This is a genomic window from Pseudomonas sp. L13, from assembly GCF_009935965.1.
Lineage (GTDB): Bacteria > Pseudomonadota > Gammaproteobacteria > Pseudomonadales > Pseudomonadaceae > Aquipseudomonas > Aquipseudomonas lactis.
Genome location: NZ_QODJ01000018.1, coordinates 1 through 57671 on the forward strand (window position 1 = coordinate 1; position 57671 = coordinate 57671).

Below are 57671 nucleotides of genomic sequence, written 5' to 3' on the forward strand. Positions count from 1 at the left end.
TCCCTGTCGAATTCCGGCCAGCGTGGTTTAACGGGGCGCCTGAGATCAAGATCAAAAGCAGATCAAGAGCAAGAGCGACTCGCTTCGCATCGTGGTTAGCGTTGGTTGCTGCAACCGACAAAATTGTGTAGATACCTATGGCCGCTCCCACAGTTTGATCGCGGGGTGTCAGGTAGGTATGGCCCGGCAGGCAGGTCGTCACGGGAGCAAGCTCCCTCGCCACAGGTTCAGCCCCGTACCGAAGTTATGAGATACCTCTCGGCCGCCTGTGAAATCTTCATTCGCCACTTTTACTTCCAGCTTCTACCCTTGTGCAAAGCCTCCGGAGTAAGAGTGCTCATGTACAAAGACCTGAAGTTCCCCGTTCTGATCGTGCACCGTGATATCAAGGCCGACACCGTTGCCGGTGACCGGGTTCGAGGCATCGCCAGGGAGTTGGAACAGGAGGGCTTCAGTATTTTTTCTGCGGTGGACTACCCCGAGGGGCGGCTGGTGGCCGCTACCCATCACGGTCTGGCGTGCATGTTGATCGCCGCCGAAGGCGCCGGGGAAAACACCCATCTGTTGCAAAACATGGTAGAGCTGATTCGCCTGGCGCGGCTGCGCGCACCCAACCTGCCGATCTTTGCGCTGGGCGAGCAAGTCACCCTGGAAAACGCCCCTGCCGATGCCATGAGCGAGCTCAACCAACTGCGCGGCATCCTTTATCTGTTCGAAGACACCGTGCCGTTTCTGGCGCGCCAAGTCGCCCGCGCCGCACGCACTTACCTGGATGGCCTGTTACCGCCGTTCTTCAAGGCTTTGGTGCAACACACCGCCGACTCCAATTATTCCTGGCACACCCCCGGCCATGGCGGTGGCGTGGCCTATCGCAAAAGCCCGGTGGGGCAGGCGTTCCATCAGTTCTTTGGGGAGAACACCCTGCGCTCGGACTTGTCGGTATCGGTGCCCGAGCTGGGCTCGCTGCTCGATCACACCGGGCCGTTGGCCGAAGCCGAGGCCCGCGCTGCGCGTAACTTTGGCGCCGACCATACGTTCTTCGTGATCAACGGCACGTCCACCGCCAACAAGATCGTCTGGCATTCCATGGTGGGGCGCGATGACCTGGTGCTGGTGGACCGCAATTGCCACAAGTCGGTGTTGCATTCGATCATCATGACCGGCGCGATCCCTCTCTACCTGTGCCCGGAGCGCAACGAGCTGGGGATCATCGGCCCGATCCCCTTGAGCGAATTCAGCCCTGAGTCGATCCGCGCCAAGATCGACGCCAGCCCCTTGACCCGAGGGCGACCACCGAAAGTGAAATTGGCGGTGGTGACCAACTCCACCTATGACGGCCTGTGCTACAACGCCGAACTGATCAAGCAGCAGTTGGGCAGCAGTGTCGAGGTGCTGCACTTCGATGAGGCCTGGTACGCCTACGCCGCCTTTCACGAGTTTTTCGCCGGGCGCTATGGCATGGGCACCTCGCGCACGCCGGACAGCCCCTTGGTGTTCACCACCCACAGTACGCATAAATTGCTAGCTGCGTTCAGCCAGGCGTCGATGATCCACGTGCAGGACGGTGGCGCACGGCAACTGGACCGTGACCGCTTCAATGAAGCCTTCATGATGCACATCTCCACCTCGCCGCAATACAGCATCATCGCGTCGCTGGATGTGGCCTCGGCGATGATGGAAGGCCCGGCCGGGCGCTCGCTGCTCCAGGAAATGTTCGATGAGGCCTTAAGTTTTCGTCGCGCCCTGGCTAACTTGCGCCAACATATCGCGGCCGAGGACTGGTGGTTTTCCATCTGGCAACCACCCTCGGTCGCAGGCATCGACCGGGTCGCCACGGCGGATTGGCTGTTGCACCCTGGGGATGAATGGCATGGCTTTGGCGACGTGGTCGAAGACTACGTGCTGCTGGACCCGATCAAAGTCACGCTGGTGATGCCTGGCCTCAACGCCGGCGGGGCCTTGAGCGAGTGCGGGATTCCCGCCGCAGTGGTCAGCAAGTTCCTGTGGGAGCGCGGGCTGGTGGTGGAGAAGACTGGGCTGTATTCGTTCCTCGTGCTGTTTTCCATGGGCATTACCAAAGGCAAATGGAGCACCTTGCTCACCGAACTGCTGGAGTTCAAGCGTAGCTACGATGCCAATGTCAGCCTGGCCAGTTGCTTGCCATCGGTGTATGCCCAAGGCCCGGCGCGTTATCAAGGCCTGGGGCTGCGCGACCTTTGCGACCAGTTGCACAGCTGTTACCGTAGCAATGCCACGGCCAGGCACCTCAAGCGTATGTATACGGTATTGCCGCAAATCGCGATGAAACCCGCTGATGCCTACGACCAGTTGGTCAGGGGCGAGGTGGAGGCGGTCTCTATCGATGCCTTGGCAGGACGCATCGCCGCCGTGATGCTGGTGCCTTACCCGCCGGGCATTCCACTGATCATGCCTGGCGAACGCTTCACCGAGTCAACGCGTTCGATCATCGATTACCTGGCATTTGCCCGCACGTTCGATAGCAGTTTCCCCGGTTTTGTCGCGGATGTGCATGGGCTGCAACACGAAGATGACGGCAGTGGCCGTCGTTATACCGTCGACTGCATCAAGGGTTAAGGAAGGTTATGCAAGCTGTAATGAACCCGAAGTATCCAGGACTCAGTGTGCGAGTCGCCGACGAAGGTTTTGACGCCTATGTGTGGGGCAACGATTTCAGCTTTGAAGTCAGCGCCTATGGGGTGCCGCAAATGGGCCAGCGCGTTGACCAATGGCCAGTGGAGCGCGTGTTGCCTTACCGCAAGTGCTATGGCATCGACCCGGAGGAGTTCGCCAGTTTCCGTGACGCCGCCGACAGCTCGATCTTCATGGCGTACCTGGATGACTGTGCCGTGGGGCATATTGTGGTCAGCACCAACTGGAACGGTTTTGCCCACGTTGACGAGTTGGCCGTGGCGTCGCCGGCGCGCCGACATGGCGTGGCCAAGTCACTGCTGGACGTGGCGCAATTCTGGGCCCGCAAGAAAAACCTGCCGGGCATGATGCTCGAGACTCAGAACAACAACCTCGGTGCCTGTCGCCTGTATGAGCGTTGTGGCTATGTGATGGGCGGCATTGACCAACTGCGTTATCGCGGGATTGACCCGCAAACCCGCGAGGTTGCGATTTTCTGGTATCGGTTGTTCAAAGCAGAAGCGGACTGATCTCTGTAGGAGCGAGCTTGCTCGCGAAGAACGTGAACGATCACACGCTCATCCTGATGTAACGCGGCGCCTGTGGGTTTTTCGCGAGCAAGCTCGCTCCTACAGGGGCTTGGTGTCGTTGCCTAGCAGGCTTTCGGCTTTCTGGATGACGATCTCCAGCAGCGCATTCAATGCCGGTGAGGGCGTCGGGTCTTTCAAGGTCAGTGCATACAGGCTGACCACTATCGGTGGTGACACCGGGCACGCATCAAGCCCGGACTCGCGTGCACCCAAGGCGGTAAACGGGTCGACAATCGCCAGACCCTCTCCGGCTTCCACCAGACCGCGCATCATCGGGTAGGTTTGCACCCGCGTCTGCACCACGGGCAGTGGTCGCAGGGCTTGCAGCTTGGCATCCAGCAGGCGGCTGAGCGGGTCATGGCCTTCCAGGCCGATCAGCGACTGGCCGGCCAAGTCCTGCAACGCAATGTATTTTTGCTTGGGCTTGAGCCAGCCATGGGGGGCCAGCAACTGTAATTTGCCTTGGGCCAGCACCGTGCTTTGGATCTGTGGATGCTCAGGGTCATGCAGGCTCAGGCCCACATCGGCTTCATGCAACAGCAGGCTGTTGATGATCTCGCGAGTGGGTTGGCTCGACAGGTTGCACGGCATGTCCTGGAAGCGTCGACGCAGCGCGGCAATGCTCTGGGGCAACAGTTGGTTGGCCAGCGGCGGCGTGCAGAGGGCGCGCAAGGGCGGCGCGTGGTGGTGTTTCAAACGGCTGGCAAGGCGTTGCAGCGGCTCCAGGGCTTCGTACAGAGCAGTGATTTGCGCCTGCAACTCCATGGTTTCCCGGGTGGCCTGCAAGCGCCCGCGCACGCTGGCGAACAGCATGAAGCCCAGTTGCTGCTCAGCGTCCTTGAGGGTGGCGTCCACTTCGCCCACGGAGAGTTGCAACCACTCGGCGGCGGTGCCGAGGTGGCCGGTCTGCAAGATGGCCTGAATCACTTCGATATGACGTAAACGCATGGCCGGAGTCTATGTGCAGTGCGCAGGGGATTCAATGGCGCAGGCCTTCGTGCGTAAAAAAGACTGCCAGGGTCGTCCCGGGCTATGGCGTTCAGCCAGGACCCCACTAGAATGACCGGCCTGATCAGCAACGCCCCCTGCCGGTTTGCCGGTACTTAAAATAAAAAACAGGTCTGGTCTCATATGCCTCTGCCCTCGACGTTCTTTGGGGTAACGGCCAAGCAACTCCTGGTCCTGATGACCGTGGGAGGCCTGGCGGCTTACTTCTTCAATCATCAGGATGAACCGACGCCGGACAACCTCGCACTGGAAGCCTTTATCCGCACCCAGCAACAGGTGGACGAGCAGGTGGGCGCAGTAGTGGGGATTACCCTGGTCAGGGAGGTCGAGGCTTACCCCGCGTACAACGCGCCGGGTTACAAGCGCTCGATGTATACGGTGCAAGGGGAGCGCGGCCAGTTGCTGGTGACGCTCAAGCAAGACGAGCAGGGCATAGAGGTAACGCAGATCCGCCGCCCATGAGCGTTCCCAGCCCAGTCGCCAGGACTGAGCAGGCGAACAAGGCAAGCGGTTATGAGGCGAGGGTGGTCTCGGACTCGCGCACGAGAATGGTGCCCGACTGGATCAGTTTGAACTCATCACCTTCCAGTTTTTCTACACGGTCGCCAATGGCCAACTTGTAGGTCGTGGTGGGCGTCGATCCCGCCAGGTCGCCTTGCGCCGGGTTGGATTCCTGGAACTCATGCACCGAATACACGCGGCCTTCCGCGTCTCTGGCATGAAACTGTCCAACAAGTACTGCAGCCATCTGTTTAGAACCTCTGGAGATAAACACTCGATTTGCGGTTCTGTAGACCGTCAGGGAGCGGGGTAGTTTACCTATAAGAAAAAAATACTATTCGCTGATATTTTCAGACGCTTCCTACGCCGGCGCTTGCAAGGAAAACGTCGAGGGAATCCGCACAACCCTCTGGTGAACGCGCCGCGAAGCCTCTATAACTACAAGCTCCTTTATTCAGAAGTCGGGAAACCTCAATGAGCAAGGTCTACACGATTGCCGTCCTGGTGGGCAGCTTGAGAAAAGAGTCGATCAACCGCAAGGTCGCGCTGGCCCTGGCCGAACTGGCCCCTGCCAATCTCAAGTTGAACATTGTTGAAATCGGCGACTTGCCGCTCTACAACGAGGACATCGACGGTGCAACACCGCCAGCAGCCTACAGTACTTTCCGCAAACAAGTGAGTTCATCCGACGCGGTGCTGTTCGTCACCCCCGAATACAACCGCTCCGTGCCAGCGGCCTTGAAAAATGCCATCGACGTGGGCTCGCGCCCTTACGGGCAAAGCGCCTGGAGCGGCAAGCCGGGGGCGATCATCAGCGTCTCGCCGGGTGCCATCGGCGGCTTTGGCGCCAACCACCACCTGCGCCAGTCCCTGGTGTTCCTGGATGTTTGGTGCATGCAGCAGCCGGAAGCCTACCTTGGCGGGGCGGGCAGTGTGTTCGATGAGGCGGGGAAGGTGTCGGACAAGACCAAGCCGTTCCTGCAGGCGTTCATCGATGCCTACGGCAAGTGGGTGGAAAAACAGAAGGGCTGAAATTAGCCCGGCCCCTGTAGGAGCGAGCTTGCTCGCGAAAAACTCCAGGACAACGCGTTTATTCAGGATGTCAGCGTTGTCGTTACGATCTTCGCGAGCAAGCTCGCTCCTACAGTAGGGGGTTATCGTAGCCAGTTGGTGCGTGCCAGCTCTATAACCTCATCGCCACGCCCGCTCATCACCGCCTTGAGCATATACAGGCTGAACCCCTTGGCCTGTTCCAGCTTGATGCTCGGCGGCATCACCAGTTCCTGAGTGGCGGTCACCACATCCACCAACACCGGGCCGTCATGGGCCAGCGCACGGCGCAGGGCCGGCTCCAGGTCTTCGGATTGCTCCACACGTATGCCCAAAATGCCCATGGCATTGGACATGGCCGCGAAGTCCGGGTTTTTCAGCTCGGTGCCAGTGTCCAGGTAACCCGCCGCCTTCATCTCCATGGCAACAAAGCCCAGGGACGAATTGTTGAACACCACCAGTTTGACCGGCAATTGCAGCTGCGCCAGGGAAATGAAATCCCCCATCAGCATGGTGAAACCACCATCCCCAGACATCGAGATCACCTGCCGTCCAGGGAATGCCGCCTGCGCACCGATAGCCTGAGGCATGGCATTGGCCATCGAGCCATGGTTGAACGAGCCGATCAGCCGGCGTTTGCCGTTCATCTTCAGATAACGCGCCGCCCACACAGTGGGTGAGCCGACATCGGCGGTGAAGATCGCATCATCATCGGCCAGCTCGCTGAGCAGGCGCGCCACGTACTGGGGATGGATCGGCCGACCAGCCTTGGACGGTTGCGCCAGGTCATCCAGGCCTTGGCGGGCTTTTTCGTAGTGTTTCAGGGAGGTTTCGAGGAAGCTGCGATCGGTCTTGCGGGTCAGGCGTGGCAGCAGCGCGGCGATGGTTTCACTGACGTCGGCGGCGATGCCCAGGTCCAAGGTCGCACGGCGCCCCAGGGCTTGCGGGTTGCGGTCCACCTGGATGATCTTGGCGTCGGTCGGGTAGAACTGGCGATAAGGGAAGTCGGTGCCGAGCATGATCAAGGTGTCGCAATCGAGCATGGCGTGGTAACCGGAGCTGAAACCGATCAGGCCGGTCATGCCCACGTCGAACGGGTTATCCCACTCCACGTGCTCCTTGCCCCGCAGTGCATGCACCACCGGCGCGCCGAGGGCGTCGGCCAACGCCACCACCTGATCGTGGGCACCGGCACAGCCGCTGCCACACAGCAGGGTAACTTTCTCGCTGCTCTGGAGCATGTCGGTGAGGCGCTGCAAGTCCTGCTCAACCGGCACGGTGCGCGGTGCGTGCAAGGCCGGCCACGGCTTGAGCTTATCTTCCACCTCCAACAGCGACACATCCCCCGGAATCACCACCACCGCTACGCCGCGGTTGAGGATCGCCGAACGCATGGCGCGGTGCAGCACCTGAGGCATCTGCGCGGGGTTGCTCACCAGCTCGATAAAGTGGCTGCACTCCTTGAACAGTTCCTGGGGATGGGTTTCCTGAAAGTAATTCAGGCCCACCTCCGAGGACGGAATTTGCGCGGCAATCGCCAGCACCGGCACATGGTTGCGATGGCAGTCGAACAACCCATTGATCAAATGCAGGTTACCCGGCCCGCAACTGCCGGCGCACACCGTCAACTCGCCGGTGGCCGCCGCTTCGGCGCCGGCAGCGAAGGCGGCGACCTCTTCGTGGCGCACATGCATCCACTCGATGCTGTCCATGCTGCGCAAGGCGTCGGTCAGGCCATTGAGGCTGTCGCCGGTCAGCCCCCAGATACGCTTGATGCCCGCCTGTTCCAGGGTCGTCGCCAACTGCTGCGCCAGGTTGATTTTCGCCATGAGGAACTCCAATCGTCAGTGAGGTTGAAAAACTGCTGATCAGTAGGGGACAGTTCAATCACGGCGAATGCTCCGCCTTTAATGTGAAGATTGCGTCATGCTTGCGCGATACTGCCGCGTACGCCGTGCGATAAACCACTGGTCACAGGCCAATGCTAGCCAGGGCGCAACGTTGGGGTTGGGCAGGCGGCCGCGGCTCAGGCGGCGCATCTGATTGCGTACCACGGCGAGGGTGGCGAGGGCGGCCAGGGGTTTGCGCTTCCATTCCATGGGCTTGAGTTGTGGGTTGAGGTCGCGACCTTCACGCCACTGCTTGATCAGCTGCGGCTCCAGGGTCAGGGCGGTGGCGATGCCGGCCATGGCGATGCCGCTGTCCAGTACCTGCTGGACCACCGGCAAGCGGCGAATGCCTCCGGTCACCATCACCGGCATGCTGGCGACGGTTGCCATTTCCCTGGCGAAATCCAGAAAGTACGCTTCACGGGACAGGGTGCGCCCGTCCCGGGCCTCACCTTGCATGGCCGGTGCTTCATAGCTGCCGCCGGACAACTCCAGCAAATCGATCGGCAGTGTATTGAGCATCTCCACCACAGCGCGCGCATCGGTCTCATCGAAGCCGCCGCGCTGGAAGTCTGCTGAGTTGAGCTTTACCGACACACAAAATCCAGGGCTGACGCTGGCACGCACGGCGCGGATGACTTCCAGCAGCAGGTGCGCACGGTTTTCCAGCGGGCCGCCCCAACGGTCGGTGCGATGGTTGCTCAAGGGCGAGAGAAATTGGCTCAATAAATAGCCATGGGCGCCGTGGATCTGCACCCCGGTGAACCCGGCTTGCTCGGCCAGGCGGGCGCTGGTGGCGAAGCGTTTGATGACGTCCTGGATGTCGTCTTCGGTCATGGCCTTGGGTTTGGCAAACATCTTGGAAAACCCGCCCATATCCAGCGCGATGGCGGACGGTGCCAACGCTTGCTGGCCCAGGTTGGCCATGGTCTGGCGGCCTGGATGGCTGAGCTGTACCCAGAAGTGCACACCCTTGGCTCGGGCTACGTCGGCCCACTCACGAAAACTGGCCAGGTGTTGCTCGTTTTCCAGCGCGACACCGCCAGGGCCGGTCATGGCGCGGCGGTCGATCATCACGTTACCGGTCAATAGCAAGCCTGGCTCGCCGTCGGCCCAGGTCTTGTACAACTGCTTCAATGCTTGGGACGGTGCCTGGTGCAGGTCCGCCATGTTCTCTTCCATCGCGGCCTTGGCGATGCGGTTGGCGATGACTTGGCCGTTAGGCAGTTGCAGCGGTTCGAACGGTGACATGGGTTAACTCCTGAGCAGGGGAGGCCTCAGGCTAAGCTTAAAGTTAACTTTAATGTCAAGCGGCGGTCGATCACGGGCTATGCAACTGTAGGAGCGAGGGGGACGCCTAGTTCTTGCTCGCGAAAAACTCGAGGACAACGCGTTTATTCAGGATATCAGCGTTATCGTTCAGGTTTTTTGCGAGCAAGCTCGCTCCTATCAGGGTGTTAGCGGCGGCGGAACAGTGGCAGGGGTTCATCGGTGGCCGCTTGATAGGTCACCGAGAAATCCTTGAGGCTTTCCAGCGCTTCGTACGGGTCTTTGTCCGCGCGCAAGGCAAAGGCATCGAACCCGCAGCGGCGCAGGTAGAACAGTTGGTCGCGCAGCACGTCGCCAATGGCACGCAGTTCACCCTTGTAACCATAACGGTCACGCAGCAGGCGCGCGTTGGAGTAGTTGCGCCCGTCGGTGAAGGCCGGGAAGTTCAGGGCGATGACCTGGAAGTGCTGCACGTCATCACCGATTTCTTCAGCTTCTTCATCGGCGTCCAGCCATACACCCAAACCGCCGTCGCGGGCCTTGAGGGCGTGGCCGTGCTCGCGCCACAGGGCCAGCGGCACGATCAGGTCGTCGCAGTTGGAGATGCCGTCGAAGCTCGCGTCCTTGGGCAGCAAGTGCCAGGTTTCGTCGACGACTGCGTTGTTCTTAATGATTCGCTGCATAGACGCGCTCCTTGAACAGGTCGATGCCGATGCGCTGGTAGGTGTCGATGAAACGCTCATCTTCGGTACGCTGTTCGATATACACGTCGATCAGCTTGCCGATCACCTCAGGCATGGCTTCCTGGGCGAAGGATGGGCCGAGGATCTTGCCCAGGCTCGCATCGCGGCTGGCGCTGCCACCCAGGGACACTTGGTAGAATTCTTCGCCTTTCTTGTCCACGCCCAGGATGCCGATGTGGCCGACGTGGTGGTGACCACAGGCGTTCATGCAACCGGAGATGTTCAGGTCCAGCTCGCCGATGTCGAACAGGTAGTCCAAGTCGTCGAAACGGCGCTGGATCGACTCGGCAATCGGGATTGACTTGGCGTTGGCCAGGGAGCAGAAATCGCCGCCCGGGCAGCAGATGATGTCGGTCAGCAGGCCGATGTTTGGCGTGGCAAAGCCGCCTTCGCGCAACTCGCCCCACAGGGTGAACAATTGGCTCTGTTCAACGTCCGCGAGAATGATGTTCTGCTCGTGGGAGGTGCGCAGTTGGCCGAAGCTGTAGCGCTCGGCCAAGTCGGCGACCGCGTCCAGTTGCTTGTCGGTGATGTCGCCTGGCGCTACGCCGGTAGGCTTGAGCGACAGGGTCACTGCCACATAGCCGGGCTTCTTGTGCGCCAGAGTGTTGCGCGTGCGCCAGCGGGCGAAGCCTGGGTGTTGCTGGTCGAGTGCGGCCAGCTCGGCGTCCTGATTGCTCAGGGCCTTGTACTCAGGGTCGACGAAGTGCTTGGCGACGCGGTGTACTTCGGCTTCGGTCAGGGTGGTCTGGCCGCCGCGCAGGTGTTCCATTTCGGCATCGACCTTCTGGGAAAACACCTCAGGGGTCAGCGCCTTGACCAGGATCTTGATCCGGGCCTTGTACTTGTTGTCGCGACGGCCGTAGCGGTTGTAGACCCGCAGGATGGCGTCGAGGTAGCTCAACAGGTCCTGCCATGGCAGGAACTCGTTGATAAAGGCGCCGACCACCGGGGTACGGCCCAGGCCACCGCCGACCAATACACGAAAGCCCAGCTCACCGGCGGCGTTGTACACCGGCTCCAGGCCGATGTCGTGCACTTCGATGGCCGCACGGTCCGAGGTCGAGCCATTGATGGCGATCTTGAACTTGCGCGGCAGGTAGGCGAATTCAGGGTGGAAGGTGGTCCACTGGCGCACGATCTCGCACCACGGCCGTGGGTCGATCAACTCGTCGGCAGCGACGCCGGCAAATTGGTCGGTGGTCACGTTGCGCAGGCAGTTACCGCTGGTCTGAATGGCGTGCATCTGCACGGTTGCCAGTTCAGCCAGTATGTCCGGCACATCTTCCAGGGCCGGCCAGTTGAACTGCACGTTCTGGCGGGTGCTGATGTGGGCATAGCCTTTGTCGAAGTCGCGGGCAATCTTGGCCATCATCCGCGTCTGGCGCGACGTCAGTTGGCCATAGGGCACGGCCACCCGCAGCATCGGCGCAAAGCGCTGCACATAAAGGCCATTTTGCAGGCGCAGAGGGCGGAACTCTTCTTCGCTCAGTTCACCTGCTAAGTAGCGTCGGGTCTGATCACGGAACTGCTTGACGCGGTCCTCGATGATGCGCTGATCGTATTCGTCGTATACGTACATATAGGTCCTGTTCTCGGCAAATCTGCGCGCACGGCCGCGCACTCCCAACGGAGCCGGCGCACGATACCAGTTTGCGTATATGCGCAAAAGTGATGTTTGGGTATATGTAAATAACCAAACTGACTAATGAGAACGGTTATCGCCATACCCACATTTGTCATAGGGGCAAGTGTGGTCTTTACTGTGATCGAGTCTGAGTGCAGTCACCTATAAAACCGACAAGAGGCGATGCGATGAGCAATTCCACCAAAGCCCGTAAACCCGACAGTACCGTGGACGCCTGGGCAATTTTGTTCCTGATTATCCTGGTGGTCGGAACCGCGGTGTTCTGGGTCAGCCACCAGTAAAAGCAGCACGTGGATTGAGCCTCGATTGAATATCTAATTGCCACTATCATGGCGCTCTATATTCAAGGTTCGGGCAACCATGTTGAAGGTTCTGATGGCGTGTGTGTGGTTGCTGGGGTCGGCGTACGGGGCAATCGCCCAGGCTGCGTCGGTGGTGTTTCTCAACCCTGGCCGGTCCTCGGAAACCTTCTGGGTCAGTTATGCGCAATTCATGCAGGCCGGTGCCAAGGACCTCGGCCTGGATTTGCGTGTGCGCTATTCCGAGCGCGACAACCAAGCCACCCTGGACCATGCGCGGGAGGCACTGCTGGGCACTGAACGGCCTGATTACCTAGTGCTGGTCAACGAACAGTACGTCGGCCCGCAAATCATGCGCATGGCCCAGGGCAGCGGGGTGAAGTTACTGATCGTCAGCAGCGCGCTGACGCCCGACCAGGTGCAGCTACTGGACGCCTACAACAACACCGGCTTGATTGGCACGATGGTTGCCGACGACGAACAGGCGGGCTACCTGATGCTCACGGACTTGTTGCGCCAGCACGGCCCCGTCGCTCCGGGCACCACACTTGACCTGCTGGCGTTTTCCGGCGCCAAGACCACGCCGGTCGCGCAGTTGCGCGTGCAGGGCATGCAGCGTGGCCTGGCCGAGCACCCCGAAGTGCGCCTGCGCCAGTTGGTGTACGGGGAGTGGAGCCGCCAGCGCGCATTCGAGCAGGCCAGCCAGCTGTTCAAGCGCTACCCGCAGACCGCGCTGGTCTGGTCGGCCAACGATGAAATGGCATTGGGTGCCATGCAGGCCCTGCAAGACCATGGGCGAATACCCGGCAAAGACGTGTTGTTTAGTGCGGCCAACAGCTCACCACAGATCCTCGCGGCGCGCCTTGAAGGGCGCCTTAGCACCCTGGTTGCGGGGCATTTCACCCTGGGCGGCTGGGCGATGGTGTTGATCCATGATGAGGCCAAGGGGGTCGATATCGGCGCCCGTGGCGGCCGCAACCGCCAGCAAGCGTTGTTCCAGTTGATCGACGCCGCCCAGGCACGGCGGCTATCGGGCCCCCTGCCATCGGTGGATTTTCGCGCATTGTCAGCGGTAGGCAAGCCCGCGTCCTACCGTTACCCATTCAGCTTGCAACTGTTGCTGCGTTAAACCCCGGCCAGGTGCAGCACCAGCTTGACGATGCCAAACAGGGTCAAGGCAAACACCGCGGTGAATAGGATGCCCAGGGCCACAAAGTGGCTGGGCTTGCCGTGGGTAAAGTCGCGGGCGCGGTTCTTGCCGCTCTGTACGCCAAAGGCTGCGGCCATGACGCTGTGCAGCATTTGCCAGAAGGTTGGCGGTTTATTGTCGATTGGGTCGTCCATAAGCCCCTCGCAGGTCAAGTCATCCTAAAGAGCATAGCCAAACCTGGTGCCTCTCACAGCTCCAGGCCCAGGAACAGTTTCTGGTCCAGCGGCGCCCCGATCAGGGCCTTGTCCAGATTAATCACCGCACGGTTATTCGCCCTGGCTTGTTCAATCAACTGCCTGCGCGTGAATAGCCGCTCAGCTTTGGTCTTCAAGTGGCCGAAGGCAGGTGTTGCGGCTGGCGTCTCGCGCGTTGGGTAATGGAAGTGGGCATACCACAGGTCTGCCTCCTCCGGTTTCATGCCAGGCTTGATTTTGCTTTTTTCGCGTATGGCGTATTCCGTAAGGTAGTCCCCGGTCGACAATGGGAAACGGTTTTGGACCAGGTTGATGTCGACAAAACCGTGGGTCCACAAGTAATCAACCTTCGAAGCGCTGGGGCGCTGCTGCAGGTACCCTTCGCTGCATACCTGGCGAGCCCGTTGCGTTGCGGCCATGGCTTCTTCAAGGTAACGGTTGCGTGCTTCAATGGCGGGCGCGTCGGTCGCCTGCTTGAGTTCTGCGGCAAGCGCCGCAAACTTTGCAGCGTGCTGACTCAACATCACATCCCAATCATGGGGGTCGACTTCTTCGCGTCGAACCGGGTCCCGAAGTTTGCGCTGCTGGTAACGAATGCTCGCGTCGATACCGGCGCGCTCGGCTTTGATGGTTTGCCCATGGGCCTTGATCGCCTTCAGTGAGCGAACGGTGGGAGTGGAGGCTTTCTTCACTTCGGCGCCTGGTTCAACGATTTTCCAGACCCCCTCACTGACATGCTCGTGGTACGTGGCGACAACTCTTCCGGTAAGCGGGTCTGTGATGTCAACGTAGTTGCCCGGCGCATCGGTGCTGCTTGCGCGCAAGTCACCCACCAGGCTCTTCTGGTCGGCGGTTTTGATCACTCTGCGGTTGGCGGGTTTTGGTCGCCTGGTTCTGTCGGTGGCAGGACGAGGGGCGAGCCTTTCTTGCACCAGTATCAAGTTGGCCAGTTGTGCTTCAGCACTTGCGCGCGCTTCGCCCAGCTCTTTCAGGAAAGGCGTTCGATACTGCTCCCATAGCATCACAGACTCCATCTCGTGCAGCGTGCTGACCGCGTTTTCCAGTCGCTCGTACTGTTGAAGCACATCCTTGAGCACGTCAATTTCTTCAGGCAGTGAGTACCCACTGGTCGTGCGTATTTGCGCGTGCGAAAGGATACGGGCATTCGTTTTGCGATCCGTCAATATTTCCAGATACGGAAGCTCTGCGGGTTTATCGGCATCGAGCGCGCGATTGAGGATCAGCTCGACATACGCTAACAGCAGGTGCTGCTTTATGACGACGGAGGAAATGCTGTGACCAGTGGGGATTCTGGCGACCAGATTTTCGTGCAGTGCCCTGGACACTTGTTGCAGCGTGGCTTCGATTTTCTCTGCAAACACGAACATTTTTTCCAGTGCCTCCAATCGCTGCATCGCGGTGCTGACGAACTCATCGTAGGCGTCGGTAATGTTGTCGGGCAATTCCCTGTCGACACGACGCAGGAGCTCACTAATGTTTTCGCCGCGCTGGGATTCCAGGCCGAACGAAATTTTCTGATGCAGGTTCGCGTAGGACAGCATCAAGTTGTTGTAAAGGTTATTGGTGGCATTATCCCGGGCTTGCTTGTATTCCACGCTTACCCTGTCCATTTCCATCGCTTCGTTGGCTTTGGCCTCGACCTTTTGCAGGGCGTGGATATACGCTTGTGTGTTTTCCCGATAGTTGTCCACTGCAATGCTCCACTCGGTAGTGGCGCGCAACATTGCCCGCTGCCTTTGTTCATGGCGTTCGGTAATTTTTGGGCGAACGGCGGGCAACAGTTCGGGGTTGCTGAGCCGTTCCCAGTCTTCTCTGAGGGCGCGTTTTGTTTCGGTCAGGTGAATTCTGGCAGTGCTCACGACGTCCTTGAGTGTTTGCGCCTGGGGTGCCATTGAGTTGGCCTCGCTGCTGAGCACTTCCAGTTCCGAGTTCAGCAGGTCCAGTCGGTCTTGGCGGGTTCTCTGCCATTCGCTCAACCGGTCCCTGGGCATCCCCCCCTCCAGTCTGGCATGCCGGTCCAGGCGCCAATGCCCCTGGCCATCGCTGATCAACCTAAAGCCCGGGCGCTGCGGGTGCTGCGGATGCACCAGGTAGACCTCGCCAAACCCCGGCACAATGCTTACCTGGAACAGCAAGCCGCCGACGCTGGCGTGCCAGGTCCCGTCGATGCGGTAGAGCCCCTTCAGCGCACCGCTTGGCTGCGGCGCGGGTAAGGCTTCGGGCCAGGGCACATGTACGTCAACCAGCGCCTTGAGCAACTGTGCGCCGGCCGTGGGGCTGGCAAGCGAGCGGGCGAAGTCAAGAGCGGTATGGCCCGTGGCCGGAGGCTCGCCGGGGAATGCGACCGGGCCATGGCGCACCGGCGCAGTGCTCTGCGTTCGTGGCAGGCCGGCAGGGCGCCGCCAGGTTTCCAGGTGCAGGGCGTGATCCCGCGCAGTCGGCTCCCGGAGCGCTTGCGCCGAGGGCGAGGCGGCGTGCAGCAGTACCATTGCGGTATTGAGCAACAAATCAATCAATGCCAGCTCGCGGGTGGTCGAATCATCGCTGTCCAGGCCCACCAAGTCTTGCGCAAGACTGCTGACCAAGACCATGAACCAACCCACCAGCATCGCCGGGCCCCTTACCAGTGGCAGCAACAGCGTGTTGAACAGTAACCAGGCGCCTTGCATCACAATGGCCCAGCGGCTTTCGCTGTTGGACACCGACTCGCGGTCTGCCAGGTCTACCAGGGCGCGCGCCGTGCTGCCGAACAGGTGATTGAGCAATTGCCCGTTGACCTGCGACTGCAACCATTCACCCGCACCCTCATCGACGGCCAGGGTGGCGGGCTCGGGTTTTTCAGGCAGGTTGAACTCATCTCCAGGCAGGAAACGAATCAGGTGAGGTTCGCGGATGCCACCGTGATCGTAGATCGGGCGGGCCTTGTCGCTCAGCCAGATCAAAACGCTGTCTTGCAAGGCGCCCGGGCTGGCCAGGGCATCCAGCAGCGCCTGGCGGGTGGGGAACTCATGCAGCGCGTCGGCATACAGCGGCTGATACAACAAATGCGGGCCAATACTGGCATCACGCGGTTCGATGATAAACGCGTTGCTGACTTCATCAGGCGTCGCATCGGCCTTGCGGCACAGGGCCAGAGGGCGCAGGACGATCTCTTGGCCGTCAACAACGCGATCCAACGGGGTTGGCTCCATCAACGCTTTAACATAGCGATAGCCCGTGATACTGATGCCGTGCTGCCGACGGATCTTGTATTCGAGCGCCTGCATCGGCAACCTGACCTTCAGCTCACGGGTAAACAGCGCTTCGCGCCGCCGTGCATCGGCGGTGTCGGACAGCAGCGTGTCCTTTATCTTTTGCGGATAGGCGGTGCCGATATCGACACGCTGAATCAAGCCCGTGGCCCCCAGCAGATAGTCCTCGGTGAGCCAGTCTGGCAAGGTGCGTGTGCCTTTGGCGCTGACTGTCAGGGTGCCGCTGGGTTTGCCGGCGAGGTTCTTTACCGCCAGTTCCGTCAGCGACATGCGCACATGGCTGATGATGCCGGCGCCGTCCGGGTAGCCGGCGATTACTTTGAAGTCCAGCACCACGTCGTCGGAATCGAAGTCGCCATGATCAGCCTGCATCTGTGTGCGCAAGGCGGCGCGGCTGAAACTGTGGAGGTCTTCAATGCCTTGATTGAACGAACGGCCCTGGCTCAATTGCAGCACCTGTGCCATATCCTGCAGGTGGCGGTGGTAGGCAAAGCGGTCGTCGCGGTTGGCCTGTCTGAGCCAGTCCGGCAATTGGTCGTGCACTTTGCGCAGCAGTGGCACGGCAGGGCTCGGCACTTGGGTAAAGAAGATCGCCGGGTCGGTGAGGGTTTCCAGGCGCCGCCCCAGGGCGGTTTCCTCTTGCCCCTGGAACGTCAGCGTCGCGAGGTCTTCCAATTGCTGGTTGAGGATCAAGCCGGCTTGTTGTTCGAAGACGTTACCGTTCGGTTCGTTGCGCCGCCAGGTCAGGCTATCGAACGCAAAGCGCTCGCGCATCCTCGTCGCCCAGGCTTCGCCGAAGGTATCGATGGAGTCAAAGGCTTCGATGTTCCCCCCCACGCCGTACAGCAGCACTTGTTTATCGCGCACCAGGAGCAGGTCGGGCGTCAGCAGGCGCGCTTCTTTGCCGCCGCTGTTGAACGTGTTTTCGATGAAATAGACATACGTGGCGGGCGTGGAGCGGGGTAGACGCTCCTGCAATGCCGGCCAGGCGGCGACGACGGCGAGCATGTCGCGCTGGGTGTCATCCAAACCTGAGGAACGTGCGGCGGCAGCGGTCATCTGCCCGTTGAGAAACTCGCCCAGCCATTGCCAGCGACTACTACCATGGCTATCTATTTCGCTCCAGTAGTCTGCGAGGTCATGCTGCCAGTGCAGGTACAGCGACTCGGGCAGGTCATCGAGGATGCGTGCGATGACCTGCATGTCGATCAGTGCCGGCGCCTGTGGCTTGAGAATCTTGGGGGCTTGCTGGGTCAGGTAGTAAGGCAGTTCGCGTTGTGGGTGCAGGTCCAGCCGTTGTGGGTTCAATGCATGGGCTATCGCCACTTCCATCAACGAGGGGTAGGTGTAGTGCCCCTCAGGGTGAGGGGTGGCCAGCTTGACCGCGCGCAGGTCCAGTTGCAGCGTGGGGTAGTGTTCCAGAATGCGCTTGCGCAGGGCATTGAACACCACCGAATACAGGGCCGGGCGCGTGGCGAAACGGGCATGGACCGCCTGGGCGGGCAGTTGCTCAAGGGCTGTGAAGGGCGAGGGGGTTGGGTTGGGCATGCGAAGTCCTTTGTCTGTATTGATTCAAGGGGGGCGGCTCTACGGGCCGACCAGCGATAGCAAATCCAATTCCGTCACGTTGCGGACGGTATAGGGATACCGCCGCTACTGCGTGACCCCGCGCGCGCGACATATGCACCTCTTGAGGTGACGGCCCGCGTGATGTGCTGACACTCCATTTCAAAGGAGTGACACGATGGCTGATGCAACCCAATCTTCTTCGCCTGCAGCGACGCAGAGCCTGCATGGCGATTTCCTCGAACACGCCAGCCCTCGGTGGCTGATCGATGCCCTGCCTGCGCGCAGGCAAGCGCTCAAGGACGCCACCACATCGCCGCCCACCTGGCTCGAGAAAGCCTCACCTGCGCAACGCGAGGCGGTGGTGGCCAGCTTTCTGGAAAGCTTCAGCGCACAGACGCAGCTGGACAAAACCATGGCCAGCTTCCAGGACGTCAACGACTTCGCCAGGCCCTTGTTGCTCAAGGCCCTGAAGGATCAGTACCACGTAGAGGTCGACGTCGATAACACCTTGCTATGCCTGCGCCGGCCACTGGCGATTGGGGTTCTCCAGACGGAGATCTCGGACTTCCAGTTCCTGAAGCTGTCGATGCTGGATGCGGCCCTGCACAACTTCGAGGCCGATGAGTGCAAGGAAGGGGCTTACCACAGGACTTCGGGGTTCGTGGAAGCGACCGACACCCCCGGCACCTACCATTCCGTCACGGTCAACCTCAAGGTCAGCCAGTTCCTGAGCCTGTGCCGTCGCCTGGATATCGGCGCCAAGTACCAAGCTTATCTGCAGACGTTTTTTTACCCTGAGGAGGGGCTGGCGCAAGCGACCTTGCGCGCGCATTTTATCGCCAGCCAGAAGGCCGCCTTGAAGGCCGCCGCCGAGCAGGCCGTGTTGACCGGGGATATCCAGCCCGCCGACCAGCGCATGATCCTGTCGGTGATCGAGGGTGAAATTCACCCGTGGATGGGCGAAAAACCCGTGTGGTTCAGGACCCTGGGCCTGATGAAGCTCAGAATGACCGGCTGCATGGTGTTCTTGATCTGTAAAAAATACACCTACCCCAATGAGCTGATCATCTACATTCCCCAGGACCCGGTGCACCCGCTCAAGCGCTACACCTGGGCGCAAATGGAAGTGGAGTTCAAGCGTCTGTTCACCGAGCGCGATCCCGCCAACCCCTCTGACGCTACACCAACGCCGTACCAGGCGTTCTTCAGCCGGTTCGTGCCCTATGAAAAACGCGCGTATTACTTCAGTCAGTTCACCCGGAAAACTGCCGATTCGCCCACCGACATCTGGCGCTCGCCCTGGAAAAAGCTCCTGGACTTCACCACCCCACACTTCATCACCGGTATCAAGGAGTTGCCGCCCGAGAAGCCAGCCAAACTGGAACCCAACAACGACCCGTATCTTTCGCCTTCCACACGCACCCGGGCTGGCAAGGGCATCTGGGCGGCGAACATCGACCCCTGGAAGTACTTTTACGAGCAACACCGCGAGCAGTTGATCGCCGACGCCCGCGCCCACGCGGTGCCCGCTGCTGATGTGGATGCCAAGGCGCGCGACGCCAAGCTCGCGCACCTGCTGGAGGTCGGCATGCTGGGGCTGAACCTGGCCTCGATGTTTGTACCGGTGCTGGGGGAGGTGATGATGGGGGTGATGGCTGGGCAGTTGCTCTACGAGACCCTCGAAGGCGCGGTTGAGTGGGGTGAGGGTGACTTGCAAGCGGCCAAGGCACACCTGATCGACGTCGCCGAGAACCTCGCGCAGATCGCGGTGATGGCCGGCGTTGGCGCAGGAGTCAGCCGCTGGCGGGCGGCCAAGGCGCCGCCTGTGATTGAAGTGCTGGATCAAGTGACCTTGCCCGATGGCCGAACCCGGCTGTGGAGGGCCAGCCTGGAGCGCTACGCCAGCCCGGTGACGTTGGAGCCTGGCCTGAGCCCTAATGCCTTGGGGCAATATGTGAAAGGGGGCAAGACCTATATTCGCTTGGGGGCCCAGGTCTTTGAGCAGTCTTTTGACACGTCGCTGCACAAATGGCGGATCAAGCACCCGACCGATCCCCAGGCTTACCAGCCAATACTCGAGCACAACGGCCGCGGTGCCTGGCAGCACACCTTGGAGCGACCGCTGGAATGGGATCGTCTGACGCTGTTACGGCGTATTGGCCATGCCACCGAAGACTTCACCGACCCGGCGTTGCTCAAACTGGCGGATGTCAGCGGTGTCAGCGACAACACCTTGCGCAAGATGCACGTTGAGCACTCGGCCGCGCCTCCCGAGCTGTTGGAGGCGATGCGCTTGTTCAAGGCCGATACCGCCGCCGCCGAGGTGATCGAACAACTGGAGGGGGCCAAACCGATTGATGCGCTGTACCTGTATGCACTGCCGTTGATTGTGGAAATGCCCAGATGGCCCCGGGGCCGGGTGCTGGAGGTGTTCGACGGCCCGACGTTGACAGGCAAATCGGTCCGATATGGGGTTGGGCGGGGACGGGCGGGCGCGCCCATCAAGGTGAGCCGCCAGCATTTGCTTGGCGGCGAGTTGGCCGAGCGCATTTTGAGTGCATTGGATGAGTCCGAGCGTGTACAACTGCTTGGCGCCGAGGCTGCGCGGGTACGCGAGTCGCGCAAGCTGGAGTTCAACAAGCAGCTTGCCGACTATGCCCGCCAGCGCAAACCGGCGATTTTTGACAGTATCTACGCCGGCACCGAAGCGGTGGCCCCGCGCATCCGAAGGTTGCAGCGCAACTGCCCGGGCCTCAGTGAGTCGGCGGCGCAGGCCGTGCTCGAACACGCCCGTGCCGATGAGCTGGCATCGTTCGACAGCGCGCCCCGTGTGCCTTTGAACATGTTGGAAGAGGCACGCTGGTACGCCCGGCAAGGGCGTTTGGTACGCGCTTATGCCGGGCTGCGTCGTGAGGTCATCGCCACGGCGGACAGTCGCCGGTTGGCGCTGCATACCCTGGAGACATTACCGGGCTGGCCGCCGACTCTACGCCTGGAGGTGCGTGACAGCCGTGTCGACGGCGCACTGCTCGACAGTATTGGCCCAGAGACCGCGAGTGAGAAAAAATACCTGGTCAAACACGGGCCCAGCTACCAGGCGTTCGATGAGCGCGGTGAAGCGCTCAATAGCCTGCCCAGGAACGGCGATAACTTTTTCGCCTCGTTGATGCATGCCTTGCCCGACGATGCGCGCCAGAGTCTGGGGGTACCGCAGGCGAGCCAGCAGACCGCACTGCAGGCGAAAATCATCGAGCAGGCCGACGGCTATCGCCTGCAGGCCGTTGCGTGGCTGGAGCCCAAGGCGCGGCTGTTCAAGCCGCCGGTGCGAGTGAACGGCGTACTCAAGGGGTATTACGCCAGCGGGCGTGCGCCGAACCCGCGGCAGGCGATTATCCGCGAGGTGCGCAAGATCTACCCGGATTTGACTGACACACAGGTCGACGGCTTTATCCTTGAGTTGAGGCAGGCGGGTAACGATGTCCGTGCGATTGCCGCCAAATTGAAAGCGTTGTTTGAAGAGCGCAGGAACCTGTACCTCGCACTTGATCAATGGGTCGAGCGCTCATCTGCGATTGAGCGCCACTACAATTTGATGGTTGCACAAACGCTCAAGCGCAGTTGGCGGCGTGCGGTGCTGGCCGGTAAAGAACCCGACGCTGATGTCTTGAGGTTGAACCTCGATAACCCCTTGCCGCCCTTGACGGCGAACTTTTCACATGTACGTGATCTGTCAATCAGCGGGGCGGCCCTGCACGATGGCAACATCGATGAGTTTCTGGCGTATTTTCCCAAGCTTGAAAGCTTGTCGATAGAGTCCACCCAGAACCTGCGCGCAGGGCCGGTGGTGCGCCCGTTGCTGACCAATGTGCCGTCATCGTTGGTCCGCCAGGAAGGGCTCAAACAGTTGACGCTGACCTTCAGGGTGTCTGAATTGGCGACGCAACTGCCGTCCAGGCTGGCCGCAATGACGAGGCTTGAACAGCTGGAAATCGGCTACTTCGGCTATCAGGGAGCGCGCCTCGACAGCCTGGACCTGGCGCCTCTGAAACAACTGAAAAGGTTGAAAATCGTCGCGCCGAATGTCTCGTTGCAATGGCCTGACTATGTACAGAAACTGGCTCAGCTGGAACGCTTGGATCTGGCCCAAACCAAGGTATTCAAACTGTCCGATGAGCTTTTTACCGGGTACGAGAGGCTATGGAGCGGGCTGTCGCTGGATTGGTCGAAGCTCAGCTATGAAGCGTTCAAGCCTGCCTACGAACATGTCAAGAACTACGCCGGGCACTTTAGTACACATTTGGCCAACCTGGACGAAATGGTCAGGGAGTTCGCCCGTGGAGAATTGGCGCAGTTGCTGGGCAACGCATCTCTCGGCGCGCGCATGACCGATGCGGTCATGAGTACGTGGAAGACCCCGCAAACGCGGATGAACGCGGTCCAAGCACTGCGCGAAGAGCGCCTTGGCATTTTCAAACAGTTCTACCGGCCGTCGAACCTCCCGGAGATCCGGTACACGTTCCGGATAGAGCGCTGGGCGGCAGGGTATAACGCCAGTCTCCTGAGCGCCCTTGAGAAAAACTGGAGCAAGGCCGTGTGCGATCGCTACGGGGTGAAGCTCGATCAGGACGCCGGGCTGCGGTTCGATACGAGTGACCATACCGTATTCGAACTGCCGGCGTTCGACCTTGGCACGGCCGTTGAGATGAGCAGCGAGAAGGTAACAGAATTGCCGGTGTTGCCCGCCGGCACCTTTTCCCATGTGAAAACCTTGAAGATGAGCTGGCTGGACGAGGTTCCTGCCGATCAGGTCAAAGGCTTCGTCCAGGCGTTCGGCGGTGTGCAGCACCTTGAGGTGCGTTTCAGTCACCTCACCCAAGTGCCGATCGCCGTCGACACCCTGTCGTCCTTGACCCACCTGAACCTGTCCGACAACCACATCGTAGTGACCCCCGCGGTGCAGGCGCAGTTCGATGGCATGAAAAACCTGCAAGTGCTGAACCTGCAGAACAACCGCCTGGGTAACCTGAACGTTAGCGCAATGAAGCAACTGACTGCTGTGAACTTACGCGAAACGATGTTGCAGGCATGGCCAACCGGTGCGGAAAACCTTGCGCGATTATCCCTCTTGGATGTACGCGACAACGCGTTGACGAGCGTGGCACCTTCGGCCCTCAGCCACCCGGATATGCTCATGCGCACGGAATTTGCCGGCAACCCGTTGAGTACCGAAGGCGAGGCTGCAGTGAGCGCCGCGCGTAGACGGATCGAACAGGAAAAGGGGTTGCCTGACGGCGCGTTGAGACGTTTTGCCCTGGTGCAGGAACCCTTGGTATTTCCGCCGACGGAGACGGCCGCTTCCTTATCGCAGTATTTACTGCCGCTGCTTGATACGGCCGCAGATCTTGACGGCGCGGGCGGATTTGCTGCGCGCGTGCAGCGTCTGGACTCGCTCCTGAACGAAGAGCAAGCGTTGGCAAGGATTAAGCAACTGCGCCAATCAGGAATGGACGATACGCAAATCGATGTGCAGATCAGTCAATGGCAGCAAACCTTTACAGCGCTGACGCGAACGTTGAATGGCTGGTTGTTTATCCGGGAAATACGGACTGCCGAGGGCGGCATCATCGCTCAGACCCGGCAACAAGCGGCAGAGAGCATTCACTCGTCCTGGCAGCAAGCCGTGCCGGGAGGACGGACGGGGAGCCCATTCGAGGCGTTAAGCCTCAAGGGGCTGCATACCGGCGATCTACCTGACCTCAAGGTGGACTTTGCCCATATACGCACGCTCGATTTGACCGGGGTCAAACTGACCGCCCAAGGCAGCAACGGGTTCTTGGGCGCATTCGCGCAGTCCAAGCACTTGATACTCAGTGGCAACCAGCTGGCGCAGCTGCCTGAAGCGGTTTCACGCATGGCGCAGCTTGAACGGCTGGAGCTGACGGCCAATGGGTTTACGCAGGCTCCATTACTGCCGGCTCCACTCAGGCGTGAGCATTTGCGCTGGCTGGACCTGAGCCACAATAACCTGCAGGCCTTCGATGTTCGAGACTTCAGCCGCCTGGAGACCCTGGACCTGAGCTACAACAGTATTGACCGCTGGCCTGAAGGTGCACTGCAGGCGCGGCATCTGACTACGTTGAACTTGAGCGGTAACGTGCTGGAGTCCTTTGCGCAGAGTCTGCTCGGTGGTGCGCATGACTCGCTGGTGTCGGGCACGGACCTGGCCGATAACCATGGCTTGACGCGTGATGCGCTTGAGCAGATGCGCGATTACGCCCGTGCCCGAGGGCAGGACGAGGTAATGGGCTTTTCGCGAGAAGCACTTGACCGCGCCCTCCGACGATACGGGGCAGACAATGACACGGGCACTGATTCGGACTCGGACTCGGGCTCGGATTCCGATGGTGATGACGATGACAGCGATCCAGGTGCCGCCTATCTACCCTCGGAGAACGTTGCCGCTCCTCAGCACGATGTCGCACTCTCGGCACTGGAACCTTGGCTGGCCACTATCCCTGAGGCGTTGGTGGCACAAAGAACCGTGCAGTGGAACCAGCTGGCGCAGGCCCAAGGGCATGAGCGGTTTTTTCAGCTGATTTCGCTGTTGCGCCTGACCTCGGAATACGACTTCAACCGTCCAAGCCTCATTCAGCGGGTATGGGGGGTTATCGCAGGGGCTGTGGAAAATGCCGAATTGCGCGGCACACTGTTCATCGAAGCTGAAACCCACGGAACCTGTATTGACGGTCGGATCCTGACATTCAGCGAAATGGAAGTACGGGTGTACGAATACCGCGCCTTGCGCGATGTTCCGCAACAACAGGTCGACCTTCGAGGGCGGGCGTTGCTGGACCTGTCGCGGCAGTTGTTTCGGTTGAGCAGCGTCGATCAGGCAGCAGAAGCCGCAGCCGTTGGCCAGGACCGGGCTGAGGTGCGCTTGAGTTATCGAATCGGCTTGACACGCGGCTGGCCCGACGGCCTGGAGTTGCCTGGGCAACCGACCTACATAGCGTTCGCCAGGCCGATCAGTACTGAGCTCCAGGCGCAGGTCCGAGCGCAAATCGTTGCTGCCGAACGCACCGATGAGTTTATCGAAAGCCTTATCCAGCGTGACTACTGGCTACGTTACTTGGAGGCGCGTTATTCCGAGCAGTTCGTTGCACTCGAACACGACCTGGCAAGCCGCTATGAAGCCTTGGAGGACGCGCACAGCGATCGAGGCGATGCCGAGAGTATGGCGCGCTATAACCAAGCCATTGGCCAGTTGGAGGTCGAGCGGGGGGTTGCCCGGACCCAGAAGCGCATGGAGCTGTCCCGGGCCGAGTTGCAACGGTTGTCGAGCATGGGGCCTGTTGCGCCCGCACCGTCGTCACCTCAGCCGGGCCCTTCCAGGCGCCCGTGAGTGGGCACGCAAGGCCTGGGGTCGACCTCAGCTGTCATAGCCCAGGTTCGGCGCCAGCCAGCGTTCGGTCACGGCCAGGTCCTGGTCTTTGCGTGCGGTGTAGCTGGCAACCTGGTCCTTGTCGACCTTGCCCACGGCGAAGTATTGCGCCTGCGGGTGGGCAAAGTACCAGCCACTGACCGCCGCCGCCGGGAACATCGCGTAGTGCTCGGTAAGGAACACACCACTGCGGCCTGCGTGCATTTCGCGGGCCTCGGGGTCGAGCAACTGGAACAACTGGGCTTTCTCGGTATGGTCCGGGCACGCGGGGTAGCCGGGGGCAGGGCGGATGCCGCTGTATTGCTCTTTGATCAGCGCCTCGTTGTCCAGTTGCTCGTCCTTGGCGTAGCCCCAGTGTTCTTTACGTACTTGCTGGTGCAGCCATTCGGCGCAGGCTTCGGCCAGGCGGTCGGCCAGGGCCTTGACCATGATCGAGTTGTAGTCGTCGCCCGCGTCCTGGTAGGCCTTGGCGACTTCTTCGGCGCCGATGCCGGCGGTGGTGATAAAGCCACCGATGTAGTCGGTCACGCCGCTGTCTTTAGGCGCGACGAAGTCAGCCAGGGAGAAGTTCGGCTTGCCGTCGGTCTTGATGATCTGCTGGCGCAGGTGATGCAACCGGGCAATCGGCTGGCCGTCGTCGCCGTAGACTTCCAGGTCATCGTCCTGCACCTGGTTGGTTGGCCAGAAACCGAACACGGCGCGGGCGCTGATGAGTTTTTCGTCGATCAGCTTCTTGAGCATCGCCCGGGCGTCTTCGTACAGCGCGGTGGCGGCTTCACCCACCACTTCGTCGGTGAGGATGCGCGGGAATTTGCCGGCCAGGTCCCAGGAGATAAAGAACGGTGTCCAGTCGATGTACTCGGCCAGCACGTTGAGGTCGATATTGTCCAGCACCTTGGCGCCGGTAAAGGTCGGCACCACCGGCGTGTAGCCGCTCCAGTCAAACTGCGGCTTCTTGGCGATGGCGGCCGCGTAGCTCAGGCGCTCGGTACGCGCGCTGCGGTTGGAGGTGCGCTCACGTACGTCGATGTATTCCAAGCGGGTTTTCTCGACGAAACCGGCCTTCAGTTCCTTGGACAGCAACTGCGTGGCCACGCCCACGGCGCGGGAGGCGTCGGTGACGTAGATCACCGCGTCATTGCTGTACTTGGGCTCGATCTTCACCGCCGTGTGCGCCTTGGAGGTGGTGGCGCCGCCGATCATCAGCGGCAGGTGGAAGTCCTGGCGCTGCATCTCGCGGGCCACGTGCACCATTTCGTCCAGGGACGGCGTGATCAGGCCGGACAGGCCAATGATGTCGCACTTTTGCTCCTTGGCCACTTGCAGGATTTTTTCCGCCGGCACCATCACGCCCAGATCGACGATGTCATAGCCGTTGCAACCCAGCACCACGCCAACGATGTTCTTGCCGATGTCATGCACGTCGCCCTTGACCGTGGCCATCAGGATCTTGCCCTTGGCTTCGGGCTTGTCGCCTTTTTCCAGCTCGATGAACGGGATCAAGTGCGCCACCGCCTGCTTCATTACGCGGGCGGATTTCACCACCTGGGGCAGGAACATCTTACCGGCGCCAAACAGGTCGCCGACGATGTTCATGCCCGACATCAGCGGGCCTTCGATCACTTCGATAGGGCGCGCGAACGACAGGCGCGATTCTTCGGTGTCCTCGACAATGTGCGTGGTGATGCCCTTGACCAACGCATGTTCCAGGCGCTTGTTGACCTCCCAGCCACGCCATTCCTCGGTTTCGGCTTCCTTGACGCTACCGTCGCCCTTGTACTTGTCGGCAATCGCCAGCAGGGCGTCGGTGCCGTCCGGCGTACGGTTGAGCACCACGTCTTCGACGGCGTCACGCAGCTCGGCCGGGATCTGGTCGTAGATCTCCAACTGGCCGGCGTTGACGATGCCCATGGTCAGGCCCGCGCGAATCGCATGCAGCAGGAACACCGAGTGGATGGCTTCGCGCACCGGGTTGTTGCCACGGAACGAGAACGACACGTTGGACACGCCACCGGAGGTCAGCGCGTAGGGCAGTTCGTCACGGATATAGGCACAGGCGTTGATGAAGTCGACGGCGTAGTTGTTGTGCTCTTCGATACCGGTGGCGACCGCGAAGATGTTCGGGTCGAAGATGATGTCTTCCGGTGGGAAGCCGACTTCGTTAACGAGGATGTCGTAAGAGCGTTTGCAGATTTCTTTCTTGCGCGCTTCGGTGTCGGCCTGGCCGGCTTCGTCGAAGGCCATCACCACCACCGCCGCGCCGTAGCGCTTGCACAGCTTGGCATGATGAATGAACTGCTCCACGCCTTCCTTCATGCTGATGGAGTTGACGATGCCCTTGCCCTGGATGCACTTGAGGCCCGCTTCGATCACTTCCCACTTGGAGGAGTCGATCATGATCGGTACGCGGGAGATGTCTGGCTCGCCGGCGATCAGATTGAGGAAGGTCACCATGGCCTTCTTCGAATCCAGCATGCCTTCGTCCATGTTGATGTCGATCACCTGGGCGCCGGCTTCCACCTGCTGCAGGGCGACTTCCAGGGCTTCGGTGTAGTTGTCTTCACGGATCAGCCTTGCGAACTTGGCCGAGCCGGTAATGTTGGTGCGCTCGCCGACGTTGACGAACAACGAATTGCGGTCGATGGTGAACGGCTCCAGGCCCGACAGGCGGCAGGCCTTGGGAATGTCCGGGATCGGGCGTGGCGCATAACCGGCCACGGCCTTGGCGATGGCTTCGATATGCCCAGGCGTGGTGCCGCAGCAACCGCCGACGATGTTCAGGAAGCCGCTTTGGGCAAACTCTTCGATGACCTTGGCGGTTTCTGACGGCAGTTCGTCGTACTCGCCGAATTCGTTGGGCAGGCCCGCGTTGGGGTGCGCCGACACATGGGTGTTGGCCTTGTTCGACAACTCTTCCAGGTAGGGGCGCAGTTCGCTGGCGCCCAAGGCGCAGTTCAAGCCCACCGAGATCGGCTTGGCGTGGGCCACGGAGTTCCAGAATGCTTCGGTGGTCTGGCCCGACAGGGTACGGCCGGAGGCGTCGGTGATGGTGCCGGAAATCATGATCGGCAGCTCGATACCGAGGGCTTCGAACACGCCTTGCACGGCGAAGATCGCGGCCTTGGCGTTGAGGGTGTCGAAGATGGTTTCGATCAGGATCAGGTCGGCGCCGCCTTCGATCAGGCCCTGGGTGGCCTCGGTGTAGTTTTCCACCAATTCATCGAAGGTCACGTTGCGGTAGCCGGGGTTGTTCACGTCGGGCGACAGCGAACAGGTGCGGCTGGTCGGGCCCAGCACGCCGGCCACGAAGCGCGGCTTGGCCGGGTTTTCGTGGGTCTTGGCGTCGGCGACTTTGCGCGCCAGGCGCGCGCCTTCCACGTTCAGTTCATAGGCCAGCTCTTCCATGCCGTAGTCGGCCATGGAGATGCGCGTGGCGTTGAAGGTGTTGGTTTCCAGAATGTCGGCGCCAGCGTCCAGGTACGCCTTCTCGATGCCGCCAATCACGTCGGGGCGGGTGAGCACCAACAGGTCGTTGTTGCCCTTGACGTCGCTCGGCCAATCGGCGAAGCGTTTGCCACGGTAGTCCTGCTCCTCGAGCTTATAGCTCTGGATCATCGTGCCCATGCCACCGTCCAGGATCAGGATACGTTCCTTGAGGGCGTGGTGAAGGGCTTGCAGACGAACGCTTCGGTCGGACATGGGACTACTCTGGTCAGGCATTTCGGAGGGCGTGAATCATAACAAACCTGCGGGCTTTTGGAGCATGTAGAGCTTTTGCATGAATATCGCTCATGTTGCTGGGGTGCATGGCCCGGTAGAATCACGCCACTTCAAACACCGCACGCCTTGAATCGGGACCGGATACATGTCACTTCGTTTAATCGTCAGCGCCGCCCTGGCCTTGATTGCCAGCAGCGCTCAGGCGGAAGGTCCCGCTTCGGCGATTTCCTACACCCGCGACATCCAACCGATCTTTACGCAAAAGTGCGTAGCCTGCCATGCCTGCTATGACTCCGCGTGCCAGCTCAACCTGGGCAGCGCCGAGGGCGCAGCACGGGGTGCAAGCAAAATGCCGGTGTATGACGGCGAGCGCAGCCAGGCCACGCCCACCACCCGTTTGTTTTATGACGCCTTCGGCAAACAGGCGTGGCAGCAGAAGGGCTTCTATTCGGTGCTGGACGCCCAGGGCAGCCAGGCTGCGCTGATGGCGCGCATGCTGGAGCTGGGGCACAACGCGCCGCTGGCGCCCAATGCCAAGCTGCCCGAGAACATTGTGCTGGGGCTCAACCGCGACAATATGTGCGCGACGCCCGGCGAGTTCACTGCCTATGCCGGCGCTCACCCCAAGGAAGGCATGCCGCTGGCCGTCACCGGCCTGACCGACCAGCAATACCAGACCCTGCAACGCTGGCTGGCCTCCGGCGCGCCGATTGACGAACAAGGCCTGGCACCGAGCGCCAGGGAAGCGTTGCAAGTACAGCAGTGGGAAAACCTGTTCAACCAGCCGGGCGCCCGGGAAAGCCTGGTGGCGCGCTGGCTGTTCGAGCATTTGTTCCTGGCGCATATCTATTTCGAGAACGGCGAGCCGGGGCATTACTTCCAGTGGGTGCGTTCGCGCACGCCCAGTGGCCAGCCGATTGACCTGATTGCCACGCGCCGCCCCAACGACGACCCAGGCACCCAGGTGTATTACCGCCTGTGGCCGGTGCAGGGTGTGATCGTGCATAAAACCCACATCACTTACCCCTTCAGCGCGGCGAAGATGGCGCGGATCAAGGCGCTGTTCTACGCCGGCAACTGGCAAGTCACGGCCTTGCCAGGCTACGGCCCCGGTAGCCGCGCCAACCCGTTCGCGACATTCGAAGCGATCCCGGCCAAAGCGCGTTACCAATTCATGCTCGATAACGCCGAGTACTTCGTGCGCACCTTCATTCGTGGGCCGGTGTGCCGTGGGCAGATCGCCACGGATGTGATCCGCGATAACTTCTGGACGCTGTTCCAGGACCCCGACCACGACCTGTACATCACCGATGCGCGTTATCGCGGCCAGGCCACGCCGTTGCTGGCCATGCCTGGGCAGAATGACGACGTCGGCAGTGTGCTGAGCCTGTGGCTGGCCTATCGCGACAAGCGCAACCAGTACGAAGCCCTGCGCCGTGACAACTATGCAGACCTGCCGGCACCGAGCTGGTCGACCTTGTGGGCGGGCAATGACAACGCCTTGCTGAGCATTTTCCGCCATTTCGACAGCGCCTCGGTGACCAAGGGCCTGATTGGCGAGGTCCCGCAGACGATGTGGTTGTTCGACTACCCACTGCTGGAGCGCACCTATTACCAGTTGGCGGTGAATTTCGATGTGTTCGGCAACGTCTCGCACCAGGCCCAGACCCGCCTGTATTTCGACCTGATCCGCAACGGCGCCGAGCAGAACTTCCTGCGCTTGATGCCAGCGGATACCCGCGAAGACTTCCTGGACGACTGGTACCAGAACAGCGGCAAGCTCAAGTTGTGGCTGGACTACGAGGCGATTGACGATGACAAGGCCAGTGGTTTGCACCTGAGCGAGAAAGACCCCAAGCGTGACTTCGCCAACCAGTTGCTGACCCGCTACGGCCATTTGAACGCCAGCCCCGACCCGATCAACCGCTGCAGCGGCGCGTTCTGCTCCCGCGACGGCATCGACCCGGCCTTGCAGGATGCCGAGCAAGCCCTGAGCCGCCTTACCTCGCGCCCGGCGGCGGGGCTCAAGGTGATCGAGCAATTGCCCGAAGCCACGATGCTGCGCATCGAAACCGCCAGCGGCAAGCGCGAGGTCTACAGCCTGCTGCGCAACCGTGCCCACAGTAACGTGGCGTTTCTATTAGGTGAGGCGTATCGCTATCAGCCGGGCCTGGACACGGTGACCATTTACCCTGGCGTGCTCAGCAGCTATCCGAACTTCATATTAAATATTCCCGCCCGGCAAGTGCCTGAGTTTGTCGCGCAGATGGAGCAGGCCAAGGACGCCAAGCGCTTCGAGAAAATCGTCGACCGCTGGGGTGTGCGTCGCAGTCACCCGCTGTTCTGGCAGTACTTTCACGACTTGTCGCAGTACATCCACGAAACCACGCCGGTGGAAGAGGGCGTGTTGGACATGAACCGCTATGAGAACCTATAACTACAGCTATTGATCCGGTCATTTCTCCACGCGGGGGCTGAAGCAGTCGGATATCTACCTACGGACTGGAAAGGGGATGCCGATGTTGATTTCAGTGCAGTTGCTGCGCGCGTTGGCGGCATGGCTGGTGGTGGGGCACCACGTCATGCAGCTGTTTTTCAACTTTGAGGCCCACAACGCGTTCGAGGACTTGTTAGTTGAAAAGGGCGGCGCTGGCGTGGATGTGTTCTTCGTGATCAGCGGCTTGGTGATTTTCCTGGCGAGCGCCGATAAAGCACTGACACCTTGGCGTTTCATGCTGATGCGCGTGGCCAGGATTGCTCCGGCATACTGGTTCTATACCTTGCTCCTGGCCGTCCTGGTGATGGCCATGCCCTCGATGTTTCCAGACGTTCAGCTCGAACTGAGCCATGTACTTCTGTCGATGCTTTTTATCCCCGCGCAAAACCCGGCGGGCTATGGCGTCTATCCACTGCTGGATGTCGGCTGGACGCTGAATTTCGAGATGCTGTTCTACTGCCTGTTTGCGGCTGCCTTGTTAGTGCGTGAAGCCTATCGGCTGTGGGTAGTGGCCGGGTTGTTGTACCTGGTGTGTTACGTCATTGGCCCCGATTTGGCCGACGGGTTTTACCGTAATGACATTGTGCTGGAGTTTCTCATGGGTGTGGCCATCGGCATGCTGTACCGCCGGGGCCTGTGCCGGGCCAGGCCCTGGCTGGCGTTGCTGGGTGTCGTCGCGGCATTGGCGGCGATCTACCACGGCGCGGATGTGCCCCGAGCAGTGGAATGGGGGCTGCCCAGCGCCGTGTTGGTCATCAGTTGCGTGGCGCTGGAGCCTTATTTCCATGATTCGCGCTTTATCAAGCTGCTGGGGGACTGCTCCTACTCGGTGTATCTGCTCCACGTGCTGGTGCTGTGCGTTGGACGTTGGGCCATTGAGCACAGGGGAATAGACCCCTACACGCTAGTGCCGGTGTGCGTCGTTTCCATCGCGCTGGGCTCATTGGCCAGCTACCACTGGTTGGAGAAGGGCACCCATCGCAAGCTCAAACACTGGTTTGGCCTTGATGAGTCGGTACCTTTTTGCAGGCAACAGCATTAGCACTGGCGCTGTTGGACTCAAGGCCTGATGTACTTCCAGTAGGTTTTTCCATAGTCCATCAGCAACTCGGTCCCGGCAGGAATATCTTGCCAGGCGACTATAAATACCATGTATTTGCCGACGTACAAGGCACCGACATTTTCGATGCCCACATCGGGCAGGCCTGGTACCTTGACCGCATTGATCAGGCTCAGCGTATTGCTGTTGCCATGACCACTGATGGTTGCGCCGTGAGTGTTGGTCTGGAACAGATAAGTACCGACGGCCGCATCACCTTTTTCCAGTATCTCGGTATTGATCGAGGCTTGATCCAGGTGCAACTTGCCAGTGTACGGCCCAATGACATCGAAGCGCTTTATATCGGTTCGGGCCACCACCGAAAGGCCTCGCTCCGGGCCTTCGGCCAGTTTCTTGACCTCCAGCAGTCGATCGAGCCGGCGATGGTGGCTGCCCTCCTTGGAGATCCATTCGCGAATACTTTTGGTTGCAGCCTCCTTGACTTCGACATGCTGCGGGCCGGTGAACTCGTCAAAAAAATGGTTGGCGTCGGTAATCTCGATGGTGTGCAGCGGGCCTTCGAGTTCCAGGGTCAAGCTGCGTCTGACGTCTTTCGGATCCTGCAGAATCGGCGCGTTATTGTTGATTTTGTGATCAAAGGAGGCCGTGATTGACGTGGATCGGCGCCGTGTGGGTGTAGCGTCTTGCTCCAGGCGTGGACGTTTTGAACTGCCTGCCGTGGGCGGCGCAGGCCGCTTCCTGGCCACGGGCTCGTCCAGTGGGCTTCTCTGTCCGAACAGCCACCGTTCTCTACCGGCGCGGGTCATGCTGCCGTTGTCATTGACGTAGTCGCTCCAGATAACCGGATTGAGGTTGTTCTGCTCGACAAATGCGTGCATGGACACCCTTGAATTGGTGGCGTTGTAGTGCTTGTTCCACGCTTGCAGGTGCTCGGGTTGCAGGTCGGCGAATTGTTCACCCCTGGCGTATTTGGCGAGTACTTTGCCTGCTGCTCTATAGGTGCCATCCAGGTTTACATGTTCGGCAAAGGCCACCGGGTCAAGATTATGGTCAGCGGCGAAGCCCTCAAGGGTGAGGCTGTTGCGCTCGCGCTGGGACGCCTTGCTCCAGTGCTCCATATGCTCGTAAGTGACGCTGGTGCGGGCGGTTCCCGCGCGGTCCAGCATTTTTCGCCCCCTGGGTGTCAGGGTGTTGCGGCTGTTGACGAACTGCCGAAAGGCGCTGGGGTCCAGGTTGTAAGTGCTGACGAAGTTGTCCATGGTTTTTTTCAGGGCGTCTTCACTGGCCTCGGTCCATTTCAACAACACTGAGGGCGTTACCACGCTTGGCGCATTCGGCGCGCCGCCCGTGAGCTTGATCGAGCCTGAATACCAATGACCGGGTTCCACCGACGACAGCGTGATCGACAAATCGCGGTTGGTCTTTGGATTGACCAGTACGATAGAAAAGCTGTTGTCGGCGCCCGCGGCGGCCTCCTGAATGAACCCATAGGAGTTGTCGCGGACCTGGTACACCGCGATTTTGCCCTTGTCATCGACATTACAGATGAACTTCTGGTTGTAGTCCGCTCGGGAGAAGATACCGCGCGCGTCGGGCTTGAGGCCTCTGATCAACTCAGGGTCAACCGCGTACTGACGGATCAACGGGCTGCTGTTGCTGATGACCGTGATCGGCTCTCTGAAGCGCGGCCCGAAGGCTTTATTGGTGGCGGCATCGATCAAGCGATAATCCGGCGCGTCGAGGCTGCCGACGTTGCGCATCGGGACATTGGCCAGGCCGTCCACGGTAAACAGCTGATCGCCCGCCTGCAGCGGTTTCCAGCTGTCAGGGTCAACCGAGCGTATGTGCCTCGCGGCGATCGTCCCATCGCGCAGTTGGGCAATACCCCGTTTTGCCTGGCGCATCAATTTATGGCCCAGCTTGAGCAAACCAAAGCGCGCGAGCCTGAGCAGGCTGGGCAGGGCGGCCAGGGGATTGAGTTCCTGGAGTGTGGCAATGACCAGTTTGCCGGTCAGTTTCGCCAGTTTAGGCAACGCCAGGCGCAGCCCGGTCTTGCCTGCCTGGATGAGTAGGCGAGTAGAGCCGGCCACATACCGCCCCACCGGCAACGCGAAAGCTACTATGTCAATGAACAGGCTGGCGACGCCTGATTTGATGCGCTGGGGATCGCCGGAAGCGATGTCGTCGATACCGCCCCAAAGCGGGATAAAAATCTTGCCCCAGAACGCCAAGTCTTCGAGTACCTCAGCGGGGATGTCCACTTCCCGCGTGTCTTTACGGGTTTTTGCCAGGAGGGCTTGTTCATCGCAGAAAAACAGTTCGCGGGCAATCATGCTCGCCAGGGCTTCACTGCGCGGCGCATACAGCGTGTTGGGCGCGAACGATTGGATGCGCGGCCCAGTGTCGATGCCAGGCAGCGTCTCGCCGACCTGTTCAACGATCAACTCAGCTTTTTTGCCTGGCCTGGGCGCCTTGTTCTCGCGGTAAGCTTCTCGATCAAACGGCACTTCGGTGGCCAGCCGGTATTTGTCCCAGCTCATGGCGTCGCGCAGTTCTACCACTTTGCCGTTCAGCGGCAGAGTCTTGATATCGCGACGCCGACGAATCAGGCCGGCGAAGGGGAACACTTCGACGTAGAGGGCATGGAAGGAATGGCGGGGCTTGACGATGCGCAGGATGAAACCCGTGCGGTAACGAACCGTATCGGCCTTGCTCTTGGTCTCATATTCGACGGGTACCTTGTCCAGTGCTTCTCTTAATGAGTACACCGTGACCTCATCCTGATCCACATCCAGGGTCGCACTGCCCAGGTGCGCAAGCAGTGATTGGATTAAGGTCTTATAGGCGTTTCTCGGCACCTCAAGGGCTTCGCGAAAGGCTTTGTCGTACTCCATGTCCGAGGCAAAGCGCCAACGGCTGGGCAGGTTGAGTTTGAGGTTCTGAATCGCGTTGAACATCTCATATTCATGCTGCTCCAGTGCGGTGACGGCCTGGGTGAGCTCATCGCGGGAGTGGCCCGACGCTCGGCTGGCAATCAGGCCATTGGCTTGTGCCCATTGGACAGTAGGGGCCAGCCTGGCGGCAGCGACCAGCGCCTGCTGTTTGACGTCGCCCTCACTGACGCGAAAATGTTCCGCCGCCAGGTTAAGCAACTGCTCAAAGCTCATGTGCCGCGATGAGCCGGGTGCACAGGCTTCGGCCAACAGAAAACCGCTTCTGAAGTTGACCCAGGTATTGGTGGCAGCGTAGGGCAGGTCATCGGGAATATCGGCCACCCAGACTTCGCTGGCAACATTGGCCTTGAGGACGCACACCGCCAATCGTGCCGCGTCAGCGCTGATGGACAAATTGTGGTGACAGTGGCTGATCAAGTTTTGGCGGATCGACTTATAAGACGCCCCCGGCACGATGAATAACTTCAATTCGTTATCCAGTGGCGAGTCAGGGTTGGGGATGATCGTCAGCCACAGCGCGCGCCACAGCAATTTCACTAGTACGGGTTGGGGGCAGGTTTCGCCCTGTTGGCTGCCATACCAGTCCAAGGCCTTGGCGATCCGCTCGCCTAGCGCCAGGTTATCGGGGCTATTGAGCAATTGCTCAAGCAAGACGGTGGGGGTGGTGGTGAGCATATCCTGCTGTGAGGCGGTAAATGTTTCGGGCAATACATGACGGAACAGCGATTGACGGGTTTGTGTTTCGATCTGGCGGATAACCTCCTTGATTTTCTGGTCGGCAGGCGCATCCAGCAAGTGCTGCAAATCGCTGAGGTTGCCTTCGTGTCCGAGTTTTTTCAGGGTGTGGTGTTCCTGCAAGCCAGCGAGCACCGCGTTCCACTGCTCGCGGGTTTTGGGCTGTGCCGGGATGATCGAGTAATACTTGAGCGCCAGGTCGAACCGCACCGAACCGTCGCTTTTGAGACCGTTACCCACACGCCGGTTGATATCCAGTAATACGTCGGCGTCGATGTACCAGTAGGTGGGCATATGGCGCAGGATCACCGAGTGATCGGCGATGCTGAATGTCTCGGCGGGGTCGGGTATCGGTGAGCGCGCGCTGCTGAGCATGGTTGAGAGCAGGTCGTAAAGAAAGTCCCGGCCCAGAATGGAGTCATCCGGTTCGAGCTTTTCCCGCAGGAACCGCTGAAAGTCTTCATCGGCTTCCAGTTTTCCAAGGACCCGAAAGGCTTCCTTGCACTCGCGATGCAGTTCGCTGTTGTGCGGCGGGAAGTAGTAAACCTCGGCGGCGGATGCTGTCAGTGAACTTTGTGCGGTCACGAAATCAATCAGATGGTCCAGATGTGCTTGCTGTTCCGGCAAGCTCTTGAAATAGAAACCCTGCAACGCGTTATTCATTCAATCCTCACAATCCGTAGTCGAAGAGGACTCACTCTATTGAACCGGGTTTTGCGCGGGGGCTATATAGGTAGGCACAGGTTTTTGCACAAAGGGGGCGGTATAGCGGCGCCTTCGGTCAGCAGGCTCAGGTCTTTCCCGACAAAAATACTCGGGCTTTGTACCTGCGTAATAATTTGGCGTAAACTGCGGGCAAGCCTGTGAGGAGTTTCCATGACTGCCATAACCATTACCGACGCCGCCCACGATTACCTGGCCGACCTGCTGTCCAAGCAGAACACCCCGGGTATCGGCATCCGCGTCTTTATCACCCAGCCCGGCACCCAATACGCCGAGACCTGCATTGCCTACTGCAAGCCTGGCGAAGAGAAGCCTGAAGACACAGCCCTAGGGCTCAAGAGCTTCACCGCCTACATCGATGCCTTCAGCGAAGCCTTCCTGGACGACGCCGTGGTCGACTACGCCACCGACCGTATGGGCGGCCAGTTGACCATCAAGGCGCCCAACGCCAAGGTGCCGAACGTCAATGCCGACAGCCCGGTGAATGAGCGCATCAACTACTACCTGCAAACCGAGATCAACCCTGGGCTGGCCAGCCATGGCGGCCAGGTGAGCCTGATCGACGTGGTGGATGACGGTATTGCCGTACTGAAGTTCGGCGGCGGCTGTCAAGGCTGCGGCCAGGCGGACGTAACCCTGCGCGAAGGTATCGAGCGCACCCTGCTCGAACGCATCCCGGAGCTCAAGGGCGTACGTGACGTGACCGACCACACGCAGAAAGAAAACGCCTACTACTGAGTAAGGTGTTCACTGCGAGCATAAAAAACGGCGCCCCGTGAGCGCCGTTTTTTTATGCTTTTAATTCAACAAGTTGCATTACTTGCTTAACGCCCTCTGTAGGAGCGAGCTTGCTCGCGAAAAGCGTCAACGATAACGCGTGCTTCCTGAATAAACTCGGCGCCTAGGGTTTTTCGCGAGCAAGCTCGCTCCTACAGGGATTAGGGCAAGCCCCCGACACAATCAGGGTCGATAAAGGTGGGCATGCCCAGCGCGGTACAGCGACGACTCACTGAAACTGTCGCTGGCCAGCACTCGGCCTACCACAATCAGCGCCGTGCGCCGGAACCCCTTGGCCGCCACTTTGGCGGCAATATCTGACAGGGTGCCAACCACCCACTCCTGATCCGGCCAGGTCGCCCTGTGCACCACAGCAATCGGACAGTCCGCGCCGTAGTGCGGCAGCAGTTCGGCGACGATCTTCTCCAAGTGATTGACCCCGAGGTGAATCGCCATGGTAGTACCGTGACGAGCCAGGCTGTCGAAGTCTTCACCAGTCGGCATGCTGGTTTTATCGGCGTAACGGGTCAGGATCACGCTTTGAGCGATGTCCGGCAGGGTCAGTTCGGTTTCAAGCAAGGCTGCGCACGCCGCGACCGCCGTGACCCCTGGAATGATCTGGAAAGGGATGCCCAGCTCACGCAAATGGCGGATTTGTTCACCAATCGCCCCATACAGGCTGGGGTCGCCGGAGTGCACCCGCGCCACATCCTGGCTTTGGGCATGGGCTGTCTTGATCAGCTCGATGATCTGCTCCAGGTGCAGTTCGGCGCTGTTGACCACCTGGAGCGCCTGATGACCTTCCAGTACGGCGGCGGGCACCAGCGAGCCGGCGTAGATGATCACCGGGCAACTGCGGATCAGCCGCTGGCCCTTGACGGTGATCAGTTCCGGGTCGCCGGGGCCGGCGCCGATAAAGTAGACGGTCATGGAGAAGTCCTGTTGAAGAACGGGCGAGCATGAAGATTGCTCATGATCGAAAGCGGCAATTATCGGGATTTTAGCCCGCGCAGGCCAATGCAAGGGTGGCCTGTGCGCTTTTCTGGCGGGTGATCAGCAGGCGCGCGGGGCCATTGGACAGGTGCTCGGCCAGGGCCAGGGCGGCGCTTTCGGCCACGCCGTAACAGCCGGTGTGGGCAAAAGCCAGCGCAGAGCGATGGCTCAGCCGATGCTCATAGCCCACCAGTTGTTCGGCACTGAAGCACTGCAAGGGCAGGTTCAACCGCTGGGCCAGCGCCAGCAGCCCAGGCTCATCGCGTTTGCGGTCAATGCTTGCCAAGGCGGTCACGCGTGAGCGCTCAATGCCGGCCTCGACCAGGGCGCTGTCCAGCAATGCCAGCAAGCTGTGAACCTCACAGCCGCGCTGGCAGCCAAGCCCGACAACCAGGATCATGCCGAGTATTGGTCGTCGCGGTTGCGGCGAAACAACCAGGCGCTGATCAGGCCCAAGGCCAGCCAGAAGGCCACGTTGGTCAATTGCGAGGCGATCTTGAACTGCGCTTCGAGCGCCTCCGGGGCCAGCATCGAATGCACTTGCGGTTGCGGCGCGCCGATAAAGTGGGGTACGGCAAGGATCGCCAGCCCAAGGCCTTTCAACAGCCAATTGCGACCGAACACGATCAGCGCCAGGCCGGCGGCGGTGGAGGCGGCGGTGCCGATCCACCAGGTCTGGCGCAGCGTCAGGTCAGCCGCCGCGGTACCGGGCAGTTCCGGGGGCAGGCCCAGGGTGGGCGCCAATACAAAGGTCGCGTAGCCGGCCAGGCCCCAGAGCAGGCCTTGGGCGGTGCGGGTCGGCGCGCGCAGCGTGTATAGGCCGGCGAGCATCAGCGCAAAGCCCACTGCCACTACCAGGTTGCCGCCGGTGGTGGACAACACACGCTGCCAGCCATCTTCCGGCTCCCAGGCTTGGGCGTCGTGGGTGTGGCCAGCGGCGTGTTCATGCACCACTTCGGCGGCTGGCGGGGCTTTTTCATAGCTTTCCGCCTGCAGAATCAGCGGCGCCACCCAGAAACTTTGCAGCAGGGTCAGCAGCAGGGCCGCCAACAGCCCAGTGAACCCTGCGGTTTGCGCAATACGCTTGATCATGTCGGCAGCTCTCAATGGCACGGGAACGCGGCGCTGTGGCGAGTATCGTGGGCGGCGTTGTGCACCGCCTCGATATGCGAGAACCCGGCGAAATACACCAGGCACGCGCCGAGGATCGACGCACCGATGGCGGCGGTCAGGCGTTGACTGAGGGTGGCGGTGCTGTTGGCGGAGTGCGAAGTGCTGCTGATGATCGACATGGCGCGTCCCTTTCAGGTGTCTGGGTGAAACGAGCGCATGAAAACCCCACGCGCCGGGCACGCAGGGTTCGAACAGCGCCCGCCCACCGCGGGTTTGTTATCTGAATTTTTCGGGCCGGTCTCCGGGCTTGCGAGGGGCGGCTCTTGGAAGAGTCCTCCTGAAAGCATCGCCTTCCCATGCAAAAGCACAGTGGCCATGACGCTTCGCTCGCTTACCGTTGCGGGGGCAGCACCGGACTGGTCATAGTTCTATGACGCACCGGTTTCCCGTTTCACCCTGTGAAGGGCACCCGAAACAAGAGGTGTAGGAGAGCATGGGGCGGGGACGGTAGTCAAATGCTGCAAGCCCCTGTAGCCTTGCACCCTCGAGGTTCTTCGGCCCAGGCCGAAGCTAAGAAGGGAACGCGGTTCAAGCCGCGGCTGCCCCCGCAACTGTGAAGGGTTCAGTTGACTGCCACGCCACTGCCGATAGGGCGGGAAGGCGCAGTCAGCGTTGGTCGCAAGGCCTGCACACCCCAAGCCAGGAGACCTGCCTCGCGACTGATTTTCCACTTCAACCGGGCGGGGTGATCCGGTGACGAAATCCGCTGCTGCGCGCCGCCGCAGGGCCTGTCGTCCCGTATGCCCGCCCCAAAGGGCATCCGATGAAAACACTGGCCAAACTTCCCGTCACCATCGTTACCGGCTTCCTTGGCTCGGGCAAAACCACGTTGTTGCGCCATATGCTCGACAACGCCCAGGGCCGCCGCATTGCGGTGATCGTCAACGAGTTCGGCGAGCTGGGCATTGACGGTGAAATCCTCAAGCAGTGTTCTATCGGTTGCACCGAAGAAGAAGCCAATGGCCGCGTCTACGAGCTGGCCAACGGTTGCCTGTGCTGCACCGTGCAGGAAGAGTTCTTCCCGGTGATGCGTGAGCTGGTCGCCCGCCGCGGTGACTTGGACCATATCCTCATTGAAACCTCGGGCCTGGCGCTGCCCAAGCCGTTGGTGCAAGCCTTCCAGTGGCCGGAAATCCGCAGCGCCTGCACCGTTGACGCGGTGATCACCGTGGTCGACAGCCCAGCCGTGGCCGCCGGCACCTTTGCCGCCTTCCCGGACCAGGTCGACGCCCAGCGCAAACTTGACCCCAACCTGGACCACGAGTCGCCGTTGCATGAGCTGTTCGCCGATCAGCTGGCCAGCGCCGACCTGGTGATCCTCAACAAAACCGACCTGATCAGCGCCGAAGACCTGGCCCGTGTGCGCCTGGAAGTCGCCGAAGAACTGTCGCCCGCGGTGAAGATCATCGAAGCCAGCAGCGGTCGCCTGCCCCTGGACGTGTTGATCGGCCTGGGCGCTGGTTCCGAAGAGCATATCGACGGGCGTCATAGCCATCACGACCATCACCACGAGGGTGAAGACGACCACGATCACGATGCCTTCGACTCCATCTCCATCGACTTGCCCCAAGCCGATGAGGCGCTGTTGCTCGACGCCCTGACCCAACTGGTGGTGCAGCACGGCATCCTGCGCGTCAAAGGTTTCGCCGCGATCCCGAACAAACCGATGCGCCTGCTGATCCAGGGCGTCGGCACGCGCTTTGACAAGCACTTCGACCGTGCCTGGGGCGCTGACGAAGCACGCACCACGCGCCTGGTGCTGATCGGCCAGGAACTGGACGCCGCCGGCCTTGAAGCGCAATTGCGCGCTGCCCTCAGCGTTTAACCATGCACCTGCTCAGGACCCAACCCGGTGGTTTCGTCGCGGACGACAATATTGCCGACCTTGGCCAGACCCCCGCTGAACTGGTGATCCTGTGCAGCGGCGATTCCAGCCTGGCGCTGCTCGCCGAAGCCGCCCAGCAGTTGCCCGAGGATTACCCCAGCCTGCGCCTGGCCAACCCGATGCAGGTGCAGAATCATGCCTCGGTTGACCTGTACGTCGACGAGGTATTGCGCCACGCCAAGGTCATCCTGCTGTCATTGCACGGCGGCATCGGCTATTGGCGCTACGGCATCGAGCGCCTGGTGGAGTTGGCCGAACGCGGCGTCACCCTGATCCTGGTGCCGGGTGACGACCGCCCGGACCCGGAACTCAGCGGCCTGAGCAGCGTTGCTGTCGAACACCGCGAGCGACTGTGGCACTTCCTGCGCCAAGGTGGCCTGGGCAATGCCCTGGATTTTTACCACTGCCTGGCGAGTGCCCACCTGGGCCGCGACTATGCCTGGGCCGAGCCGCAAACATTGCCGCGTACCGCGATCTATCATCCGTACACCGCCAATGCCCGCCTCAATAACTGGCAGGCCGATTGGCACGCTGATTGGCCCGTGGCTGCGGTGCTGTTCTACCGTTCCCATCTGCAGGCGGCCAATACCGGCTTTATTGATGTGTTCTGCCAGCGCTTACAGGCGGCGGGTCTCAACCCGTTGCCTATCGCGGTGGCCAGTTTGAAAGAACCCGGCTGCCTCACGGTGGTCGAGGACCTGCTGGATGACGTGCAAGCCGCGGTAATTCTGAACACCACCGGCTTCGCCCAGTCCAGCCCGGAAGCGCCGCACCTGCGCCCGTTTCGCCGCAATATCCCGGTGATCCAGGCGATCTGCGCCCAGGACAACCAACCCGGCTGGCAGGCCAGCGAACAAGGCCTGGGGCCCCGCGACTTGGCGATGCATATCGCCTTGCCGGAGCTGGACGGGCGCATCATCAGCCGGCCGATCAGTTTCAAGGACCTGGCCTGGCGCAGCGAGCGCAGCCAGTCGGACGTGGTGTGCTACCGCGCAGCGCCCGAACGCATGGATTTTGTCGCTGAGCTGGCACGCCGCTGGGTCGAGCTGGCGCGGGTGCCCAATGCCCAGAAACGGATAGCGTTGATCCTGGCCAACTACCCGACCCGCGACGGTCGCATCGGCAACGGCGTGGGCCTGGACACCCCGGCGGCGGCGCTGAATATCCTGCGCGCCTTGCAAACCGAAGGCTACCCGGTAGCGGAGGTGTTGCCCGACAGCGGCACCGCGCTGATCCATGAACTGCTCGGCGGCGTCACCAACGACCTCGATAGCCTAGACCTGCGCCCCTGCCATCAAAGCCTGGGCCTTGTGGAATATCAGGCGATGTTCGATCGCTTGCCGGCCTCCAATCGCCAGGCCGTGATGGAGCGTTGGGGCGCGCCGCAAAACGATCCGATGTGCCGCGATGGCCGCATGATGATCGCCGGTCTGCGCCTGGGCCTGACCTTCGTCGGCATCCAGCCGGCCCGGGGTTACCAGGTGGATGCCAGCGCCGTGTACCACGACCCGGACCTGGTGCCGCCCCATGGCTACCTGGCGTTCTATTTCTGGCTACGCCATACCTACGGCGCCCACGGCGTGATCCATGTGGGCAAGCACGGCAACCTGGAGTGGCTGCCCGGCAAAGGCGTGGGCCTGTCGGAGCACTGCTGGCCGGATGCATTGCTGGGCCCGCTGCCGAATATCTATCCATTTATCGTCAACGACCCGGGTGAGGGCGCCCAGGCCAAGCGACGCACCCAGGCGGTGATTATCGACCACCTGATGCCACCGCTGACCCGCGCCGAAACCTACGGCCCGCTGCGTGACCTTGAGTTGCTGGCCGACGAGTATTACGAAGCGCAATTGCTCGACCCGCGCCGCGCCCTGGAGCTGCAAAAAGACATCCTCAAGCTGGTGCGCGAAACCCGTATCGACCAGGAGCTTGAACTGGGCAGTGAGGCGGACGCGGCGGTGTGGTTGCCGCGCCTGGATACCTACCTGTGCGACTTGAAGGAATCGCAGATCCGCGACGGCCTGCATATTTTTGGCGAGTCGCCCGAAGGCCGCTTGCGTATCGACACCTTGCTGGCGCTGTTGCGCATTCCCCGTGGCGATGGCCGGGGCCCGCAGTCGAGCCTGCTGCGAGTGTTGGCCAAGGCATTCGACTTGGGATTTGATCCGCTCGATTGTGCACTGGCCGAGCCCTGGACGGGGCGGCGCCCGTTGGTGTTGCACAAGATTGACGATCAGCTGTGGCGTACGGCCGGGGATACCCGTGAACGTCTGGAGTTGTACGCGGCGCGCTTGATCGAGCAGGCATTGGAAGGCCCCATCGAGCAGTTGGAAGAGCCCGGCTGGCAGGAGGTGAAGTCGGTAATAGAAAGCCTGCGCATTGTCGTCGCGCCACGCCTGGATGCCTGTGGGCCGGCGGAGATACGCGGCTTGCTCGATGCCTTGAGTGGGCGCTTTGTCCCGGCGGGGCCCAGCGGTGCGCCGAGTCGCGGGCGGCTGGATGTGCTGCCTACGGGGCGTAACTTCTTTACCGTGGACGTGCGCAACCTGCCCACCACCACGGCCTGGCGCATCGGGTTCCAGTCGGCCAACCTGATTCTTGAGCGGCACCTGCAAGACCACGGCGACCACCTGCGCCAGCTCGGCCTATCGGTGTGGGGCACCGCCACCATGCGCACCGGCGGTGACGATATCGCCCAGGCCATGGCGCTGATGGGCGTGCGCCCGGTATGGGCCACCGGCAGCCAGCGGGTGGACGATTTCGAGATCCTGCCGATCAGCTTATTGGACCGTCCGCGTGTGGACGTGACCCTGCGCGTGTCCGGGTTCTTCCGCGATGCGTTTGCCAACCTGATCCGTCTGTTCGATGCGGCGGTGCAGGCGGTGGCGGCCCTGGATGAACCCGACGACATGAACCCGCTGGCCGCCAAGGTTCGCAGCGAACGCCAAGCGCTGCTTGAGTCGGGCCTGGATGAAGCTGCAGCGGCCAAGCAGGCCGGCTGGCGTATCTTCGGCGCCAAGCCGGGCGCCTATGGCGCAGGCGTGCAGGGCGCGATTGACGGGCGCTTGTGGCAGAGCCGCGAGGACTTGGCCGAGGTCTACCTGAACTGGGGTGGTTACGCCTACGGTGGCTCCGATGAAGGCACCGCGGCCCGCGAGCAATTTGCCCAGCGGTTGAGCCAGGTGCAGGCAGTGTTGCAGAACCAGGACAATCGCGAGCACGACTTGCTCGACTCCAACGACTACTACCAATTCCAGGGCGGCATGCTGGCCGCCGTGGAAACCCTGAGCGGCGAAAAGGCCGCCAGCTACCATGGCGACCACAGCCAGCCCGACTTGCCGAAAATCCGCACTTTGAAGGAAGAGCTCATCCGGGTGATCCGTTCCCGTGCGGCCAACCCCAAGTGGATCGAAGGCGTGAAGCGCCATGGCTATAAAGGCGCGTTTGAAATGGCCGCGACCGTGGACAACCTGTTCGCCTTCGACGCCACCACCGCGCTGATTGACGATCACCAATACGCCTTGCTCGCCGATGCCTACCTGCTGGACCCTGATACCCGTGCCTTCGTGCAACAGCACAACCCCGATGCCCTGCGCGACATGACCGAGCGCATGCTCGAAGCCCAACAACGTGGCTTGTGGCAAGCGCCGGGGGCGTACCGCGAAGCCTTGGAAAACCTGTTGCTGGACATAGAAGAAGACAGCTGATGACTGATACTCCCCATTTTCCGCTGTCCGCCGTGGTCGGCGCTGATGACTTGAAGCTGGCGCTGTGCCTGGCCGCCATCGACCCGAAGATCGGCGGCGTGCTGATCGAAGGGCCACGGGGCATGGCCAAGTCCACCCTGGCCCGTGGGCTGGCGGACCTGCTGGCCAGCGGGCAGTTTGTGACCTTGCCCCTGGGCGCGACCGAAGAGCGCCTGGTCGGCACCTTGGACTTGGACGCCGCACTGGGCGAAGGCCGCGCGCAATTTTCCCCGGGCGTGTTGGCCAAGGCCGACGGCGGCGTGTTGTACGTGGATGAAGTCAACCTGTTGGCGGACCACTTGGTGGACCTGCTGTTGGACGTGGCGGCCAGCGGCACCAATCTGATCGAGCGCGACGGGATTTCCCATCGCCATGCGGCGCGCTTTGTGTTGATCGGCACCATGAACCCGGAGGAGGGCGAGTTGCGCCCGCAGTTGCTCGACCGCTTCGGCTTCAACGTCGCATTGAGCGGGCAGACCTTGCCCGCCGAGCGTGGGCAGATAATCCGTCGCCGCCTGGATTTCGACACCGACCCAGCTGCGTTCTGCGCGCAGTGGGCGCCAGCCCAAGCCACCTTGCGCGAACGTTGCACCCAGGCGCGGGCACGGCTCGACAGCATCGCCCTGGATGACCAGGCGCTGGCCCGCATCACCGAGCGCTGCTTTGCCGCAGGGGTCGACGGCTTGCGCGCCGACCTGGTCTGGTTGCGGGGCGCCCGTGCCCATGCGGCGTGGCGTGGTGCGGCCGTTATCGAGCAGGAAGATATCGATGCGGTGGCAGAGTTTGCCTTGCGCCATCGTCGTCAGCAACAGACTCCGCCAGGCGCGCCGCCCCAGCCGAATAACGGGCCGTCGCCTTCCCCCTCTGACACCTCGCCCGGCCAAGGCCAGTGGGGCGATATGCCTGCACCCGCCTTGCCTACGGGCGCGCGCCGCGATGTACCCACCTGGCCAAAAAAGCCCTAGGCATCCGCCCCCGACCTGACGCGGGGGCGGATGCCCGGCCCCACGCGGGGCGGTTGAACAGCGGCCGGCAGGGCAAAGCCCGCAGCGCACAGCGCGGGGCGATCAATTGGCCGGGCACGTTGCTCGGCGGGCGGCCGCAATGTCGCGCGGACCTGCTGTTCCATTTGCGCTGCCGGTCAGCCCCTGAGCTGTGGCTGGTGATTGTCGATGCCTCGGCGTCCACGCGGCGCCATCGGGCGTTGACCGACGCCAAGGGGTTGTTGGCTCAGTTGTTTGACGATGCTTATCGGCAACGAGCGCGCATGGCGTTGCTCACGGCTAGCGGGCAGTCACCGAAGTGGCAAGTGCAGGGCTTGAAGGCGGCGAGAGGCTTGGCCGATTGGTTGGAACAGTTGGGGGCGGGCGGCGGGACGCCGTTGCTGGCTGCGCTGACCGAGGCAGGGCATTGGTTGGCGGCACGGCGCAAGCGTTATCCCGCCGAGCAGCAGAAGTTGCTGGTGGTGACCGATGGGCGACTCAAGGCGATGGGCGCACTGCCGCGATTGGAGTGCCCAGGCGTGTTGATTGATATCGAGCGCGGGCCGATCAGGTTGGGGCGGGCTGAGGAGCTGGCGGTGGCGTTGCAGTTGGAGTATCAGCACATCGACAAGCTATAGCGCTTGGGCTATCGCTTTCGCAGGCAAGCCAGCTCCCACATTTGGATCGCGGTGCGTCAGTTAGAACAGCGTCAGCCTGTCCCCGGCACGTTCGGCCAAAGATCGGCCACCAGAAACAACCGCTCGGCCTCTTCCCACTCCTCACCGTTGGGCACCATGCGCACCAGCAACTGCGCCGGGGCCATTGGGTCCAGGTCTGCCAGCCAGTCTTTCATTTGCACCTCACTCCACACTTCATCAGCCGGGTAATGCGCCGGCGCCAGCCAGGCATGGCGGGGCAGGGGTTGCCAGCGGCCCTCTGGGCGGGTGCTGACAAAGTCCGCCCAATCGCGCTGATGCAACCAGCGCCCACGCAGGTGCTGCGGGTGAGCGCCGAGGGGGGATTGCGCCGCGCCAGGCCAGGGGTAGAGCAGATAGCCGCCGAGCCACAAATGCGCATCGAACGCTTGGATATCCAACGCCGCCAAGGCCTCGCGGCTCTCTGCCCGCGCAGAGATCGGCAGTTGATGCTGGGTCAGGTGCGCCAACTTGCGGTCCAGCCGGTCATGACAGCCAGGTCCCAGCCATTGCGCGGCGTCCTGGCCATTGCCGTCCTGCGGGCCCAGGTAGAGTTTGATCGCCAGCTCCAGGTGGTGCACGCCGTCGCGGTCGCGCAGCAGCATATCCAGCTCGCCCAGGGTATGCCCGGCACGGCGGATCGGCAGATTGGCGGCCAGCAACTCCACGCCCGGCGCATGCTGCACCGCAAATTGCCACAAGCGTTCGTAATACAGGCCCAGGCGCCGGGTACGTGACAGGCTCAGCCACTGCTGCAACGCGCTGCTGTCCTGGTCCAGTTGGCGCAGCCAGGCTTCGAGCTGGTGAGGGGCTTGCACCCAGTCACTGCCGGCGAGCGGGTGGCGCTGGGGCCAAGGCGTCTGCGCCAGCATCGGCGGCGCGAGCATCACCCACGCCAGGTCGCGCACCTCGGGGTGGCGCAGTTGGCGGGGCAGGGTGTGCAAGTCGGGGAATGGCGTCATGCTCCGAGCATAGCCTTTTCAGCGTGCGCAAGGTGCCTGAGAACCATTGTCATCAAGGTGTGGCGGCGACAAAGGATTTTGCCTGAGGCGGCCTTTCGCCCATAATCGCTCTTTTTGCCTCACCCCAGATCCCGCAGGAGCCCCATGGAGCACTTTCGCAATATCGGCATTATCGGTCGCCTGGGCAGTACCCAGGTGTTGGACACCGTCCGCCGGCTGAAGAAGTTTCTGCTCGAGCGCCACCTGCATGTGATCCTCGAAGACACCATCGCTGAAATCCTCCCCGGCCACGGCCTGCAAACTTCGTCGCGCAAGATGCTCGGCGAGGTGTGCGACATGGTCATCGTGGTCGGCGGCGATGGCAGCCTGCTCGGCGCCGCCCGGGCGCTGGCGCGGCATAATGTGCCGGTGCTGGGGATCAACCGCGGCAGCCTGGGGTTCCTCACTGACATCCGCCCCGACGAGCTGGAAGTCGAAGTGGCCAAGGTGCTCGACGGCCATTACCTGGTGGAGAACCGCTTCCTGCTGCAAGCCGAAGTGCGCCGCCATGGTGAGGCGATCGGCCAGGGCGACGCCCTTAACGACGTGGTGCTGCACCCCGGCAAATCCACGCGCATGATCGAGTTCGAGCTGTACATCGATGGCCAGTTCGTGTGCAGCCAGAAGGCCGACGGCCTGATCGTCGCCACGCCCACAGGTTCCACTGCCTACGCGCTGTCGGCCGGCGGCCCGATCATGCACCCCAAGCTCGATGCCATTGTGATCGTGCCGATGTACCCCCATATGTTGTCGAGTCGGCCAATTGTGGTCGATGGCAACAGTGAGCTGAAAATCGTGGTGTCCAAAGACATGCAAATCTACCCGCAAGTCTCCTGCGACGGGCAGAACCATTTCACCTGCGCCCCCGGTGACACCATCACCGTGAGCAAGAAGGCACAGAAGTTGCGCTTGATCCACCCGCTGGATCACAACTACTACGAAGTGTGCCGCACCAAGTTGGGCTGGGGCAGCCGCTTGGGAGGTGGAGGCGACTGATGCTCGATCCCGCGCGTAGCTACGACCTGATTGGTGACGTGCACGGTTGCGCTCATACCCTTGAGCACTTGCTCGACCAATTGGGTTACCACAAGCAGGGCGGCACCTGGCGCCATCCGTCACGCATGGCTGTGTTCCTGGGCGATATCATCGACCGCGGCCCACGCATCCGCGAGGCGCTGCATATCGTCCACGATATGACCGAGGCCGGCCAGGCGCTGTGCATCATGGGCAACCACGAGTTCAATGCGCTGGGCTGGACCACGCCGGCCCCGCCGGGCAGCGGCAAGCAGTTTGTGCGTGAGCACAACCCCCGCCACGCCCGCTTGATCCACGAGACCCTGACCCAGTTCGAACACCACCCGGCCGATTGGCACGACTTCCTCGGCTGGTTCTACGACATGCCGCTGTTTGTCGACGCCGGGCGCTTCCGCGTGGTGCACGCGTGCTGGGACGACAGTTTTATCCAGCCGCTACGGGCAACCTTCCCGGATGGCTGCATCGACCAGCACTTCCTGCAAGCCGCCGCCGTACCGGGCAGTTTCGCCTGCAACGCGTTCGACCGCCTGTTGCGCGGCACCGATATGCGCCTGCCCGACGGGCTCACTCTGACCGGTGGCGATGGCCTGACGCGTTCGTTCTTTCGCACCAAGTTCTGGGAAGACGACCCCAAGACCTACGGCGACATCGTGTTCCAGCCCGACGCCTTGCCAGAGCCGGTGGCGCGCACGCCGTTGTCGTCCACGCAAAAGAATTCCCTGCTGCGCTATGGCGTCGATGAACCGCTGTTGTTCGTCGGCCACTACTGGCGCAGCGGCAAACCGGCGCCGATCCGCCCGAACCTGGCCTGCCTGGACTACAGCGCCGTGCTGTACGGCAAGCTGGTGGCGTATCGACTGGACCAGGAAACCCAACTGGATCCGCGTAAATTCGTATGGGTCGACGTTGAGCGACCAGAGGCCATTCCATGAGTACCGTAGCTGTATTGCGCTTGCCCCTGAGCGTCGACCTGGGTGGCTTCGTCAAGTTGCTGCACCGCATGCAGGTGCCGCACCGCGTCAGCGAAGAGGCGGGTGAACAGGTGCTGTGGGTGCCCGAGGCCATCAGTGATGACGTGCGCGTGCTGTATCAGCGCTTCCCAGCAGGCGACCCGGACCAGCAACTGGACATTCCCGAGCAGACGTCCGTTGCGCGGCCAGGTTTTGCCCAGCAGGTGCGCCACAGCCCGGTCACCGCGCTGGTGCTGTTGGCCAGCCTTATTGTGGGTGCCGTGACCCTGCTGGGTGAAAACCTGCAAGCCATGGCCTGGTTGACCTTCCTGCCGTTCCGGGTGCTGGGCGAGTACATCCAGTTCACGCCGCTGGCCGACACGCTGGCCTCGGGGCAGTGGTGGCGCCTGGTCACGCCGATGCTGATCCACTTCGGCATCCTGCATCTGGCCATGAACGGCATGTGGTACTGGGAGTTGGGCCGGCGCATTGAAGCGCGCCAGGGCAGCATCAACCTGTTGGGCCTGACCCTGTTGTTCAGCCTGGTCTCCAACTACGCGCAATACGCCTACGGTGGCCCCGGCTTGTTTGGCGGCTTGTCCGGCGTGTTGTATGGCCTGCTCGGGCACTGCTGGATCTTTCAATTATTGTCGCCCAACCCGGCCTATCGCCTGCCCCGTGGGGTGCTGGTGATGATGCTGGTGTGGTTGTTGCTCTGCCTGTCGGGGCTGGTCTCGATGATCGGTTTCGGCGAAATCGCCAACGCGGCCCATGTGGGCGGCTTGGTCATCGGTTGCTTGACGGGTTTGCTCGGCGGTTTGTACAACCGTCGCAAAGCGTCTCTTTGATAAGGAAGAGCCTTATGTCCTCTTTTGCTGAAATGATCGAAAACATCACCCCGGACATCTACGAGAGCCTCAAGCTCGCGGTAGAGATCGGCAAATGGTCCGATGGCCGCAAGCTCACCGCCGAGCAGCGCGAGCTGTCGTTGCAAGCGGTGATCGCCTGGGAAATCCAGAACCTGCCCGAAGAGCAGCGCACTGGCTATATGGGCCCGCAGGAATGTGCGTCCAAATCCGCGCCAGTACCGAATATCCTGTTCAAGTCGGATGCGATCCATTGATTGAAATAGGTCGCGGTGCAGTCAGCAAAATGTCGGCGCAACTCGGTGAGCCGACCGTTCAATACGCCTTTCGCTTAGGAAACACCGAGGTGCCGGTCAATCCGCTGATCGGCACCCATGTACGCCTGGAGTACCTGGGCGCGATCCATTGCAGCCATTGCGGGCGCAAAACCAAGACCAGCTTCAGCCAGGGCTATTGCTACCCCTGCATGACCAAGCTGGCCCAGTGTGACTTGTGCATCATGAGCCCCGAGCGTTGCCATTACGACGCCGGTACCTGCCGCGATCCAAGCTGGGGCGAGACATTCTGCATGACCGACCACGTGGTGTACCTGGCCAACTCGTCGGGGATCAAGGTCGGCATTACGCGGGCTACGCAGTTGCCCACCCGTTGGCTGGACCAGGGCGCCAGCCAGGCGCTGCCGATCATGCGCGTGGCGACGCGCCAGCAATCGGGCTTTGTCGAAGACCTGTTTCGCAGCCAGGTGGCCGACAAGACCAACTGGCGCGCCTTGCTCAAGGGCGATGCGCAATCGGTGGACCTCAAGCAGGTGCGTGATGAGCTGTTCGCCTCTTGCGCCGAGGGCTTGCTGGGTTTGCAGGAACGCTTTGGCCTGCAAGCCATCCAAACCATTGCCGACATCGAGCCGATTGAAATCCGCTACCCGGTCGAGCAGTATCCGACCAAGATCGTCAGCTTCAACCTGGACAAGAACCCGATTGCCGAAGGCACGCTGCTGGGGATCAAGGGCCAGTACCTGATCTTCGACACCGGCGTCATCAACATTCGTAAATACACGGCCTATCAGCTCGCCGTGCATCAGTAGAAGGATCCCCAGCATGCGCACCGAACAACCGAAGATGATTTACCTTAAGGACTATCAGGCGCCGGACTACCTGATCGACGAGACGCACCTGACCTTCGAGTTGTTCGAGGACCACAGCCTGGTCCACGCGCAGCTGGTGATGCGCCGCAACCCCGAGCGTGGCACCGGCCTGCCACCGCTGGTGCTCGATGGCCAGCAGCTAGAGTTGCTGAGCGTCACCCTCGCGGATCAGGAGCTGACCGCCGCCGATTACCAGCTGACCGACAGCCACCTGACCCTGCAACCCCAGCGTGAAACCTTCACCCTGGACACCACGGTCAAGATCCACCCGGAAACCAACACCGCCCTGGAAGGCTTGTACAAATCCAGCGGTATGTTCTGCACCCAGTGCGAGGCCGAAGGTTTCCGCAAGATCACCTATTACCTCGACCGCCCGGACGTGATGAGCGTGTTCACCACCACGGTGATCGCCGAGCAGCACAGCTACCCGGTGCTGTTGTCCAACGGCAACCCGATCGCCAGCGGCCCTGGTGAAGACGGCCGGCACTGGGCGACCTGGGAAGATCCGTTCAAGAAGCCTGCGTACCTGTTTGCGCTGGTGGCCGGTGATTTGTGGTGCGTCGAAGACAGCTTCACCACCATGACCCACCGCGAAGTCGCGCTGCGCATCTACGTCGAGCCGGAAAATATCGACAAGTGCCAGCACGCCATGACCAGCCTGAAGAAATCCATGCGCTGGGACGAAGAGACCTACGGCCGCGAGTACGACCTGGACATCTTCATGATTGTCGCGGTCAACGACTTCAACATGGGCGCCATGGAGAACAAAGGCCTCAATATCTTCAACTCCAGCGCCGTGCTGGCCCGCGCCGAAACCGCCACCGATGCCGCCCACCAGCGCGTCGAAGCCATCGTTGCCCACGAATACTTCCACAACTGGTCGGGCAACCGCGTGACCTGCCGCGACTGGTTCCAGCTGTCGCTTAAGGAAGGCTTCACCGTGTTCCGTGACTCGGGCTTCTCTGCCGACATGAACTCGGCCACGGTCAAGCGCATCCAGGACGTGGCGTACTTGCGTACCCACCAGTTCGCGGAAGATGCCGGCCCCATGGCCCACGCCGTGCGCCCGGACAGCTTTATCGAGATCTCCAACTTCTACACCCTGACCGTGTACGAAAAGGGCTCGGAAGTGGTCGGCATGATCCACACCTTGCTCGGCGCCGAGGGCTTTCGCAAAGGCAGCGACCTGTATTTCGAACGCCATGACGGCCAGGCCGTGACCTGCGACGACTTTATCAAGGCCATGGAAGACGCCAATGGCGCCGACCTCAGCCAGTTCAAGCGCTGGTACAGCCAGGCCGGCACCCCGCGTCTGGCGGTCAGCGAGGCCTACGACGCAGCGGCCAAGACCTACAGCCTGACCTTCCGCCAAAGCTGCCCGCCGACCCCGGACAAGGTCGAGAAACTGCCCTTTGTGATCCCGGTGGAGCTGGGCTTGCTGGACGGGCAGGGCGCCGGTATCGCCTTGCGCCTGGCCGGTGAAGCAACGGCAGGTGGCACCTCAAGGGTGATCTCGGTAACCGAAGCGGAGCAGACGTTTACCTTCGTCGACATTGCTGAAAAACCCTTGCCTTCGTTGCTGCGGGGTTTCTCGGCGCCGGTGAAGCTCAGCTTCCCCTACAGCCGCGATCAACTGATGTTCCTGATGCAGCACGACAGCGACGGTTTCAACCGCTGGGATGCTGGCCAGCAGTTGGCGGTGCAGGTGTTGCAGGAACTGGTCGGCCAGCACCAGGCGGGCCAGGCGCTGAAGCTCGATCAACGCTTGATCGACGCGCTGCGCACGGTGTTGAGCGATGAAAGCCTGGACCAGGCCATGGTCGCCGAAATGCTTTCGCTGCCGAGTGAAGCCTACCTCACGGAAATCAGCGAAGTGGCGGATGTGGACGCCATCCACGCGGCCCGCGAGTTTGCCCGCAAGCAACTGGCCGACAACCTGTTCGAAGGGTTGTGGCTGCGCTACCAGGCCAACCGCGAGCTGTCCAAGCAAACGCCATATGTGGCAGAGGCCGAGCACTTCGCCCGGCGTGCCCTGCAGAACATCGCACTCTCGTATTTGATGCTCAGCGGCAAGCCAGAAGTGTTGGCGGCCACCCTGGATCAGTTCGATACCAGCGATAACATGACCGAGCGCCTGACCGCGTTGGCGGTGCTGGTGAACTCGCCGTTTGAAGCAGAGAAGGCCCAGGCCTTGGCGGTGTTTGCTGAGAACTTCAAGGACAACCCGCTGGTCATGGACCAATGGTTCAGCGTACAGGCCGGCAGCACCTTGCCGGGCGGGCTGGCGCGGGTCAAGGCGTTGATGCAGCACCCGGCGTTCACCATCAAGAACCCCAACAAGGTGCGCGCGCTGGTGGGCGCATTTGCCGGGCAAAACCTGATCAACTTCCATGCGGCGGATGGCTCGGGTTACCGCTTCCTGGCGGACCTGGTGATCCAGCTCAATACCTTGAACCCGCAGATCGCCTCGCGCCAGCTGGCGCCGCTGACGCGCTGGCGTAAATACGACAGCGCACGGCAGGCGCTGATGAAAGCGGAGCTGGAGCGCATCCTGGGTGCGGGTGAGCTGTCCAGCGATGTGTTTGAGGTGGTCAGCAAGAGCCTGGCGTAAACCTCACTGCTTTATGTAGGAGCGAGCTTGCTCGCGAGAAACTCACAGGCGCCGCGTTCACTCAGGAAGCACGCGTTACCGTTGACGTTTTTCGCGAGCAAGCTCGCTCCTACAGATGGCGGGATTAATCCCTGACACTAGGCCGATTCGTAGCCGCGGCGCGTGCGCTCTATCTCTTCGACCAAGCGGTCAATGCCCGCTAACCGCGCCCGGTTGTCATGATCCCAGGGATGAAACCCCGGCTTGAAATAATGCAGCCATGGTCGGCACATCCGTGGAAACACACCCTTGGGCCCATACAAGAATTTAACCATGCGCCACAGCCCCTTCAGCGTGCCACCTGAAGTGCGGTCGGCAATCAACAGGCGCACGTGAAAATCCAGCACCACCACCCAGAACAGCACGCTGGTGGTCAGCATGGTGCCGGTGCGCAGCAGGTAACGCACAGGCCCTGGCTTGATCACTGTGTTCCACACATCGAACGCCACGGCTTTATGTTCGGTTTCTTCCAGGGCATGCCAGTACCACATCTGCTGGTAACCCTTGAGTGAGTCGCCAAAGCGCGACGGGTCGCTCAGCAGGATTTCCGCGAGCATCGCGGTGTAGTGCTCCAGGGCGATGGTCACCGCCAGGTTGAACGACGGCGGCAGGTGTTTTTTCTGCAGGTCGAGGAAGAACTTCAGGCGTCGATCGAGGGTGTGCGCTGGTAGGCCGGCGGCTTGCAGCAAATCGTTGTAGGCCACGTGCTCGCGGCTGTGCATGGCCTCCTGGCCGATAAACCCCTGGATCTCTTTTTTCAGTTCAGCATCGTCGATCTGCCCACGGTAGTGGCGCACGCTGTCCATGAAGAACAGCTCTCCCTGGGGAAACAGCAACGACAGGGCATTGAAGAAATGGCTGACCACAGGCCCTTGTTCGTGCCAGTTCTTGATGCGCTCGGCAGGCAGGGCAAAACGGATATCGCGACGGATCGGCAACATGGTGCGTGCTCCTGTTCAGAGTCGGGGCTCGTCGTTGGTTTCAAACACTGGCGTGCGCGGCTTGGGCGCCATGCGTTTGCTGGCAAACACCACCAGCGCCTGATAGGCCGCCGGCAGGCAACGGGCGAGCAGGTCGAGAAAATACGCATCGCGGCCAATCAGCACGCGGCGCTTGTTTTTGCGTACGCCTTGCAGGATCACTTTGGCGGCCTGGTCGGCGTCGGTGATGAAGAGCTTTTCGAAATCGGCGCGGGCTTGTTGCTCACTGTGGATGAGAAAGCCGGTCATGTTCGCGTCGATGCGGCTGCTGCGGCAGATGTCGGTACGAATGCCACCGGGGTGTACACAGGTGGCCGAGACGCCGCAGCGTTGCAGGTCGAGTTCCTGGCGCAAGGCTTCGGTGAAGCCGCGCACGGCGAACTTGGTGGCGTTGTAGCCGCTCATGCCGGGTTGGGCGAACAGGCCGAACACGCTGGACGTATTGATGATATGCCCGTCGCCGCTGGCCTTGAGGTACGGCAGGAACGCTTTGGTGCCATGCACCACTCCCCAGAAGTTGATGCCGACGATCCATTCCAGGTCGGCGTAATCCACCCCTTCGACGGTGCTCGACAGCGCCACCCCGGCATTGTTGAACACCAGGTTGACCTGGCCGTGCTCGGCCGCACAACGCGCTGCCCACTCCTGCATGGCCTGGCGGTCGGAGACGTCCAGCACCTGGGTGGTGACGGTGACGGGCGCCAAGGTCGAGGTGCGGATCAGATCCCGGGTGTGTTCCAGGCCCTGGCTGTTCTTGTCCGCCAGCGCCAGGTGGCACCCTTCCCGTGCCAGCGCCAGGGCCAGTGCGCGGCCCATGCCGGAAGCCGCGCCGGTGATCGCCGCGACGCGGCCGTTGAATGACTTCATGACAGGCTGCCTTCTGTGGTGGAGTGGGGCGTTGCAACCGCACGCGGGAGGGCGGGCGCCGGCGCCTGGCTGACGCTGTAGTCCTTGAGGGCAAAATGCCGGGTGACCTGCTTGAAGCGCCAGGTCGAACCAGGCCACAGCGTGGTGTTCTTGCCGGTGCGCGGGTCGAGGTACCAGCTCTGGCAGCCGCCGGTGTTCCAAATGGTGCGCTTGAGCTTGTCCTGCAACTGCAGGTTGTAGGCGTGCTCCACGGCAGGTTTGACCTCCACCGTGGTGATGCGCTGGCGCTGCATGTGTTTCAGGGCATCGAGGATGTAGGCGACCTGGGCCTCAATCATCAGGATCATCGAGTTATGCCCCAGGCCGGTGTTGGGGCCGACGATCAAAAACAGGTTCGGGTAGCCCGGCACGGTGGTGCCTTTGTAGGCATGGGCGCCATCGCGCCAGGCGTCCATCAGGTCGATGCCGTCACGGCCGATGATGCAGCCACGGGGCAACGGGTCGCTGGCCTGGAAACCTGTGCCGAAGATCAGGCAATCGGCGGGGTGCTTGATACCGTCGGCGGTGATCACGCCGTCGGCTTCGATGCGCAGCACGCTGTCGCTGACGACCTCGACATTGCTGCGCGAGAGTGCCGGGTAGTAATCGTTTGAGATCAGCACGCGCTTGCAGCCGATGGTGTAGTCCGGCGTCAGGGTTTTGCGCAGGGAAGGGCGGGCCACCTGTTTACGCAGATGACGCAGGGCGATTTTCTGCACCATTTTCATCAGGCGTGGATGCAGGGCAAAGCCCACCACGCGACCTTCCAGTGCCCAGTAAAGCGCAGCGCGCACCAGCTTTTGGGTGAGCGGTACGTGCTTGAACAGCCAGCGTTCGGTGGCGGTAATCGGGCGGTCGGGCTTGGGCAT

General features: G+C 61.4%; 38 protein-coding genes and 2 riboswitches (1 of these 40 running past the window's edge). Of the genes, 19 read left to right on the plus strand and 19 right to left on the minus strand.

The window, feature by feature from the left end:
• A partial coding sequence (locus DK871_RS28760) for a hypothetical protein (protein ID WP_218581399.1) occupies nt 1-202 on the minus strand: 202 nt, incomplete at its 3' end.
• Nucleotides 203-339: 137 nt separating this feature from the next.
• On the opposite strand from DK871_RS28760, the gene DK871_RS11550 reads away from it, so the two are divergent.
• Together DK871_RS11550 and DK871_RS11555 are read left to right on the plus strand one after the other, a co-directional pair.
• Nucleotides 340-2595, plus strand: coding sequence for an Orn/Lys/Arg decarboxylase N-terminal domain-containing protein (locus DK871_RS11550; protein ID WP_161905117.1), 2256 nt, complete (start codon nt 340-342; stop codon nt 2593-2595).
• An 8-nt stretch (nt 2596-2603) separates the two neighbouring features.
• Nucleotides 2604-3179 (plus strand): GNAT family N-acetyltransferase, encoded by a 576-nt coding sequence (locus DK871_RS11555; RefSeq protein WP_161905118.1) that lies wholly within the window; start codon nt 2604-2606, stop codon nt 3177-3179.
• 99 nt (nt 3180-3278) lie between these two features.
• On the opposite strand, the gene DK871_RS11560 is transcribed toward DK871_RS11555, so the two are convergent.
• The gene (locus DK871_RS11560) at nt 3279-4187 is read right to left on the minus strand and encodes a LysR substrate-binding domain-containing protein (RefSeq protein ID WP_161905119.1); all 909 of its coding nucleotides are present in this window, start codon (nt 4185-4187) and stop codon (nt 3279-3281) included.
• Between the two features lie 183 nt (nt 4188-4370).
• Between DK871_RS11560 and DK871_RS11565 the strand changes: the two genes are divergently transcribed.
• A complete protein-coding gene (locus tag DK871_RS11565) occupies nt 4371-4709 on the plus strand; it encodes a hypothetical protein (protein WP_161905120.1) in 339 nt (112 codons plus the stop codon).
• A 49-nt stretch (nt 4710-4758) separates the two neighbouring features.
• Here the strand turns inward: DK871_RS11565 and DK871_RS11570 are convergent, their stop codons facing one another.
• A complete protein-coding gene (locus DK871_RS11570) occupies nt 4759-4995 on the minus strand; it encodes a hypothetical protein (protein WP_032874044.1) in 237 nt (78 codons plus the stop codon).
• A gap of 227 nt (nt 4996-5222) precedes the next feature.
• Here DK871_RS11570 and DK871_RS11575 point away from each other — a divergent pair, with 227 nt between their 5' ends.
• Nucleotides 5223-5780, plus strand: a complete 558-nt coding sequence (locus DK871_RS11575; RefSeq protein WP_003190705.1) for an NADPH-dependent FMN reductase — start codon at nt 5223-5225, stop codon at nt 5778-5780.
• Nucleotides 5781-5902: 122 nt separating this feature from the next.
• On the opposite strand, the gene poxB is transcribed toward DK871_RS11575, so the two are convergent.
• The 4 genes from poxB to DK871_RS11595 all read right to left on the minus strand — a co-directional run bounded on the left by poxB (nt 5903) and on the right by DK871_RS11595 (nt 11281).
• Nucleotides 5903-7627 carry a ubiquinone-dependent pyruvate dehydrogenase gene (poxB, locus tag DK871_RS11580; RefSeq protein WP_161905121.1) on the minus strand — a complete coding sequence of 575 codons (1725 nt, stop codon included), beginning with the start codon at nt 7625-7627 and terminating at the stop codon, nt 5903-5905.
• Between the two features lie 78 nt (nt 7628-7705).
• Complete coding sequence (locus DK871_RS11585) at nt 7706-8938, minus strand: NADH:flavin oxidoreductase/NADH oxidase family protein (RefSeq protein WP_161905122.1); 1233 nt, start codon at nt 8936-8938, stop codon at nt 7706-7708.
• Between the two features lie 206 nt (nt 8939-9144).
• Nucleotides 9145-9639, minus strand: a complete 495-nt coding sequence (locus DK871_RS11590; RefSeq protein WP_044273390.1) for a DUF934 domain-containing protein — start codon at nt 9637-9639, stop codon at nt 9145-9147.
• A complete protein-coding gene (locus tag DK871_RS11595; RefSeq protein WP_161905123.1) occupies nt 9623-11281 on the minus strand; it encodes a nitrite/sulfite reductase in 1659 nt (552 codons plus the stop codon). Before DK871_RS11595 ends, DK871_RS11590 begins: the two co-directional genes overlap by 17 nt.
• Nucleotides 11282-11707: 426 nt before the next feature.
• Between DK871_RS11595 and DK871_RS11600 the strand changes: the two genes are divergently transcribed.
• Nucleotides 11708-12775 carry an ABC transporter substrate-binding protein gene (locus tag DK871_RS11600; protein WP_161905124.1) on the plus strand — a complete coding sequence of 356 codons (1068 nt, stop codon included), beginning with the start codon at nt 11708-11710 and terminating at the stop codon, nt 12773-12775.
• Here the strand turns inward: DK871_RS11600 and DK871_RS11605 are convergent.
• Together DK871_RS11605 and DK871_RS11610 are read right to left on the minus strand one after the other, a co-directional pair.
• Nucleotides 12772-12990 carry a DUF2970 domain-containing protein gene (locus tag DK871_RS11605; protein ID WP_161905125.1) on the minus strand — a complete coding sequence of 73 codons (219 nt, stop codon included), beginning with the start codon at nt 12988-12990 and terminating at the stop codon, nt 12772-12774. The two genes, DK871_RS11600 and DK871_RS11605, sit on opposite strands and share 4 nt — an antisense overlap.
• Before the next feature lie 53 nt (nt 12991-13043).
• Nucleotides 13044-17870, minus strand: a complete 4827-nt coding sequence (locus DK871_RS11610) for a dermonecrotic toxin domain-containing protein (protein WP_161905126.1) — start codon at nt 17868-17870, stop codon at nt 13044-13046.
• Nucleotides 17871-18066: 196 nt separating this feature from the next.
• Between DK871_RS11610 and DK871_RS11615 the strand changes: the two genes are divergently transcribed.
• A complete protein-coding gene (locus DK871_RS11615) occupies nt 18067-25293 on the plus strand; it encodes an NEL-type E3 ubiquitin ligase domain-containing protein (protein WP_161905127.1) in 7227 nt (2408 codons plus the stop codon).
• Between the two features lie 27 nt (nt 25294-25320).
• Here DK871_RS11615 and metH read toward each other — a convergent pair whose 3' ends face one another.
• Nucleotides 25321-29031, minus strand: a complete 3711-nt coding sequence (metH, locus tag DK871_RS11620; protein ID WP_161905128.1) for a methionine synthase — start codon at nt 29029-29031, stop codon at nt 25321-25323.
• A gap of 166 nt (nt 29032-29197) precedes the next feature.
• Here metH and DK871_RS11625 point away from each other — a divergent pair, with 166 nt between their 5' ends.
• Together DK871_RS11625 and DK871_RS11630 are read left to right on the plus strand one after the other, a co-directional pair.
• Complete coding sequence (locus DK871_RS11625; protein WP_161905129.1) at nt 29198-31489, plus strand: fatty acid cis/trans isomerase; 2292 nt, start codon at nt 29198-29200, stop codon at nt 31487-31489.
• A gap of 82 nt (nt 31490-31571) precedes the next feature.
• Nucleotides 31572-32591 (plus strand): acyltransferase, encoded by a 1020-nt coding sequence (locus DK871_RS11630; protein WP_161905130.1) that lies wholly within the window; start codon nt 31572-31574, stop codon nt 32589-32591.
• Between the two features lie 17 nt (nt 32592-32608).
• Here the strand turns inward: DK871_RS11630 and DK871_RS11635 are convergent, their stop codons facing one another.
• A complete protein-coding gene (locus DK871_RS11635) occupies nt 32609-36961 on the minus strand; it encodes an SET domain-containing protein-lysine N-methyltransferase (RefSeq protein ID WP_161905131.1) in 4353 nt (1450 codons plus the stop codon).
• A gap of 213 nt (nt 36962-37174) precedes the next feature.
• Here DK871_RS11635 and nfuA point away from each other — a divergent pair, with 213 nt between their 5' ends.
• Nucleotides 37175-37759 carry a Fe-S biogenesis protein NfuA gene (nfuA, locus tag DK871_RS11640; RefSeq protein ID WP_003190728.1) on the plus strand — a complete coding sequence of 195 codons (585 nt, stop codon included), beginning with the start codon at nt 37175-37177 and terminating at the stop codon, nt 37757-37759.
• A 222-nt stretch (nt 37760-37981) separates the two neighbouring features.
• Here the strand turns inward: nfuA and cobM are convergent, their stop codons facing one another.
• The 4 genes from cobM to DK871_RS11660 form a co-directional block, all read right to left on the minus strand.
• Complete coding sequence (cobM, locus tag DK871_RS11645; RefSeq protein WP_161905132.1) at nt 37982-38728, minus strand: precorrin-4 C(11)-methyltransferase; 747 nt, start codon at nt 38726-38728, stop codon at nt 37982-37984.
• Nucleotides 38729-38798: 70 nt separating this feature from the next.
• Nucleotides 38799-39191: a cobalamin biosynthesis protein gene (locus DK871_RS11650; RefSeq protein WP_161905133.1), complete on the minus strand. Its 393-nt coding sequence runs from the start codon at nt 39189-39191 to the stop codon at nt 38799-38801.
• Nucleotides 39188-39883, minus strand: coding sequence for a CbtA family protein (locus tag DK871_RS11655; protein WP_161905134.1), 696 nt, complete (start codon nt 39881-39883; stop codon nt 39188-39190). The genes DK871_RS11650 and DK871_RS11655 overlap by 4 nt, the downstream gene beginning before the upstream one ends.
• Nucleotides 39884-39894: 11 nt before the next feature.
• Nucleotides 39895-40083: a CbtB domain-containing protein gene (locus DK871_RS11660; protein ID WP_161905135.1), complete on the minus strand. Its 189-nt coding sequence runs from the start codon at nt 40081-40083 to the stop codon at nt 39895-39897.
• A 95-nt stretch (nt 40084-40178) separates the two neighbouring features.
• A riboswitch (cobalamin riboswitch) is annotated at nt 40179-40392 on the minus strand.
• Between the two features lie 42 nt (nt 40393-40434).
• A riboswitch (cobalamin riboswitch) is annotated at nt 40435-40635 on the plus strand.
• Between the two features lie 92 nt (nt 40636-40727).
• On the opposite strand from DK871_RS11660, the gene cobW reads away from it, so the two are divergent.
• From cobW to DK871_RS11680, 4 genes are read left to right on the plus strand one after another with little or no spacing between them, the layout of a single operon-like run.
• A complete protein-coding gene (cobW, locus tag DK871_RS11665; protein ID WP_161905136.1) occupies nt 40728-41789 on the plus strand; it encodes a cobalamin biosynthesis protein CobW in 1062 nt (353 codons plus the stop codon).
• Between the two features lie 2 nt (nt 41790-41791).
• Nucleotides 41792-45553 carry a cobaltochelatase subunit CobN gene (cobN, locus tag DK871_RS11670; RefSeq protein ID WP_161905137.1) on the plus strand — a complete coding sequence of 1254 codons (3762 nt, stop codon included), beginning with the start codon at nt 41792-41794 and terminating at the stop codon, nt 45551-45553.
• Nucleotides 45553-46557, plus strand: coding sequence for an ATP-binding protein (locus tag DK871_RS11675; protein ID WP_161905138.1), 1005 nt, complete (start codon nt 45553-45555; stop codon nt 46555-46557). The genes cobN and DK871_RS11675 overlap by 1 nt, the downstream gene beginning before the upstream one ends.
• Before the next feature lie 53 nt (nt 46558-46610).
• Nucleotides 46611-47213: a VWA domain-containing protein gene (locus DK871_RS11680; RefSeq protein ID WP_161905139.1), complete on the plus strand. Its 603-nt coding sequence runs from the start codon at nt 46611-46613 to the stop codon at nt 47211-47213.
• Between the two features lie 71 nt (nt 47214-47284).
• Here the strand turns inward: DK871_RS11680 and DK871_RS11685 are convergent, their stop codons facing one another.
• Nucleotides 47285-48232 carry a DUF1853 family protein gene (locus DK871_RS11685; RefSeq protein WP_161905140.1) on the minus strand — a complete coding sequence of 316 codons (948 nt, stop codon included), beginning with the start codon at nt 48230-48232 and terminating at the stop codon, nt 47285-47287.
• A 144-nt stretch (nt 48233-48376) separates the two neighbouring features.
• Here DK871_RS11685 and DK871_RS11690 point away from each other — a divergent pair, with 144 nt between their 5' ends.
• From DK871_RS11690 to pepN, 6 genes are read left to right on the plus strand one after another with little or no spacing between them, the layout of a single operon-like run.
• Entirely contained in the window at nt 48377-49267 is an 891-nt protein-coding gene (locus DK871_RS11690; RefSeq protein ID WP_003190745.1) for an NAD(+) kinase, read from the plus strand.
• Nucleotides 49264-50238, plus strand: a complete 975-nt coding sequence (locus DK871_RS11695; RefSeq protein WP_161905160.1) for a metallophosphoesterase — start codon at nt 49264-49266, stop codon at nt 50236-50238. Before DK871_RS11690 ends, DK871_RS11695 begins: the two co-directional genes overlap by 4 nt.
• Nucleotides 50235-51104: a rhomboid family intramembrane serine protease gene (locus tag DK871_RS11700; RefSeq protein ID WP_161905141.1), complete on the plus strand. Its 870-nt coding sequence runs from the start codon at nt 50235-50237 to the stop codon at nt 51102-51104. Before DK871_RS11695 ends, DK871_RS11700 begins: the two co-directional genes overlap by 4 nt.
• A 14-nt stretch (nt 51105-51118) precedes the next feature.
• Complete coding sequence (locus DK871_RS11705) at nt 51119-51379, plus strand: YeaC family protein (RefSeq protein ID WP_017138108.1); 261 nt, start codon at nt 51119-51121, stop codon at nt 51377-51379.
• A complete protein-coding gene (locus DK871_RS11710) occupies nt 51376-52206 on the plus strand; it encodes a DUF2797 domain-containing protein (protein WP_044273407.1) in 831 nt (276 codons plus the stop codon). The genes DK871_RS11705 and DK871_RS11710 overlap by 4 nt, the downstream gene beginning before the upstream one ends.
• A 13-nt stretch (nt 52207-52219) precedes the next feature.
• Nucleotides 52220-54877 (plus strand): aminopeptidase N, encoded by a 2658-nt coding sequence (pepN, locus tag DK871_RS11715; RefSeq protein ID WP_161905142.1) that lies wholly within the window; start codon nt 52220-52222, stop codon nt 54875-54877.
• Between the two features lie 137 nt (nt 54878-55014).
• On the opposite strand, the gene DK871_RS11720 is transcribed toward pepN, so the two are convergent.
• The 3 genes in view from DK871_RS11720 to DK871_RS11730 are tightly spaced (at most 15 nt apart) and all read right to left on the minus strand, a layout consistent with a single transcriptional unit that may run on beyond the window.
• Nucleotides 55015-55857, minus strand: a complete 843-nt coding sequence (locus DK871_RS11720; RefSeq protein WP_161905143.1) for a metal-dependent hydrolase — start codon at nt 55855-55857, stop codon at nt 55015-55017.
• Nucleotides 55858-55872: 15 nt separating this feature from the next.
• Nucleotides 55873-56763 carry an SDR family oxidoreductase gene (locus DK871_RS11725; protein WP_161905144.1) on the minus strand — a complete coding sequence of 297 codons (891 nt, stop codon included), beginning with the start codon at nt 56761-56763 and terminating at the stop codon, nt 55873-55875.
• On the minus strand, nt 56760-57671 hold the 3' portion of the coding sequence (locus DK871_RS11730; RefSeq protein WP_161905145.1) for an NAD(P)/FAD-dependent oxidoreductase. The gene runs 627 nt beyond the window's last position; only the last 912 of its 1539 coding nucleotides appear in the window; its start codon lies off the right edge, out of view; the stop codon is at nt 56760-56762. Before DK871_RS11730 ends, DK871_RS11725 begins: the two co-directional genes overlap by 4 nt.

Bases quoted from the DNA above. Each gene is read 5' to 3' on its own strand.
- DK871_RS11550 (WP_161905117.1), top strand. From the start codon at position 340: ATGTACAAAGACCTGAAGTTCCCCGTTCTGATCGTGCACCGTGATATC.
- DK871_RS11555 (WP_161905118.1), top strand. From the start codon at position 2,604: ATGCAAGCTGTAATGAACCCGAAGTATCCAGGACTCAGTGTGCGAGTC.
- DK871_RS11560 (WP_161905119.1), bottom strand. From the start codon at position 4,187: ATGCGTTTACGTCATATCGAAGTGATTCAGGCCATCTTGCAGACCGGC.
- DK871_RS11565 (WP_161905120.1), top strand. From the start codon at position 4,371: ATGCCTCTGCCCTCGACGTTCTTTGGGGTAACGGCCAAGCAACTCCTG.
- DK871_RS11570 (WP_032874044.1), bottom strand. From the start codon at position 4,995: ATGGCTGCAGTACTTGTTGGACAGTTTCATGCCAGAGACGCGGAAGGC.
- DK871_RS11575 (WP_003190705.1), top strand. From the start codon at position 5,223: ATGAGCAAGGTCTACACGATTGCCGTCCTGGTGGGCAGCTTGAGAAAA.
- poxB (WP_161905121.1), bottom strand. From the start codon at position 7,627: ATGGCGAAAATCAACCTGGCGCAGCAGTTGGCGACGACCCTGGAACAG.
- DK871_RS11585 (WP_161905122.1), bottom strand. From the start codon at position 8,938: ATGTCACCGTTCGAACCGCTGCAACTGCCTAACGGCCAAGTCATCGCC.
- DK871_RS11590 (WP_044273390.1), bottom strand. From the start codon at position 9,639: ATGCAGCGAATCATTAAGAACAACGCAGTCGTCGACGAAACCTGGCAC.
- DK871_RS11595 (WP_161905123.1), bottom strand. From the start codon at position 11,281: ATGTACGTATACGACGAATACGATCAGCGCATCATCGAGGACCGCGTC.
- DK871_RS11600 (WP_161905124.1), top strand. From the start codon at position 11,708: ATGTTGAAGGTTCTGATGGCGTGTGTGTGGTTGCTGGGGTCGGCGTAC.
- DK871_RS11605 (WP_161905125.1), bottom strand. From the start codon at position 12,990: ATGGACGACCCAATCGACAATAAACCGCCAACCTTCTGGCAAATGCTG.
- DK871_RS11610 (WP_161905126.1), bottom strand. From the start codon at position 17,870: ATGCCCAACCCAACCCCCTCGCCCTTCACAGCCCTTGAGCAACTGCCC.
- DK871_RS11615 (WP_161905127.1), top strand. From the start codon at position 18,067: ATGGCTGATGCAACCCAATCTTCTTCGCCTGCAGCGACGCAGAGCCTG.
- metH (WP_161905128.1), bottom strand. From the start codon at position 29,031: ATGTCCGACCGAAGCGTTCGTCTGCAAGCCCTTCACCACGCCCTCAAG.
- DK871_RS11625 (WP_161905129.1), top strand. From the start codon at position 29,198: ATGTCACTTCGTTTAATCGTCAGCGCCGCCCTGGCCTTGATTGCCAGC.
- DK871_RS11630 (WP_161905130.1), top strand. From the start codon at position 31,572: ATGTTGATTTCAGTGCAGTTGCTGCGCGCGTTGGCGGCATGGCTGGTG.
- DK871_RS11635 (WP_161905131.1), bottom strand. From the start codon at position 36,961: ATGAATAACGCGTTGCAGGGTTTCTATTTCAAGAGCTTGCCGGAACAG.
- nfuA (WP_003190728.1), top strand. From the start codon at position 37,175: ATGACTGCCATAACCATTACCGACGCCGCCCACGATTACCTGGCCGAC.
- cobM (WP_161905132.1), bottom strand. From the start codon at position 38,728: ATGACCGTCTACTTTATCGGCGCCGGCCCCGGCGACCCGGAACTGATC.
- DK871_RS11650 (WP_161905133.1), bottom strand. From the start codon at position 39,191: ATGATCCTGGTTGTCGGGCTTGGCTGCCAGCGCGGCTGTGAGGTTCAC.
- DK871_RS11655 (WP_161905134.1), bottom strand. From the start codon at position 39,883: ATGATCAAGCGTATTGCGCAAACCGCAGGGTTCACTGGGCTGTTGGCG.
- DK871_RS11660 (WP_161905135.1), bottom strand. From the start codon at position 40,083: ATGTCGATCATCAGCAGCACTTCGCACTCCGCCAACAGCACCGCCACC.
- cobW (WP_161905136.1), top strand. From the start codon at position 40,728: ATGAAAACACTGGCCAAACTTCCCGTCACCATCGTTACCGGCTTCCTT.
- cobN (WP_161905137.1), top strand. From the start codon at position 41,792: ATGCACCTGCTCAGGACCCAACCCGGTGGTTTCGTCGCGGACGACAAT.
- DK871_RS11675 (WP_161905138.1), top strand. From the start codon at position 45,553: ATGACTGATACTCCCCATTTTCCGCTGTCCGCCGTGGTCGGCGCTGAT.
- DK871_RS11685 (WP_161905140.1), bottom strand. From the start codon at position 48,232: ATGACGCCATTCCCCGACTTGCACACCCTGCCCCGCCAACTGCGCCAC.
- DK871_RS11690 (WP_003190745.1), top strand. From the start codon at position 48,377: ATGGAGCACTTTCGCAATATCGGCATTATCGGTCGCCTGGGCAGTACC.
- DK871_RS11700 (WP_161905141.1), top strand. From the start codon at position 50,235: ATGAGTACCGTAGCTGTATTGCGCTTGCCCCTGAGCGTCGACCTGGGT.
- DK871_RS11705 (WP_017138108.1), top strand. From the start codon at position 51,119: ATGTCCTCTTTTGCTGAAATGATCGAAAACATCACCCCGGACATCTAC.
- pepN (WP_161905142.1), top strand. From the start codon at position 52,220: ATGCGCACCGAACAACCGAAGATGATTTACCTTAAGGACTATCAGGCG.
- DK871_RS11720 (WP_161905143.1), bottom strand. From the start codon at position 55,857: ATGTTGCCGATCCGTCGCGATATCCGTTTTGCCCTGCCTGCCGAGCGC.
- DK871_RS11725 (WP_161905144.1), bottom strand. From the start codon at position 56,763: ATGAAGTCATTCAACGGCCGCGTCGCGGCGATCACCGGCGCGGCTTCC.